Origin of the sequence: Burkholderia sp. BCC0419 (assembly GCF_902830285.1) — a bacterium.
GTDB lineage: Bacteria > Pseudomonadota > Gammaproteobacteria > Burkholderiales > Burkholderiaceae > Burkholderia.
Window position 1 is genome coordinate 111,451 of sequence record NZ_CADESR010000013.1, and the last position, 56,321, is coordinate 167,771.

Consider the following 56,321-nt stretch of genomic DNA (forward strand, 5'->3'; position numbering starts at 1 on the left):
GCGGCAGGTTCGACGTCTTGATCATGTACGGCAGCATCAGACGGTCGTCGAGCGTCGCCTCGATGCGGCCCGCCGCGAGGTCGCGGAGCTTCTCCGGCGCGCCCGGATACGTCTGCACCTCGATGCCGGGCACGGTGCGCGCCATCTGGTCGTAGTTGGTGCCGAGCGTCACGCCGAGCTTCTTGCCCTTGAAATCGTCGAGCGACTTGAAGTTGCGCGTGTCGTCCTTGCGCTGGATCAGCTGCGCGGCCGAGTACGTGTACGGCTGGCTGAAGTCGAGCGCTTCCTTGCGCTGCGGCGTGATCGTGACCTGGTTGACGATCACGTCGAACTTGCCGGCCTGCAGGCCGGCGATGATGCCGCTCCATTCGGTCGGGATGAACTGCGTCTTCACGCCGAGCTTGCCGGCGACCGCATTCGCGACGTCGACGTCGAAACCCTCGAGCTGGCCGGACGTGCCGCGCGAATTGAACGGCGGATACGTGCCTTCGAGGCCGACGCGCAGCACGCCGGCTTTCTTCACGGAATCGAGCAGGTCGTCCGCGTGCGCGGCGACGGCCGTGAAGCCGAGGGCCGACGCGAGCAGCAAGCCCGACAGCAGGAACTTCGAACGTTTCATCGCAGATCTCCAGTGTTCAGTGTCGTGTGGTGAGCGCCGGGTATCGGTCGGACCCGGGGGCGGCCGGAATACGGGCACGTAGACACTACTCGCAACCGCGCCGCGCCGAAAGTCGAATTGGCCCTGATTGCAATCGATTTCACCGCGGGATGGCGGCGCGCAAACCGGCTGCAGGTTGCGTCCGCTCGAGGGGCGTGATTTCAGAGATGCTCGATTTTTCCATCATGCCAATAGTCCGAGCTTTGAGCTTCCGGCAAACTGGCGGGTCACGACAAGCGATCGGCTCCAGGATGCTGACTGCCGTGGAGTCAGTATCGAAGTCGATAAATCCGCGGTATTGAATCTCGGCGACGTCGTCCAGATGCAGCGAGCCCATGCCACCCCCTCGTTCGAAGGTTTGTACCGGTCATGCCGACTACAAGTTCCCGATTCGCTATCAACAGTAATAACCGACACCAGTGACAATTCACTACCACTTTCTCGACGCCGCATTTCAGGCGCCCGGTCAGGATCGCGCTCGCGAAGCAGCGTATCGGTCTAGTTCCGTTGATCCAAGTCGCCGACTGCGATAAAGGGACATATTTGCAATGATTGAACTTGCACACGATCGAAACGGCGTCACGTTCATTTTCGATGGCGACTGCGGTCAACACCTTCTGGCGGCGATTGGTACTTGGGACGGCGATGCATCCATTAACGTGGAGGCTTTCGATCGACGTGCGGGACGGTCGATTGAATTGGGATTTTGCTTCGGAACTGACGATTGCATCGAGTTTCGGCCGAATGGCATCGTACTTACGCTGTCGCGAGAGGCGAGCGATTATGCGGCACACAAACGCAGCGAGCTGCTCGAGATGAACGGCTTCTCTACGCCGGAGTTCTGGCAATTCGATCATCCGAAAAAAACGAGGATGCCGATCGATACCTTTTTCATCGTGACGCAGTAGGCGCCGAACGCGTGAGTCTTGCTACGGAGGATCTTCCGCATGGCAATGCACGAATCCAGGGGAATGCCATGTTTGCGCTCGCTTTGATTTGACCGTGTTTCGATCGGCTTGCCCGGAGCGGTGAGCGGTCCACAAGCGCCGGCCAGTCTCATGGGCAGGGAATTGGCATAATCACGGCCTGCCGCAGGTTGCTCGCGGCCGATGCAACGCAATCAATCCGGATACCACCGCAATACCCATGTCGCTCGATTCCACGACCGCAGTGTCCCTGCACCATATTCTCGAACGTCCCGGCGATTTCTCCGGGTGGCTTTACCTGCCGCCGATGCCGTGGACGCTCGACACCGAGGGGGCGTTTTTCGAAGACGCCGATGACGCGGAAGCCGACGTTGCGCCTGCCATGGCGGCCCAATCCGGCTGGAAAGTCACGCTGGACAGCGCGACGATCGAGGACATCGTGATCAACGCACACGATCAGGTAGACGAACCGAGCGTCGCACAATTGCTCGATGCGTTTGTCTTCTACGTCGAGAACGACGCATTTATCCTGTTGTGATGACAAGCTGGCGAATGCGAACGACGACCGTGATCGAGGAAACAATCATCGGCAACCGTTCGCACGTGACGGAGGCGCCGTGTGACGACCCCGCGCAAGCGATCGCGGCCATCGAACGACTGAACGGCCGCGATCGCTCGACCGTCGCCTTCGACGCGAGCGACACGACGGTGATGACGATCGGCGGTGGCAACGACAGTCGATACGTCGTCTTCATCGCATCGGAGATCGACGCCGCGTTGCTGAACCTGACGACGCCCGAAGCGCCCGCAGACGAAACGATCGAACTCGTGGCGGCGGCCAGCGCGGCAGTTATCCGGCGCGGCAGTGCGTCGAGCGCGCAACGGCGGCGCAGGCGGCTGCCTATTTCGTATCGACCGGCGGCGCCGATCCACGGTTATGCTGGCAACCCGACTGACTCGCCGCACGACAGGAAGGACATGAACATGGCCGACGATCCGGCAGCGCTGCGCGCGCAACAGGATGCCGTTTGCGCCCGTTACGGGCTGCATGCCGTCGAACCCGAAGAGATGGTTGCCGTCGCGATGTCGACGCTCGGGCGCATGCCCGTCTACGGCACGCGCATCGCGCTGTCCGAAGGCGACGACGTCGGCTGGTTCTTCCATTGCGGCGAATATTCCGACGCCGCCGACTTCTATCAGCCGGTGCATGCCGCGCACCTGTCGGCCTGCCTGCCATCGGTTCTGCCTTATCTGCGGTTGCCGGCCGGCGCGCGCTTCATCATCGACGATGCCGGCTACGAAGACGTCTGGATGGCGTGATGCATCGGCACGCGCTCAATCTTTTTTAAAAGCGGACAAAAAACGAAAAAGGACCGTCATGCGGTCCTTTTTCCATGAAGCGGCGTCCGAGAAACGCGCGCCTGTTACGGCAACGAAATCGTCAAATTAGCCGACTCCGGCCCGACCTTGATCACCTGCGAATAAGGCGCCAACGCCTGCAGCGTCTTGTCCTTCAGATACGTGTTGAGCCCGAGATACCCGAGCAGCGCCACCAGCGCAAACACGGTCCCGATCGCCCACACCGGCACCTCGCGCTTCAACCGGTGCGCGATCTGGTCCGGCAGCGGCCAATGCGGCGCGAACGGTGCGCGCTTGCCCTTCATGTGCGCGATCTCGTCGCCCAGCCGCGCGGTCAGATACGCGAGCTTTTCCGGCCCTTCGAGCAGGTACTTGCCCTGGAACCCGAGCAGCAGGCACATATGAAACACCTCGAGCGACTGCAGCCGGGCCGCACCCTGCGCACGACACTCCTCGAGATACTGGAAGAACTTCTCGCCCGCGAGCTGCTCGCCGAACAGCACGAGCTGCAGCGGCCGGCGTTCCCAATCCGCGCGGATCTTGAACTGCGACGACAGCACCATCTCATCGATGGCCGCGCAGAACGCGAACTTCGCGCCGTACACGTCCTCGGCGGCGATATTCAGCTTCTTCGCGCCGCGCTCGAAATCCGACAGGAATTCCTGAATCCGCGTGCTGAACTCGCTGGCGCTGTCCGGCTCCCGCTTGTTCTTGAGCAGGAACAGCATGAAGAATCCGTCGTACAGCAAATCGAGCAGCGAGCGGGCCTGGAACGCGGAGTCCGTCGACGCCGGGCTATGCAGGGGCGGCGGCACGTTGTCGCCGAACAGGGAAGGCGCGTAGCTCATGATGTGACCGCGATCAGTTCGAATTTCAGGTCATTGATGCCAGTCGGCGCGTAGATCATCGCGGACTGGGCCTGCAGCATGCGCTCGTACAGCGGGCTGCGCGAATCGAGCGCGAAGTAGCATGCGCCGGGGCGCACCGGAATCGCGGGCGGCACCTGCGGCGTGTATGACAGCCGCACGCCGGGCATCGCCGACAGCACGAGCTTGTCGACGTCGTCGGGCGCGCCGACCTTGAAGCGGGCCGGCACCGCGTCGACGAGCTCGACGCTCGGCATGTCCGCTGACACCGCGAGGTAGAACTCGGTCTTGTCGTCGATCTTGCCGGAATCGAGGCGGCCGAGGTGGAACGACGGGCGCACCTCGTCGAGCGTGATCGCGAAATAGCGCGTCGAGATCACGGTGTCGAGCAATTCGCGCAGCATCAGGTCGAGGCGCGCGAAGCTCGGGCCCGGATCGTCGTGGCGGTACACGGGCAGGTCGGCGAGCGTATAGCCCTTCGAGAACGTCATCAGCTGACCTGCGAGGCGCAGCAGCTCCTGGAACAGCCGCTCCGGATGCAGCGCCGCATGCTGGTGCAGGTGCGCGAGCGTTGCGAACGCGGCGTTCGCGGTGTGCAGCAGCCAGAACGACGCGATGTCGCCGGAGCGGAACTCGATGATGTTCTTCGACGGCTCGCGGTGGAAGCCGTACAGCGCGTTGACCTTCGCCTGCAGCGCGTCGACCAGCTGGCGCAGCCGCTGGTGCAGGATCGGCGACGCTTCGATCGCGAGGCACGGCGGCACGAAGCTGTCGTCGATCTCGAAGCCGGACGTCGCGGTGCGGCGCACGCGCACGAGCGGCACCGACAGCAGCTGGTCGCGCGGCTCGCTGTGCGCGATCAGCTTGACCTGCGTCTTCAGGAACGTGATGTCGGCTTCGGCGGCGTCGGTGAAGTTGTCGGCGACGCTCGTCTGCTCGCTGACGAACCGTGTCATGAAGCCGGCGGCCGGATCGTCGCTGTAGTTGGTGCCGTTCTCGCGCAGCGGATGCAGCGCGAGATAGAACACGAATTCGTTGATGCCGTCGGGCAATGTGTCCAGCGCGATCGGCGGCGGCAGGTCGTCGGCCTGCGGCGCGGCATACAGCGCGCCGTCCGGGAACACGAGCGCGAGCTCGGCCACCCGCAGCACGTTGCTGCCGAGCGCGTCGCGGTCGATGCGCACCGAGCGCACGCCCCAGTTGTACGGCTGGATCGCCTGGATGGACTCGAACAGGCGCGCCTCGTGGTACGCGTCCTGCCGCTGAAAGTGTTGAGGCCGGAGGAACAGCCCTTCCCCCCACAGCACCTTGGCCGAATAACTCATGTCAAATCCGGTTAATGTGGCGTTGCGATGTAATCGATTTGTTCATACCCGAATTAAATCGCCAAGTGTTAACTCTTGTTAATTGACATCCGTGCGTCATGTTTAACCGCAGGAGACCGAAGAAAGCAAATTCAGCGGTTGCGAAGGCGCACCCTGTTGCGGTGCGATGACCGTGCCGTCGGTGACCGTCATCGCGCAATTATGCAGGCCGATGATTATGCCGGATTTCTCCGACTTCACCGGATCGAATGTCAGTTTCCATCGTTGCAGTGCGGGATCGCGGAACAGCGCGACGATGCCGAATGCCTGCGCTTCGCGCGACACTTTCTCGGTTGCCGTATAGCGCTGGCCCGGAATCAGCGTGATTTCGCGCACATTCAGCAGATCGGCGCCGAGTGCGGCTTTTTCCTTGGTCGGATCGGTAAATGCGTCGAACGGCGCCTGCTGGAACGAGGTCGGGTCCTTCAGCGCATAGAGCCGGACGACGAGCGCGAGCGGCTTGTGGTCGGTCGCGGCATTCAGGTTCGGCGCGGCGGCCAGCGTGAGCCCGATGTTGCGCGGCGGCTTCTGCGCGTCGGGCACCTCGGGCTTGCCGATGCCGGCCGCGGACATCACGGCGCTGGCGGCCGAGCCGAGTAGCGGGGCGGCCGCGCATCCGGCCAGAAGGGCGCAGGCAAGCAGCGGCAGCGCGTAGCGAATCATGGACGATCTCATCGTTTTTCCGGCGTGCCGCCTTTATCCCTGTCAAAACTGCCGGGTATTACCACGTTCGCTGCGGATCCCCGGCATCGCACCATTCAACTATTAAGCACGCCCGCGTCGTGGCAAGCGTCCGGAAATTTTTTCCGCCGTCCGGGCGGCGCGTCGTGCGACCAGTAAAACTTGCGCATTCCGGCCCGAGGAAAAACCGCCGCGAGCCCGCAGCCAGCGGCCATTCGAGGGGGTAGCGCCCGGTTTTAAAAGGAATTACTCTTCACACGACGATTGAATTATGAAAAATTGATCGGTACTATACCCGCGCGCTTCCTGCAAAGCAAAAGAACCAGATTCTCAACGATTTAAAACTCACGCGCCGGTGGATATAACGATGAAAGACCGTCTGTTCGCAAAACTGTCTGGGGTAGTGGTGGCTTGCGGCGTGATCGCCGGCTGTGCGAGCCAGCCTCCCGCGCCGCCGACTGCGGAAGTATTCAACAAGTCGCTGGCCGATGCAGACGCCGTCGCGAAGGCGGGGGACCAGGACAAGGCGCTCGGCCTGTACCAGCAGCTCGCGAAGTCGGATCCGACGCGCGAGGAACCGTGGTCGCGCATCGCGCAAATCCAGTTCGCACAAAACCATTACGGGCAGGCGATCGTCGCCGCCCAGGAAGCACTGCAGCGCGACGCGACCGATCGTCAGGCGAAGAGCGTGCTGGCCGTCGCCGGCCTGCGGATCGCGACGCAGTCGCTCGGCGAGCTGCGCCAGGATGCGTCGCTCGCGGGCGACGCGAAGTCCGATGCGCAGGCGCTCGCGAAGCAGCTGCGCGATACGCTGGGCGAGTCGGCGCTGTTCCCGCCGGAAACCAAGACCGTGAAATCGCGCCCGCCGCGCCGAGTCGTCCATCGCCCGAAGGGCGGTGCCGCACCGGCTGCCGAGGCGGCCGCGAGCGTCGCGCCGACGCCGCCGGCGGCGCAAAAGGGCAGCGCGGATCCGTTCGGCGCACTGCGCAACTGAAACCGCAACTGACGCGATAACCACAACTAACCTGGGAGCCGTCGAGATGGCCAAGAAAGAAAGCATTCAGAAAAGCTTGCAGAAAATACGGCCGCCGCGCGTCCAGCTGACCTACGAGGTCGAGAAGGGCGATGCGATCGAGGTGAAGGAACTGCCGTTCGTCGTCGGGGTCGTCGGCGATCTGGCGGGCCAGTCCGAAATCGAGCAGCCGAAGCTGCGCGACCGCAAGTTCGTCAATATCGACCGCGACAATTTCGACGACGTGATGAAGGCGATCGAGCCGCGTGCCGCGTTCCAGGTGGAAAACCGCCTGAGCCCGGAAGGCGGCAAGTTCGCGGTCGACCTGAAGTTCCGCTCGCTGTCGGATTTCAGCCCGGACGAAGTCGTCGAACAGGTCGAGCCGCTGCGCCGCCTGCTCGAGGCGCGCTCGAAGCTTGCCGACCTGCGCAACAAGCTCGCCGGCAACGACAAGCTCGAGGATCTGCTGTCCGAGGTGCTGAAGAACACGCAGCAGCTGCAGGAGCTCGCGAAGGGCACCGGCAGCGACAAAGACGGCGAATGACGACGGAGTGTTGAGATGAACCAGCAAACGGCTGCGGCCCAAGCGAGCGGCGCGGAATACGCCGCCGGGACTTCGTTGCTCGACGATATCGTCGAGAAGAGCAAGGTCGCGAAATCCGATTCCGAACATGCGCGTGCGAAGGACCTGATCGGCGAACTCGTGCACCAGGTGCTCGACGGCACGGTGATCGTGTCGGACAACCTGTCGGCCACGATCGATGCACGCGTCGCGGAGCTCGACCGCCTGATTTCCACGCAGCTTTCCGCCGTGATGCACGCGCCGGAATTCCAGCGCCTCGAAAGCACGTGGCGCGGGATGGACTATCTGGTCAAGGAAAGCAACACGGGCCAGACGATCAAGATCAAGGCGCTGCACGCGCCGAAGCGCGACCTCGTGCGCGATTTCAAGGGCGCGAGCGAGTTCGACCAGAGCGCGCTGTTCAAGAAGGTCTACGAAGAGGAATTCGGCACGTTCGGCGGCTCGCCGTTCGGTGCGCTGATCGGTGATTACGAGATCTCGCGCCAGCCGGAAGACATGTATTTTATCGAGCAGATGTCGCACGTCGCGGCGGCCGCGCACGCGCCGTTCATCGCGTCGGCGTCGCCGGAACTGCTCGGCCTCGAGTCGTTCTCCGACCTCGGCAAGCCGCGCGACCTCGGCAAGGTGTTCGACACCGTCGAATACGCGAAGTGGAAGTCGTTCCGCGACGCGGAAGATTCGCGCTACGTCGGCCTGACGCTGCCGCGCTTCCTCGGCCGCCTGCCGTTCAATCCGAAGGACGGCCAGACCGCGGAGAACTTCAACTTCGTCGAGGAAGTCGACGGCACCGATCACGACAAGTACCTGTGGTGCAACGCGGCATGGGCCTTCGCGGCACGCCTGACGGCCGCGTTCGACGACTTCGGCTGGTGCGCGGCGATCCGCGGCGTCGAAGGCGGCGGCCTCGTCGAGGATCTGCCGACCCACACGTTCAAGACCGACGACGGTGAAGTCGCGCTGAAGTGCCCGACCGAAATCGCGATCACCGATCGCCGCGAGAAGGAGCTGAGCGACCTCGGCTTCATCCCGCTCGTCCATTGCAAGAACTCAGATTACGCCGCGTTCTTCGCTGCGCAGTCGGTGCAGAAACCGAAGAAATACAGCACCGACAGCGCGAATGCGAACGCCGTCCTGTCCGCCCAGCTTCAGTACATCTTCTCGGTATCGCGCGTCGCGCATTACCTGAAGGCGATGATGCGGGACAAGATCGGCAGCTTCGCATCGGCGCAGAACGTGGAGACTTTCCTCAACCGGTGGATTTCGCAATACGTCCTGCTCGACGACAACGCCTCGCAGGAACAGAAAGCGCAATTCCCGCTGCGCGAGGCATCCATACAAGTGTCGGAGATTCCGGGCAAGCCGGGCTCGTATCGTTCGGTCGCGTTCCTGCGCCCGCACTTTCAGCTCGACGAACTCTCGATTTCTCTGCGACTTGTCGCTGATCTGCCCAAACCGGCAAATTCATAAGCGAGTAAATCGCCCGGGCGGGCCGCCTGGGTAGGACGTTAAAACCACCTCTTTGGGGAGTCGAAGGGCCATGTTACATATGCACTTGCAGTTTGGTAGTCCCGCGGTGAAGGGCGAGTCCGCGGACAAAGACCATCAGGGCTGGATCGAACTGAAATCGTGGGATCACTCGATCGTTCAGCCGCGTTCGGCAACCGCATCGACCGCTGGCGGTCACACGATGACGCGTTGCGAGCACGGCGACATGATCTTCACGAAGGAAATCGATTCGTCGAGCCCGCTGCTGTATCAGCACGCTTCGGGCGGTACCACGTTCGACGAAGTGACGGTCCATTTCTCGCGCGCGGACGGTGAAGGCAAGCGCGTGCAGTATCTGGAAGTCAAGCTCAAGTACGTGATCATCTCGAGCATCGCGCCGAGCGTTCGCGAGGAAGGTCTGCCGCTCGAGACGTTCTCGCTGAAGTACGCAGCCGTGCAGTGGAAGCAAACCCAGCAGAAGATCGGCGGCAACCAGGGCGGCAACACGCAAGGCGCCTGGAGCCTGACGAAGAACGACAAGACCTACGCGGTCTAAGGTCGGTTGCGGCAACGGGGCGCGTCGCGTCCCGTTGCCGTTTTCGCTGTAAACGCCGGCCGATGAAACGATTCGAACCCAGTTTTCTCGACAAGCTGTTCGACGACGAACCGCATCTGCCGGCAACGGCGGCGATGCGGCAATTGTCGCTGGACGAGCTCAAGAACACGGTCGCCCGCGACGTCGAGGCGATCCTCAACACCCGTATCGCGCACACCGACATCGAGCTGGCCGCGCTGCCGGAATGCCAGAAATCGGTGCTGACCTACGGGCTGAACGATTTCGCGGGGCTGAGCCTCGCGAGCCACTACGACCGCGCGTTCATCTGCAAGTCGATCCAGCAGGCCATCGCGCGCCACGAGCCGCGGTTGCAGCAGGTGCAGGTGACGTTCGAGCTGAACGAGCAGTCGACCAACGCACTGTATTTCTCGATCCAGGCGCTGCTCGTCGTGCATCCGGCCGAGGAGCCGGTGAACTTCGACGCAATGCTGCAACCGTCGACGCTGCAGTACTCGGTCACGCGCGCACGCGCGGCACGAATGCAGTAAATCAAGCCGCCGAGCGGGCCGGACCGCCCGGTGGTCAATCAGGTCCGGCATGAAATATTGAGGTTCGGGGTCGTCGATGGAAGAATTGCTGCCGTATTACGAACGCGAATTATCGTTTTTGCGGCGCTATTCGCGAGATTTCGCCGAACGCTATCCGAAGATCGCCGCGCGCCTCGCGCTGTCCGGCGAGCATTGCGAGGATCCGCACGTCGAGCGGATGATCGAGTCGTTCGCGCTGCTCGGCGCGCGCATCAACAAGAAGCTCGACGACGACTACCCCGAATTCACCGAAGCGCTGCTGGAGGTGCTGTATCCGCACTACCTGCGGCCGTTCCCGTCGTGCTCGATCGCGCAGTTCACGCCGGCTTCGCCCGGCCAGCAGACCGAACCGGTCGTGATCGATCGCGGCACCGAGCTGAAGAGCCGCTCGATCCGCGGCGTGCAATGCCGGTTCCGCACCGCCTACGACGTGACGCTCGCGCCGATCCGCATCTCGGAGGCGCGCTATACGCCGGTCGCGCTCGCGCCGAGCGCGACGGTGCTGCCGTCGAACGCGACGGGCGTGATCTCGATCACGTTCGAATCGCTCGCCGCGCAGCTCGATCTCGGCGCGCTGAAGCTGTCGACGCTGCGTGCGCATCTGCACGGCGAGCAGTCGTTCGTCGCCGCGCTGACCGACTGCCTGTTCGTCAACGTGCTCGGCGCGTATGTCGAGCCCGAACGCAACGGCCGCTGGACCGCGCTGCGCAAGCTGCCGATCGCGCAGGCCGGCTTCGACGAGGACGACGCGCTGATCGACTATCCGGCGAAATCGCATCCCGCGTACCGGCTGCTCACCGAATACTTCGCGTTCCCCGACAAGTTCGATTTCGTCGACTTCGACCTCGCGGCGATCGCACGCGCATCGGGCCGCTGCCAGCGCGCGACGCTGCACCTCGTGCTGCAGGACGTGCGCAGCGATTCGCACGTCGCGCGCCTGCTCGAGCTGCTGACGGCGAGCCATTTCCGGCTGTTCTGCACGCCGATCGTCAACCTGTTCCGCCAGCATGGCGAGCCGATCCGCATCACGCACCGCGCGGTGTCGTATCCGGTGATCGCCGAGGCGCGGCGCGCGTTCGCGTACGAGGTGTACTCGATCGACTCGGTGAAGCTCGTCCGGCAGCAGGCGCACGAGGAATCGGTGATCGAGTTCCGGCCGTTCTATTCGCTGCATCACGGCGAATCGGCGCGGATCGGCCATTACTGGTTCGCGCGCCGCAACGACTGGGTCGCGCAGAAAAGCCCCGGCTACGAAACCGAGATCTCGATCGTCGACATCGACTTCGAGCCGACGTCGCCGCAGACCGACACGCTGAGCCTCGATCTCACCTGCACGAACCGCGACCTGCCGGCGATGCTGGCGTTCGGCCTCGAAGGCGGCGACCTGTTCCAGGAAGGCGGTGCGCAGACGAGCGGCATCTCGATGCTGCGCCGCCCGACGCAGAGCGTGCGCTTCGAGCGCGGCCGCGCCGCGCACTGGCGGCTCGTGTCGCACCTCGCGCTCAACCACGTGTCGCTCGTCGCGCACGGCCTCGCGCCGCTGAAGGAAATGCTGACGCTGTACGACCTGCGACGCACGGCCGTGTCGATGCGCCAGATCGACGGCCTCGCCGGCGTCGAGCAGCGCGGCGCGGTGCAGTGGCTGCCCGGCAAGCCGTTCGCGACCTTCGTGCGCGGCATCGAGATCCGGCTGACGATCGACGAGGAACACTTCGTCGGCGCGAGCCTCGCGTCGTTCGTGCGCGTGCTCGACAGCTTCTTCGGGCTGTACGTCCACCTCAACAGTTTCGTTCAATTGGTCGTCGTGTCGAAGCGCACCGGCGAGGAGATCATCCGATGCAAGCCCCGAACCGGCGAATCGATCCTGGCGTAGTCGACGCGCTGCTCGACGAGCCGCACCGCTTCGAGTTCTTCCAGGCGGTGCGCGTGCTCGAAGGGCTGTTCGCGCGGCAGGCGTCGGATGCGCCCGGCGCGTGGCGGCAGGGCGACGTGGTCGCGCAGCGCATCGCATTCCGCAACACGCTGTCGCTCGGCTTCCCGCCGAGCGAGATCGAGGGCGCGCGCTCGTTCGACGACGACGGCACGCCGCTGAACTCGGACGAGCAGCGCGGCGCCGCGCTGGCCGCCGGCGAGCTCGGCCGCGTCGAGCTGACGCCCGCGTTCTTCGGGCTGCTCGGCGGGCAGGGCGCGCTGCCGCTGCACTACACCGAGCAGATCGTCGCGCGCGAGCATCTGAGGCGCGACCACGCGGCGCGCGCGTTCTTCGACGTGTTCTCGAACCGTGCGACCGCGCTGTTCTATGCGGCGTGGAAGAAATACCGGCTGCCGTTCCATTACGAACTCGACCGCGACGAGCGCTACCTGCCGCTGCTGCTCGCGATCGCCGGCGTGCCGAGCGACGAGGTGCGCGACAGTCTCGCCGCCGGCCCGGGCGGCGTGCTCGACGAGGCCGTGGCCGGCTACGCGCTCGCCGCGCGGCACCGGCCGATGTCGGCCGCGTACCTGCAGCGCACGCTGTCCGATTACTTCCGCGTGCCGGTGAAGATCGGCCAGTTCGTCGGCAAGTGGTACGACGTGCCGCCCGACCAGCTGAGCGTGCTCGGTGAAGTCAACGCGGTGCTCGGCGCGACGGCGCTCGTCGGCGAACGCGTGTGGCAGCGCGACATGCGCGCGCGGATCGTCGTCGGCCCGCTGTCCAAGCGCGATTACGAGGCGTTCCTGCCCGGCGGCCCGCACGCCGTCGCGCTCGAGCGGATGCTGACGCTGCTCGCCGGCCTCACGCTCGAGTACGAGGTGAAGCTCGTGCTGAAGCGCACGGAAGTCGGCGCGAGCGTGCTCGGCGCGGGCTCGCGGCTCGGCTGGGACGCGTTCCTGTGCACGCGCGACGCGCTCGAGGATCGCTCCGACGCACGCTACGAACTGCACGTGATTCACTGACCTAACAACAACACGCAATCGAACCTGAGATCGACGCCATGAGCACGCCTCTGAAGACCCTGATCACGAAACTGAACCCGCTGTGCCGCCACGCGACCGAGCGTGCGGCGAGCGCGTGCCTGGCGCGCGGCCACTACGAGGTCGATCTGGAGCACCTGTTCCTCGCGTTGCTCGACGAAGCGACGGGCGACCTGCCGCTCGCATTGCGCGCGAGCCGTGTCGATCCGCATGCGCTGCATGCCGATCTCGAACGCGAGCTGACGCGCCTGAAGACGGGCAACACGCGCACGCCGGTGTTCTCCGTGCATCTGATCGCACTGTTCGAGCAGGCGTGGCTGATCGCGTCGCTCGATTCGCAGCTCGGCCGCATCCGTTCGGGGCACCTGCTGCTCGCGCTGCTGACCGCGCCGGATCTCGCGCAGTTCGCGCAACGGATGTCGTCGCGGTTCGCGGAAATGAACGTGACGGACCTGAAGCACAAGTTCGACGAAATCATGGCCGGCTCGAGCGAAGCCGAGCCGCGCCAGACGGACGACGACGGCAGCGACGTCGCGCCGGCCGTCGACGGCATGGCGCCCGCGGGTCCGTCGAAGACGCCCGCGCTCGACACGTACACGACCAACCTCACGCAGCGCGCGCGCGACGGCAAGATCGACCCGGTGATCGGCCGCGAAGCGGAGATCCGCCAGGCGATCGACATCCTGATGCGCCGCCGCCAGAACAACCCGATCATGACCGGCGAGGCCGGCGTCGGCAAAACGGCGGTCGTCGAAGGGCTCGCGCTGCGGATCGCGGCCGACGACGTGCCGCCGCCGTTGCGTGGCGTCGCGCTGCACGTGCTCGACATGGGGCTGCTGCAGGCCGGCGCGAGCGTGAAGGGCGAGTTCGAGAACCGCCTGAAGAGCGTGATCGACGAGGTGAAGAAGAGCGCGCCCCCGATCATCCTGTTCATCGACGAGGCGCACACGATCATCGGCGCGGGCGGCCAGGCCGGCCAGAACGATGCGGCTAACCTGCTGAAGCCGGCGCTCGCACGCGGCGAGCTGCGCACGATCGCCGCGACGACATGGAGCGAATACAAGAAGTACTTCGAGAAGGATGCGGCGCTCGCGCGGCGCTTCCAGGTCGTGAAGGTCGAGGAGCCGAGCGAGCCGCTGGCCGCCGCGATGCTGCGCGGGATGTCGGGCCTGATGGAGAAGCATTTCAACGTGCGGATCCTCGACGACGCGATCACCGAGGCCGTACGCCTGTCGCACCGCTACATCAGCGGCCGCCAGCTGCCGGACAAGGCGATCAGCGTGCTCGACACCGCCTGCGCGAAGGTCGCGCTCGCGCACAGCGCGACGCCGGCGGCGATCGACGATACCAAGAAGCGCATCGAGCGCATCGATGCGGAAATCGCGTCGCTGGAGCGCGAGGCGGCGGGCGGCGCCGCGCACGACGAGCGGCTCGGCGAGCTGCGCGGCGCGCGCGACACGGCGCTCGAACAACTGGCGAAGGATGAAGCACGCTACGAAGCCGAGCGCGTGATCGTCGCCGAGATCACCGAACTGCGCGACACGCTCGACAAGGCACGCGGCCCGTCGGAAGACGGCCAGCCGGTCGACGTGCAGGCCACCCGCGACAAGCTGGCGGAACGCGTCGCGGCGCTGCACGCGCTGCAGGGCGGCGAGCCGATGGTGCCGCTGCAGGTCGACGGCCACGTGGTCGCCGAGATCGTCGCCGCGTGGACCGGCATTCCGCTCGGCCGGATGGTGAAGGACGAGATCGACACCGTGCTGAACCTGCAACCGCTGCTGACCGCACGCGTGATCGGCCAGGATCATGCGCTCGATGCGATCGCGCAGCGCGTGCGCACCGCGACCGCGAACCTCGAGGATCCGAACAAGCCGCGCGGCGTGTTCATGTTCGTCGGGCCGTCGGGCGTCGGCAAGACCGAGACGGCGCTGGCGCTGGCCGACATCCTGTACGGCGGCGAGCGCAAGATGGTCACGATCAACATGAGCGAGTACCAGGAAGCGCACAGCGTGTCGGGCCTGAAGGGCTCGCCGCCGGGCTACGTCGGTTACGGCGAAGGCGGCGTGCTGACCGAGGCCGTGCGCCGCAACCCGTATTCCGTCGTGTTGCTCGACGAGGTCGAGAAGGCGCACCCGGACGTGCTCGAGATGTTCTTCCAGGTGTTCGACAAGGGCATGATGGACGACGCCGAAGGGCGCGAGATCGACTTCCGCAACACGCTGATCATCCTGACGTCGAACGTCGGCTCGGCCGCGGTGATGCAGGCCTGCCTGAACAAGCCGGCCGAGGAACTGCCCGATCCGGACGCACTCGCCGAGACGCTGCGTCCGCAGCTGTACAAGACCTTCAAGCCGGCGTTCCTCGGCCGGATGAAGGTCGTGCCGTACTATCCGATTTCCGACGACGTGCTGGCCGAGATCATCGAGCTGAAGCTCGAACGCATCCGCCGCCGGATCGAGACGAACCACAAGGCCGCGTTCGAGTGGGACGAGTCGCTCGTCGAGGCGGTGCTCGCGCGCTGCACCGAGGTCGATTCGGGCGCCCGCAACGTCGACCACATCCTGAACGGCACGCTGCTGCCGGAGATCGCGGGCCACGTGCTCGGCCGGATCGCCGACGGCGCGGCCATCGCGCGCATCGCGGTGCGCGCGGACGAGGCCGGCGAATTCGCGTACACCGTCGAATGAGCGCGGCCGCGCCCAGCCCAGCATTGATGAACTGACCGAACCATGCCGATCAATCTCCCCGAGCTGCTGACGCCGATCAGCGACGCGTCGCCCAGCGGCGACGACCTGCTGTTTTCGAACGAATTCGACGCGATCCAGGACGCGCGGCGCTATGACGACCCGACGCTCGACCAGGGCGAATGGGTGACCGAGATCAAGGAGGCCGACTGGGGCTTCGTCGTCGACCATGCGGGCGAGCTGCTGCGCACGCGCACGAAGGACCTGCGGCTCGCCGTATGGCTGACCGAGGCGCTCGCGCTCGAGGACGGCGTCACGGGCCTCACCGAAGGCTATGCGCTGCTCGAGGGCCTGTGCCGCGAGTTCTGGGATACCTTCCACCCGCTGCCCGAGGACGACGACATCGAGCACCGGCTCGGCAACGTCGCGTGGCTGTCCGGCCGCACGGCCGAGCTGCTGCGCGCGGTGCCGCTGACGGACGGCGCATCGAATGCGTTCAGCACGCTCGACTGGGAAGTCGCGCAGCACGTCGCGCAGTCGATCAAGCGCGACCCCGACCACGCGGACGACATCGCGCGCGGCAAGCCGTCGATCGAGCAGATCGATGCGTCGCGGCGCGTGACGTCGATCGCGTTCTACACGGCGCTGCTGGCGAACCTGAAGGCGTTCGAATTCGCGCTCGATGCGTTCGAGGAGCGGCTCGTCGAACGGGCGGGCGATTCCGCGCCGAGCTTCCGGCAGGCGCGCGACGCGTTCGAGACCGTGTACCGGCTCGCCGAGCGCTTTGCGCGCGAACAGGGCTATACGGGCAGCGCGCCGCACACGCAGGCGGCGCCGCAGGCCCAGCCAGAACGCGTCGAGCCGGTGTTCGGCCAACCGATCCAGACCGAGGAGACTCGCGTGCAGCAGCAGACCGCTTCGCGTCCTCCGGTGACGCAGATGATCGCCGGCATCCAGAACCGTGCGCAAGCCGTCGACCAGTTGCGTGCGGTGGCGCGCTATTTCCGTCAGACCGAGCCGCACAGCCCGGTCGCGTATCTCGCCGACAAGGCGGCCGAATGGGCCGACATGCCGCTGCACAAGTGGCTCGAGAGCGTCGTGAAGGACGACGGCTCGCTGTCGCATATCCGCGAGTTGCTGGGGGTGAGGCCCGACGAGCAGTCGTAAACGCAAGACGGGCGGCGCATCGCTGCCGCCGCCCGTCGTGTGCCGTGCCGCGCCGCTTCGCCATGGAGCGAGCGGCCGGCCGATTTCCCGTTACTGCCCCACCCGGAACTCGATCCGCCGATTCCTCGCCCTGCCATCCGCCGTATCATTCGGCGCAATCGGCTGATCCGGCCCGACCCCCGTCGTCGTCATCTGCTGCGGCGGAATGCTCTTCGTGATCAGATAACCCTTCACCGCATCCGCACGCGCCTGGCTCAGCGCGATGTTCGACGTCCGGTTCCCCGAGTTGTCGGTGTGGCCGATGATGTCGACCGTGCGGTTCTGCATCTTCGCGAGCGCGGCCGCCATCTGGTCGAGGATCAGCTTGCCCTGCGGCGTCAGCGTCGCGCTGCCGGTCTCGAACTCGATCGTCCGGTTCGCGAGCGTCTGGTCGAGCACGCCCTGTTCGGATGCCGACACGCGCAGCCCGTTCTTGATCGTGTACGTCGGGTTCAGCGTGTTCGCCATGTCGCTCGCGAGCTGCTGGCGCTGCGCCTCGTTGTGCACCTCGCCCTTCATCTCGATCTGCGTGCCGTTGATCTTCAACTGGCCCTTGCTGATCTGCTTGAGCTGCGCGCCGAGCAGCTTCTGCACGTTCGCGCTCCAGTTCGGCGGCGTCGCGACGTCGCCCACCTCGACCTGGTCGACGACGTTCGTCGCGCCGTAGGTATCGCGCAGCTTCTGCAGCACGGCCGCCTTGGTCGCCTCGTCGGGCACCTTGCCGCCGACCACCACCTGGCCGGGCGTGGCGTTCGCGGGCGGCGGCGCGATCGTGCCGGCGGTGCCGTGCACCACCGTGCCGGACGCGCCGCCGGCGTTCGGGTTGGCCTGCGGCAGCGCGGTCGTCGCGACCGTGCCGTTGCCGACCGGCGTGACGGTCGCGCCCGTGTTCTGCGCGAAGGCCGCGCCGCTCGCGACGAGGCCGGCCGCGAACAGCGCGGCGAGGGCGGGCGAGACGGCGGCCGACCAGCGCGCGCGCCGGACCTGAATCGTGCGATGCATGCCGTCAGCCTCCGATGAACGCTTCGCGGAACGCGTCGATGGCGACGCGCAGCGAGAGTTGCGGTTGGTCGAGGTAGCTGACGAGCTTGCTGATCTGGTGATCGTTTTGCGCATGGGCGTCGATCCACTCGGGATCGTCGATGTCGATGTTGTGGGCGGCGTAGGTCTGCGGGTCGACGACGCTCAGCAGCGTTTTCGCCGACGCGCCGTTGAAGCCGATGACGAGCCGTTCGCGTTCGGCGATCGTGCCGATGAAGATCGCGAGCTCGAAGTCGGCCTGCGCGACGAACGGCGCGATCAGCTCGAGCCAGAACGCGGCGACGAGGCTGCGGTAGAACGGATCGACCGGCAGCGGCAGCGTGAGGCCGCGTTCGATGTGCGACGAGCCGCTCTGCATCACCGGCCGCAGCAGCGAGCCGAGCGCGAGCATCGCGCCGCGCAGCCGCACCGGATGACCGCTTTCGAGCAGCATCTCCTGCAGGCCGTACAGCGACTGGTGTTCGACGAAATCGTTGAAGGTGCCGTCATGCGACGTGCCGGGGCCGCCGACGTCGATCGGCACCTGCGTGTCGCCGAGCGCCTGCAGCGCGCCGGGCGGCTCGTCCTTGCCGAGCAGCGGCGGGATCTGCGTGGCGACGCGCGACCACAGCCGCGCGAACGCGAGCGGGCTGCGCGCGAGGAACGCGAGCGGCCGGTCGACCTCCAGCGCGGTCGCGCCGAGGAACGGGAAGCGGCGCATCGACACGTCGTGGCTCGCGACCATGTGGCCCGCGATCGCGAGCTTGCTGCGCGAGCCGAGGAACGCGAAGTGCATCGGCTTCGCATCCTCGTAGACGATCTTCCAGCGCGGATCTTCCGCGAGCAGCTCCAGCGCCTGCGCGATCCAGCGATCGAGCGTCTGCAGCAGTTGCGGATTGTGCGCGCTCTTCACGAAGTCGCCGCGCGACGGAATCTTGCCGAAGTAGGCGATTTGCGCCTGTACGGTTTGCGTCATTGCGCCCTCTGTGCATTCGTTGCATTGGCGGCCGCGACGGCCGGCGCTGCGCCCGGCGTGCCGGTGGCGGATTGCGTCGCGTTCTGTGCGGCGCCCGTGCTCGCGTCGGCGACCGACGACGGCAGCTGCAGGCCGCGCAGGCTCTGCTGTTGCGGCTGGTCGCCGCCGCCGGCCGACGGTTGCGACGTGCTGATGATGCGCATCGTCACCGACACGTTCACGCTGCCCTGTGCCCACGTCAGGTCGAAGGTGCCGTCCGGACGGCGCTTGCGCTGCGCCGAGTTGATCAGCTTCTCGAGACCGTAGCGGCCCGGCTCGTTGACGAGCTGCACCGTGCGGCCGTCGAAGGTCGTCGCGGACAGCGTCGCGCCCGGCGAGCCCTGCGGGTTCGGCCACACGAAGTTGGTCCACTGCGGCGGCGTGTTGCGGTAGCGCAGCTGCTGGCCGTCGATCGCGATCGTGTATTCCGTCGTGCCCGTGCTCGGTTGCGGCAGGATCTGGAACACGGTCTGCGGCTCGGCCGACGCGGCCGCGCTGCCGGCGGCGCCGCCCGCGAGCGGCGCGACCCAGCGTGCGAAGCCGTTCGTGAAGTCCGGCGTGAGCCCGATGCCCATGTCGCCCCACGTGCGGGCGGCGAGCGTGTCGCCGCGGCGCACCGCGAGCGGCCCGAGCGTCGTGCCGACGAACTTCGCGATCGAGCCGTCCGGGCCGAACACCTGCGCGATCTCGCCGGCGCCGGCCTCGACCTTCGCGTTCGCCGCGAACGGGTACTTCGTCGCGAGCGAGCTCTGGAACGGCTGGTAGACCTGCGCGTTCCAGACCTTGTTGACTTCGGCGCTGGCCGGCTGGATCACGACCGCGAACGCCTGCATCAGCGGCCGCACCAGCAGCGGGCGCAGCGACTTGCGTTGCGAATCGGTCAGGCCCGTCAGCATCTGCTCGTCGACGAGCTTCAGCGAATCGGCGAGTTCCGAACCGCTGCCGTCGAGCGTCTGCTGCATCAGCTGGCGCGCGCCCGGCCCCGGGTCGCCCTGGTTCTTGATCACGTTGAAGCGCGTGCGGACCTTCGACAACGACTCCATGTAGCCCTTCAGCATCGACGTGCCGTCATGCGTCGCGACGATTCGCGCGAGCCCGACGAACTCCTGGCCGATCGGACCCATCGGCACCTCGGCCGGATTGCCGTTGATGTCGATGTTGGCCGCGGCCACCTGGCCGGCCTGCGAGCGCGAGAACAGTTGCTTGACCCAGTTCACGACGCCCGTCTGCGCCTTCTTGATCGTCACGTTCGCGAGCGACGGGTTGTCCCACGACGTCTGGTCGTACGCGGTCTCGAGGATCTTGCGGATCGGCGAATCCTGCGGGTCGCCGAGGCGGTTCATCCCGTCGACGGCCTGGCCGAAGCTGGTGAAGCCCTGCACCGCGATGCCCTGCATGAACTTCTGCCAGTGCTGCGCGTACTCGGTCTTGTACATGCCGACGAGCGTCTTCTGGATCTGCTCGGGGCTGCCCTCGAGCGTCAGGTCGTCCTGCGTCGACGTGTTGAGCACCCAGTCCTTCGCCTGCAGTTCCTTGGTCGCCGCATCGCGGATCGCCGGCTGCACGTAGTCGAACCACGCTTCGCGCGTGAACGTGCCCGGAATCGCGTAGCTGCCTGCCACGAGGCCCTGGTTGCCGTCGCCGACGATGCGCGCGATGGTCATCGGCGCGAAGCGGGTCGACGCGCGGGCCTTGATTTCCTCGTAGACGCGCTGGCGGGCCGGCATGCCGCGCACCACGCGGCGCAGGTTCTCGCGGGTCTGGTCGACGAGCGCGAGGTTCGCGTCGATCATCGGCCAGTCGTTGTCGTTCACGCGCGACAGGTAGAACGAGATCATGCGCTCGGCGCTCCGGATCATCTCGTCGCGCGGCATGTTGCCGCGATTCGTCTCGAGCCAGCCGCGCCAGAAGCGGGCGAGCTGGTCGGTCAGGTGCGCCTGCTCGACGTGACGCTTGTCGGACAGCATCAGGTAGGTCTTCAGCGCGTTGTACGCGTCCTGCACGTTGGTCGGCGACGCGTCGCTGTAGAGGCCGCCCTGCGGCGCGGCCGCCTGTTGCGGGGCGGCGGCCGGCGCGGCGCCCGACGCGGCCAGCACGGCACCCGCCTGCGGCGCGGCGCCTGCCGCGTTCGTCGAGACCGGCAGCGTGCCGCCCTGCACGGCGCCCGATTCGGGCGGGCGCGTCATCGGCACGAGCTGCTCGGGGTGCGCGTTCACGTCCTTCATGAACGACGCGAGGTTCTGCGACACGGGGGCCAGCAGGATCTGGCGCACGCCGTTGTAGTACTCGGTCAGCAGGTGCTGCTCGAGGCGGTCGCCCTGGTACAGGCCGAGCGACACCGATAGCGGCTTGTCGCGGCGGAACTGTTCGAGCTGCTCGATCCGGTCTTCCAGGATGTCCATCGCCTGCAGGCGCGACTGCAGGTCGTTGCGGCCCTGCTGCAGGCGCGTGACGTTGTCGAGGTCGGCCTGCACGTTCGACACGAGCTGCTGGTTGCCGATCGTCGACCAGGTCCAGCCGCCCAGCGCGAGCGCGAGCGCCGCGACGAAGCCGAAGAAGGTCGCGTAGCGCAGCCGCGTCTTGGTCGGGCTGGCGAACTGGCGCACCGTCTGGCGGTCCGCGAAGATCACCTTCGAGAACAGGTCGCGCAGGAAGAAGCCGTTCTTCGAGAACGCGCTGTGCGGTTTCGGCAGCGCATTCCCGTCGAGGCCGAAGCGGTGCGCGATGCGCTGCGCGGCCGTGCTGTTGGTTTCGCCTTCCTGCAACGCGCTGGTGAAGTAGAAGCCGCGGAAGATCGGCTTGTACTGGAACGGGTTGTTCTCGAACAGCGTCGCGAGGAACGCGCGCAGCGAAGGCTTGATCGTCGAGAATTCGAGCGGGAAGCTCAACTGGCCCGGCGACAGCTGGTTGCCGCGCGACAGCGACAGTTGCGCGACGCTGATTTCCTTCAGCCCTTCGTAGAGTTCCTCGAAGTGCGTGTCGAACTGCGCGACGACGTCACGCTTGTCGTCGGGCTCGTAGGGCAGGGTGGCGCCCCACACGCGGTCGTACTCGTGCTTGTCGCTGCTGCTGAAGAATTCGGTGAAGCCGGTGATCAGGTCGGCCTTCGTGAACATCACGTAGACCGGCGCGAACACTTCCAGCTTTTCCGTCAGCTCCTGAACGCGCTGGCGGAGGTTCTTCGCGAGGTTGATCGCGAATTCGGGGCGGTTGCCGGTGAGTTCGGCGATGCTTGCCGTGACGATGATGCCGTTGATCGGCGCCTTCGGACGGTAGCGCTTGAGCAGCCCGAGGAAGCCGAGCCACTCGCTGCGGTCTTCCTCGTGCACCGAATAGCGGCCGGCCGTGTCGAGCAGGATCCCTTCGGTCGTGAAGAACCAGTCGCAGTTACGCGTGCCGCCGATGCCGTGGATCACGGCGCTGTTCTTGTCCGCGAACGGGAACTGCAGGCCGGAATTGAGCACGGCGCTGCTCTTGCCCGCGGCCGGGTTGCCGATCACGATGTACCACGGCAGCTCGTACAGCGCGGAGCCGCCCGACACCTGGCCGATCTTCGACGTCTTGATCGTCTTCACCGCATCCGACAGGCGCGTGCGCAGCACGTCGAGGTCGGCCGTCTTCGCGTCCGGCGCGAGCGCGGCGGCGGCCGGCGCGGCGATCTTGCCGGTTTCCGCCTGCTCTTCCAGCACCTGGCCGAGCGCCTGGTTCGCGCGCTTCACGCGCCAGCGGCGCCACAGCGCGACGGCGAGCCACAGCGCGAGGACCGCCGCGAACGCGATCGCCGCCCACAGGAGCGGCAGCTGCAGCATGTCGGCGACGATGAACAGAATGGCTGCTAGCGCGACGATCCCGACGATCGAGAGCGTACGCGGATGAGTCAGCACGTTGAGGATGCGTTGCATAGGACGTTCAGGTTCCGGTGCGATTCGGTGAGGCGACGCAGGCGCGCCGAGCGGCAAGGGTGGCGCCGCGATGTGTCGCCATGCTGTCAAACGGGATGAAGGAGGCTGGCATCAACGCGCTCGCGGCATCGGAGAAGGCGCGCGCATTAACGAAAGGACGCTGTGAGATTTAAAACGGAAGCGGCGGCCGGAAAAAATCGCGCACCGGAATGCCCGATCGTTTGCGCCGCCCAAATCGTTTCCTGCCGGGTGATTAAAAAGCCCCATGCCGCCCTCATTATTTCTTGTTCGGCAGCCCTGGCTAGCTGCCGCGTCCCAGTTTAAAACCGGGTTTATGGTATTCCACGTGCCCGAGATCCATCATTTTCCATCGGCCGCCCCAGGTCAGGCCGACTTGCTCGGCGACCTGGCCGTACAACTGGTAACCGCGCATCGCCCACGGATCTTTCTCGGAAATGACCAGCTTGCCGTCGCGCAGGAATGCGTTGTCGGCCGCCAGCCCGAACTGGTGATAACTCTGGAAGGCCGCTGCATTGGTCACGTTCGTGCCCATCTGCGCGAGCCGGTTCTGTCGTTCCGGGCTCCGGTAGCCTTCCAGCAGCGCCATTTCATAACCATATTGTTCGTGCATGATCTTGTAGACCAGCAGCAAACGCGTACGGAAATCCGGATCCAGCAGGTTCCAGTCGCGGCTCGCATCCTTCAGCGCCGGGCGTACCTGTTCGACTTCCTTCGTGGCAAAGACTTCCGGCGGCAACGGCGGCGGCGGCACGAGTTGTTCGCCCTGCAACAGCGCGGCGATCTTCTCGTCGGGCACGCGCGCCGTGTCGTCGTACTGAAATAATTGCCGACCGCGTAACGCAATGGCCACCAATGGCGGCGTCGCAAGAATACCTGCCGACACCATAATCATCAAGCGCCGCCGAACCAGTAAATTTTGCACGTCGCTTAATGCGCCGCGCGTCACGCTTGCCGATTTAACAATCTGACTCCGCGTGCGCGCGGCGCGATCGTTCGCACGGCGCGTCAGACGACCGTGAAACTGGGCGACGGATTCGAAAACGGTCGCGCGGATACCCGGTAAAAGCAACAGTGCCGCAACGGCGACGGCAAGGGCGAAATAGGCGACGAGTGCGACGGCAATCAAAGAAATCCCCGGAAATTGGAATTGATTGTGTTTTGCAATGCTTGCTCTTAGAATCAGGCTGCTTCGAGAGGCCGGGCTATATTATCGCGGTGAATTAAACCAGGATTCAATGAGACGCTGAATGAGTGCGCCGGAAAATTCAAATTCGAAAACTCCGCCCAGCCTGCTGTCCGATACTAAACCGGCAGGCGAGGGAGGACCTCGGCAGTCGCGCATTCTCGCGGATCTGGAAGGGCGTGTCACGCCGCCCGCCGAACCGCCGCGCCGTTCGCTGAAGGCGCCGATCGCCGCCGTGGTGGCGTTGGTCGTGGCCGTCGGCGGCTGGGGCGCGTGGCGCATGCAGCAGTCGTCGGGCGATCGGCCCGCGGCGGTTGCGGCCGCGACGGCACCCGCGGCGGCTGCGCCGGACAAGGCCGCACCGGCCAGCGGCGCCGCCGTGCAGGTCGCGCAGAACGGCGCGTCCGCTGCGTCGGCGGCGCAACCGGCCACGATCGTCAACGACGATTCGGCGTCCCGGACCGTTGCATCCGCATCCACGTCGGCCGCACCCGCTTCCGCCGCGGACAACAGCCGCCTGTCGCGCGCGCTTGCCAACGGCGCCGATGACGCATCGGGCGCGGCCACGGCTGGCGCAGCCGCAACTGCGGCCGCCGCGGCGGCGACGGCCAAGACCGCGAAGGCCGACGCGTCGAAGAGCACCAAGGTCGCCGCGCACGGCAAGACCGATACGAAAGCCGAGGCGAAGGCCGACACGAAGGCCGAAGCCCGCAAGCATCGCAAGGAACAGCAGGCCGAGCTCGCGCAGGCGAAGAAGCGCCGCGACGCGACGCCGACTCGAACCGCGAAGGCGGGCGGAAAGGACGATCCGGATGCGGATCTGCTCGCCGCGCTCGTCGCGCGCACGAAGCCGGCCGACAAGAAACTCGCCGCGCAGAAGGGTCAGGCCGTGCCGACCAAGACGGCGGCGACCGGCGGCTCGCTGGCGTCGCGCGTGAAGGAGTGTTCGGAGCGCGGTTTCTTCGAGGATCAGCTGTGCCGCTGGCGCGTGTGCGACGGCCACTGGGGCAAGGACCCCGCGTGCCCGAGCGCCGCGCAGTCGGAGACGCGGCAGTAACGCGTGCCGCGCACGCCGCGATGTCTTTCTCGTCAGCGCCGCCCAATGGGCGGCGCGTTGTTTTCGGGGCAAGGACGACTGCCGGTATGATGCCGTGTGACACTGTCACGCGTGCGTCACGCCCGTCGGGCATACGTTTCCTTTCTTTTCCCGGCGCGGGCCCGCGACCCGCGATGTGCGGCGCGCCGCGCGCCGCACCACCTTCGACACGATGGACCTGATCGTACAGACTTACGGCGCCGATACGTCCGGCATGGTATGCGGATTCCGTTTCGATCCGGGCGGCGCCGGCGCGATGCTCGATGCCGATGCGGCCGCCGCGTGGCTGCGCACGTGCCGCGAGCAGGGTGCGGCCGCCTCGGGCGATTTCGTCTGGTTGCACTTCAATCTCGCGCACGGCGCGAGCGAGCGCTGGATGCGCACGCATCTCGGGTTGCCCGACAGCTTCTTCGAATTCCTGCATGAAGGCTCGCGCTCGACGCGCATCGAGCAGGAAGACGGCGCGTTGCGCGCGATCGTCAACGACGTGATGTTCAACCTCGAACTCACGCCGTCGGAGATCGCGACGCTGTTCGTCCACGTCGAGCGGCGCATCATGGTGACCGCGCGGCTCAAGCCGCTGCGCTCGGTCGACACGCTGCGCGCCGGCGTGCGCGACGGCGAGCGGTTCCGGTCGCCGACCGAACTGCTCGTGCACCTGCTGCACGACCAGGCCGACCTGCTGATCCAGATCATGCGGCGCACGAGCGTCGACGTCGACCGCATCGAGGATCGCTTCCTGTCGCAGCGGCTCACGTCGAGCCGCATCGAGCTCGGCGCGATGCGCCGCACGCTGACGCGCTTGCAGCGCATGCTCGCGCCGGAGCCCGGGTCGATCTTCCGGCTGCTCGCGAAGCCGCCCGCGTGGCTGCATACGGAAGACGTGCAGGAGCTGCGCGAGTCGACCGAGGAGTTCTCGCTGGTGCTCGCCGATCTCGCGGGACTCAACGAGCGCATCAAGCTGCTGCAGGAAGAGATCGGTTCGCGGCTCGACGAGCAGAACAACCGGACGCTGTTCACGCTGACGCTCGTCACCGTGATCGCGCTGCCGATCAACATCGTCGCCGGCTTCTTCGGGATGAACGTCGGCGGCGTGCCGTTCTCGGAGAACAAGCACGGCTTCTGGCTGATGGTGCTGCTCGTCGCGGGCTTCACCGCTCTGGCCGCGTGGTGGGCGTTCCGGCGCCGCGACGATCGCTAGGGCCGGGCGTTGCATCGACGCGGCAGCGCGTTTCGCGCTGGCGCTGGGCCACATGAAAAAAGGGCCTCGCATGCGAGGCCCGTCAACAGGTCGGAGAAACCGGTACGCCGGCCGGCGCCGCAGGCTGCGCGGCGCCGGCCGGATCCGCACCGTTACTGCGTCACTACCTTGCGCGGCTTGAAGATGCCCTGGTATTGCCGTGCCGGGCGTTCCTTCGTCACCGGTTCGATGCCGCCGAAGGTCGGCGTCTGGCGCAGCTTCATCGCGGCCGGCGAAGCGACCGAGCCGATCGACGTCGAGCGCGAAGCCGGTGCGAGGTTGTTCGCGACGAGCAGCGCCGCTTCGCTCTTCAGGTTCGCCAGCAGCACCGGATCGGTCGAGCCGTTGACCTGCGTGAGCAGCCCGCTCCAGGCCGCGTCGCTGTAGTTCACGACGTAGTAGTCGAGACCGCTCGGGTCGGCGACCACGCCCGTGCAGCCGTCGATCCGCGTCTGAGCCTGCGTATCCTTCAGCGCGAGCGTCGTGTGTTTCGCGAGACCCTGGCCATACGCGAGCGTGATCGGCACCGTCCACTGCAGGCCCGGATACGCGTTCTTGTTCGGGAACGGCTGCTGTTTCAGCGTGACGACCGTCTGGTTCTTCGTCAGGTCGCACTGCGTGTCGAGCGAGATCAGCGGCACGCCGGTCTGACGCACGTAGCTGTCGCCGATCGGGCCGACCGCCTGGCCGCTTTCCTTCGACAGCGCATCCCACAGACGCTTCGGCGTCCCGTTGCCGAACGAGTAGTCGACCAGGTACTGCTGCAGGCCCTTGCGCAGCGTCTGCTCGCCGAGATAGTTCTCGAGCGTCTTCAGCACGTGGCCGCCCTTGTCGTACGTGAATGCGCTGGCGCTCAGCACGAAGTCGTTCGACGCCCAGTCGTTGAAGTTCGGCGCGACCGGGAACGCGTTCGGGCCGATGTCACGATTGATCACGCGGTACTTGTTCTTCACCTGGTCGAGCCAGCTGAACTCGTTGGGGAAGAACTGGATCGTCGTCTTCGTCTCGAAGAACGTCGCGAACGATTCGTTGAGCCACACGTTGTCCCACCAGTCGGTCGTCACGAGATCGCCGAACCACTGGTGCGCCACTTCGTGCGTCAGCACTTCGTTGCCGTAGTGCGACATCGGCTGGCCCGGCTGCGGCAGGATGTCGTCGGCGAACTCGAGGATCGACCCCCAGTTCTCCATCCCGCCGAAGTTCAGGTCCTTCTGCTCCTTGAACGCGTCGTTCGCGGCCACCGTGTCGAACTTCGTGAGCGGCAGCGCGATGCCCGTGTAGCGGTAGTAGAAGTCGAGCGCCTGCTTGGTGCGGTCCATCGCCGGCTTCGCCCACTCGCTCATGCCCGGCGGCGTGAACACGCGCAGGTGCAGGCCGCCCTTGCCGCCCGGCAGCGGGCTCGTGAAGTCGTCCTCGTAGGTGTCGAACAGGCCGCCGCCGAAGAACAGCAGGTACGACGGCATCGGCGGGGTCTTCTCGAACTGCACGAGCTTGTAGCCGCCGCCGACGTTGGTCGACGGCTTCTCGGCCGCGTTCGACACGACGCGCCAGCTTTGCGGCACTTCGGCCGTCACTTCATAGGTCGGGCGGAACGCCGGCTCGTCCCAGCCGGGGAACCATTGGCGCGACAGGTTGGTTTCGCCCTGCGTCAGGATCGCGCCGCTCGTCGTGCCGTCGGTGCTCTTCAGGTCGACGCGGAACACGCCTTCCGCGGCCGAGCAGCCCGGATACGGATCGTCGCCGCAGCTGCCGCCCGTGTGCGTGGCCGGATCGTCATACGACTTGAAGTTGATGATGCCCGACCACTCCATGTGCAGCGAATAGTTGCCCGGCGCGATCGTGCCGGCGACGGGGCGCAACTGATAGAAGTCGCCCTTGTCCTGTGGCGTCGCGATCAGCTGGATGTTGCCCGGCTGCAGCGTGATGCGGCCGTTGGTGAACTTGATCCGGTGGCCGGCGATCACGATGTTGTTGACCGGCTTCAGCACCTTGATCTCGACGTCGGCGCGGCCGTCGAACGCGTTCAGCGCTTCGTTCGGGCGGAACCACAGCCGGTAGTTCACGGGCACCACGGTGTCCGGCAATTCGACAGGCGAGACGCTCTTGTCGACGTTCGATGCGCTCGGCGGCGCGGTGACGGCGGGCGACGAGCCCGTATGCGGCGCGCCGGCGGAGCTGAGCGCGGAAGCGGAGCCCGCACCGCCGTCGTCGCCGCCGCACCCGGCGAGCGCGAGTGCGAGTGCGGCGACGAGCGGCAGATAACGCATCTTGCGAATATGAATCGACATGACTGAAACCTCGATTGTTGAAAGAATCGTTCAGTGCTGCGAAAACGCCGGCAAAAGCAATCCCCTCGCCGTTTAATCAACAGCGAAAAAATGCCAATGACGGATTATTCGAAAAAGACGGCGGCCGACTACGTGAAGGTAATCATGGTTTACTGCCCCCTCTGAATTTCCGGATGTCGGTTAACTGGCCGGTTCAAAATGGCCGGACGCGTGTTGTACTGAATTGATTTCGCGCGCACGACACGGGGCCGCACGCCCGGCGCGGGCGCGCAATCCCTTTGAACCGACGACCTACGGGGCTGGCCGGGCCAGTCCGCAGGACGGAAGGACAGCGTGTCGCCATCCCGTAAATTCGCCGTCATGCGGCTTAAGGTTTGTCGGCTTGCTCCAAGGATGCGTAAATATACTTGATGGTTTTGGGTAAAGGAAACGAAAAATTTAGAAAGAGCATCTATTGAATTCCGGGTGCTTCATTGAATGACGAAAGTCATTAATGCGCTTTCCGTTTGGCTGGCAATTTCGTAGTTTTAATCTATTAAGGATCTTGCTGCGCCGCGAAAACTACGAAATTCGGTGACGGGCGGCGCGGTCGGTACAATGCATCGACGACCCGTCCACCGATTGCCGCGAGGAGACTGTCCCATGCCACGAGCCCTGTTCCGTATCGCGCCGCTGCGCGCCGTGCTGCTGCTGTTCGCCGCCGTGTTCCTGTTGGGCGGTTGCGCGGGGCTCACGCGCGAGCCGGTGCGCGTGTCGGTCGCCGGGCTCGACCCGCTTGTCGGGCAGGGCCTCGAGATGCGCTTCAGCCTGAAGTTGCGCGTGCAGAATCCGAACGATGCGCCGATCGACTACGACGGCATCTCGGTCGCGCTCGACCTGAACGGCACGCCGTTCGCGAGCGGCGTCAGCGATCGGGCGGGCACCGTGCCGCGGTTCGGCGAGGCCGTGCTCGACGTGCCGGTTTCGGTGTCGGCCTTCGCGGCCGCACGGCAGGCGTGGAACCTGCCCGGTGCGGCCGCGAACGGCGAGTTGCCGTATGCGCTGCGCGGCCGGCTCGCCGGCAGCGTGCTGGGCACCGTGCACTTCCGCGACGCGGGCACGCTGCGTCTGCCGACCATGCCGGGGTGGGGCGGATAGGTTATTCGGTCGGAATTCAACGTCGGCCAAATGTGTCGAAAAATTCACCATTTGACATTCTTTAATGCTTATCTCCGCGGGATGTCGATTTTCGTCGACGCGCCTCCTACACTTGACGATGTCCGAGGGTCGGACATTCTTTTAGGGGAAATCCATGGCGGCAAAATTCGAGCTCAAGAAGGCCACGAACGGCCAGTACTACTTCCACCTGAAGTCGGCGAACGGCGAGATCATCCTCGCGAGCGAGCGCTACGAGGAGAAAAGCGGCGCGAGAAACGGGATCGCGTCCGTGCGGGAAAATGCGCCGCTCGACGAGCGTTACGAGCGCAAGCTCGCCCACAACGGCGAGCCCATGTTCAATCTGAAAGCAGCGAACCACCAGGTCATCGGCACGAGCGAAACGTACAGCAGCGTGCAGGCACGCGAGAACGGCATCGCGGCCGTGAAGCGCGATGCGCCCACGGCGGAAACCTTCGATCTCGCCTGAGTGACGATTGCGCCGCGACGAACGCTTTCGGGCGGCCGTCGCGGCGCCTGTTTTGCCGGGTCGGGCAAAGCGCGGTATGGTGTGGTCCGCGCGGTGAATTCTCATCGCCGTTGAAGCCAACCGTACCGAGTTCGCGTGACCGATTCCCCCGTTTTCCACTGGACCGACGCCGACGGCGTCGATCATGCCGTGCGCTGGCGCTCCGAAGCCGGCGCGCCACCGCCGAAGCGCGCGGTGCCCGCCGACGACCGCTTCACCGCCGACGCAGCCTACCGCCTCGCCTGCGAGGGCACCGCGCTCGTCTGGCAGGGCGACTTCCAGAATGCGCGCCAGCTCGTGCAGGCAATGGCGCGCCGTGTCGAACGCAAGCCGAAGAAGGCGAAAGCCGCGGCCGGCGTCGATGCGTTCAATCTGCATCGTCTCGCGCAATCGCAGCGCGCCCGCACGCTCGGCATGCTGCTGATCCCGCTCGACGCCGATTACACGATCCCGCTGCGCCGCGCGCCCGACGTGCGTGCGGCCTGCGAGGAGGCGTACGGCCCCGGCGGCGCGCCGTCGGTCGTGTCGCTGCGCGAGCTGCTCGGCCTCGTCGGCGCGCATGAATGGCGCAAGAAGGGCGTGCCGATCCCGGCGCTCGGCGGCGCGCCGATCCATCCGCACTACGGCGTGTTTTCGCCGGTGCGCGGCGAATACGTGGAGCTCGTCGCGCGTGCGCCGCTGCCGGCGACGTCGCTCGCGTTCGATATCGGCACGGGCACCGGCGTGCTGGCGGCGGTGCTCGCGTCGCGCGGCGTCGAGCGCATCGTCGCGACCGACCAGGATCCACGCGCGCTCGCCTGCGCGCGCGAGAACGTCGCGCGGCTCGGTCATGCGGGCCAGGTCGATATCGTCGAGGCCGACCTGTTTCCTCCCGGCCGCGCGCCGCTCGTGGTCTGCAATCCGCCGTGGGTGCCGGCCCGGCCGAGCGCGCCGATCGAATACGCGGTCTACGACCCGGACAGCCGCATGCTGCGCGGTTTCCTCGCCGGGCTGGCCGCGCATCTGGAGCCGGGCGGCGAGGGCTGGCTGATCCTGTCCGATTTCGCCGAGCATCTCGGCCTGCGGCCGCGCGAAACCTTGCTGCAGTGGATCGACGCAGCCGGCCTCGTCGTGCTCGGCCGCGACGACATCCGCCCCGCGCATCCGAAGTCGACGGACGCCGACGATCCGCTGCATGCGGCGCGTCGCGCCGAGGTCACGTCGCTGTGGCGGCTCGGCGCCCGGGCCTGACCGCGTATTTTCGGTAAACTACCGCCATTCCTCACGAATTTCCGCCGCCGGGCCGTGGTCGACCGACCGTGGCCCGGCGGCGCTTCACGATGTCGAACAAGACCCACGAAATCCGCCCGGAGCAGTCCGTCGAGCTGCTGAAGGAACTGCACATCCTCACCCGCGACGGGAAGCTGAACCAGGACAGCCGCCGCAAGCTGAAGCAGGTCTATCACCTGTTCCAGTTCATCGAGCCGCTGCTCGCCGGCGTGCAGGCCGACAAAGGCCACGTGACGCTCGTCGATCACGGCGCCGGCAAGTCGTATCTCGGCTTCATCCTGTACGACCTGTTCTTCAAGCAGCAGCCGGGGCACGGCACGCCGGCGTTCGCGTCGCACGTGTACGGCATCGAGACGCGCGAGGAGCTCGTCACGCGCTCGACCGAGCTCGCCGCGCGGCTCGGGTTCGGCGGCATGTCGTTCCTGAACCTGTCGGTCGCCGAGTCGATCACGTCGCCGCAACTGCCCGAAACGGTCGATGTCGTCACCGCGCTGCACGCGTGCGACACGGCGACCGACGACGCGATCCGCTTCGCGCTCGCGAAGCGCGCGCAGCACATCGTGCTGGTGCCGTGCTGCCAGGCGGAAGTCGCGGGCGTGCTGCGCAGGAACAAGGGCAAGTCGCTCGCGAATGCGCTGACCGAGGTGTGGCGCCATCCGCTCCATACGCGCGAATTCGGCAGCCAGATCACCAACGTGCTGCGCTGCCTGCAGCTCGAAGCGCATGGCTACCAGGTCAGCGTGACCGAGCTGGTCGGCTGGGAGCATTCGATGAAGAACGAGCTGATCATCGCGCAGTACAAGAACCTGCCGCGCCGCAAGCCCGGCGAGCGGCTGAACGAGATCCTCGGGATGTTCGGGCTCGCCGAACTGAACGAGCGCTTCTTCGTCGCGCAAGCCGCCGCGGCGGGCGGCGACGCCGTCGAGCCGGCCGAAGGCTGACGCGCGGCGGCGCGGGCATGGCGCCCGCGCCGCGCACGTTGCACGCCGCACGCCGCACGTTGCACGCCGCGTCACACGTCGTTGCCCGGCTGGCGCATCCATTCGCGCCAGCCTTCGTGGCCGAGGCGGCGCAGCGTTTCCTGATTCTTTTCGTAGATCGCGGACGCGTCCGGGAACGCGTCGACCGCGCGCGCGATGCTGTCCTCGCGCAGCAGGTGCAGGATCGGATAGGGCGCGCGGTTCGTGTAGTTCTCGATGTCGTCGGGTCCGGTGCCGTCGAATTGGTATTGCGGATGGAAGCTCGCGATCTGCAGCACGCCGTCGAGCCGCAATTGCTGCACGAGCCGCTCGGCGAAGAACAGCGCATCGTTGTAGTCGACGAAATCGGCGAACGCGCGCGGGTAGATCACGAGCGTCGTATCGACCTGCTGCGGGTCCGCCGCTTCCAGCGTGCGCAGCTCGGTTTCGAGTTCGGCGAGCGCGTCTTCCAGCGTCGTCGCTTCGCTGATCGCGTAGCGCACCTGTTCCTTCACGTAGACGCTTTTCGCGAACGGGCACAGGTTGAGCCCGATCACCGCGCGCGCGAGCCAGTGCCGCGTGGCGGCGAGGATGTCGTCGTGCGAGTCGGGGCGGGTGTCGGTCATCGTGATACCAGTCGGGCGGAAGGGCGAAGAGGGCCGCATTGTAGCGGGCGTGCTGGCGACGAATGCGCGCGGCCCGTCACGCGCAGGCCGCTTCGATCAACTGCGTGACGAGCGCGGGCGCAATGCCGATCGGCGTTTCGCCATGCCGGTAGGTCTGGCTCGCCGCGTAGATGCCTTCGACCACCAGCGCGAGCGCATCGGCCAGCGCTTTCGGCTGTCGCGCGCCGGCGCCTTCGCAAAGCGCGACGAGCCGTTGCATCAACTGCTCCTTGTTCTGTGCGACGCGTTCGCGCGCCGGATGCGACGCATCCGGGAATTCGGCGGCGACGTTGACGAACGGGCAGCCGCGATAGTCCTTTTGCGTCGCGCGCTCGGCGAGATCGACGAAGTACTGGATCAACTGCGCCTTCGGCTGCCCCGGATGCTTCGCGGCGCTCGTGTCGAGCCGCTCGAAGAAGCACGCGTCCATCCGTTCCAGATACGCGAGGATCAGCTCGTCCTTCGACGAGAACTGGCGGTACAGGCTCATCTTGTTGACGCCTGCGCGCTCCACCACCGCCTCGATGCCGACCGTTCGCACGCCTTCCTTGTAAAACAGCTCCTCGGCGGCACGCAGCAGATGCTCGTGCGCGGTGGCGCCGTCCATCGGCCGGCGCGTGCGCCGCGCCTGCGGTTTGGCGACTTCGATGCCCGACATGATGACCCTCGACTACGTGATGAATTGCTTGACATGTTACCGACTGGTAACTACGATCGCAACACACTTGTGACCGGTCGGTAACAATCAATGCCGGATCAACAGACAAATGCCAAGCGTCGGCCCGGGTCAGCCGATGTTGAAATGTGCGGCGGAGGTGGCCTGGTCGGGGCGGGGCAGGCGCGATGGCGCCGGAGCCGCCAACTGGAGAACGCGAAGATGAACTGGGCAGTGACACGAATCAGAGGGCGCTTCCATTACGGATGGCTCGCGGCGGCGGTGGTATTCCTGATCCTGCTGGCGGCAGCCGGCACACGTGCGACGCCGAGCGTGCTGATGGTGCCGCTCGAACGCGAGCTCGGCTGGAGCCGGGCAGCGATTTCGCTGGCGATTTCGGTGAACATCGCGCTGTACGGCCTGACGGGCCCGTTCGCGGCCGCCGCGATGCAGCGCTTCGGGCTGCGCCCGACGATCCTCACCGCGCTCGTGACGATGAGCGCGGGCGTCGCGCTGTCGTCGATGATGACGCAGAGCTGGCAGATGGTGGCGATCTGGGGCCTGATGGTCGGCTGCTCGACCGGCGTCGTCGCGCTGACGCTGTCCGCCACCTTCGTCACGCGCTGGTTCCATGCGCGGCGCGGCCTCGTGATGGGGATCCTGACCGCGAGCACGGCCACCGGCCAGCTCGTGTTCCTGCCGATGCTCGCGGCGATCGCGCAGCGCCACGGCTGGCGGCCGGTCGTGCTGGTGGTCGCGGTGGCGGCCGCGATCGTGATTCCGCTCGTCGCGTTCCTGCTGCCCGAGCGGCCGGCCGACGTGCAGCTGCGCCCGTACGGCGAGCCGGCCGATGCGCCGCCCGCGCCCGATGCAACGAAGGAGAACCCGCTCGCGGTCGCGTTCCGCACGCTGCTGATGGCGAGCCGCTCGCGCGACTTCTGGCTGCTGTTCTTCAGCTTCTTCATCTGCGGCGCGAGCACCAACGGCTATGTCGGCACGCACCTGATCGCGATGTGCAGCGACTACGGGATGACCGAAGTGCAGGGCGCGTCGCTGCTCGCGGCGATGGGCGTGTTCGACCTGTTCGGCACGACGCTGTCGGGCTGGTTGTCCGACCGTTACGACAACCGCGTGCTGCTGTTCTGGTACTACGGGCTGCGCGGGCTGTCGCTGATCTACCTGCCGCATGCGTTCGGCATCGATTTCTTCGGGCTGCCGCTGTTCGCGATGTTTTACGGGCTCGACTGGATCGCGACCGTGCCGCCCACCGTACGGCTCGCGACCGACGTGTTCGGCAAGGCCGCGGCGCCGGTCGTGTTCGGCTGGATCGTCGCCGGCCACCAGCTCGGCGCGGCATTCGCGGCGCTCGGCGCGGGGCTGCTGCGCGCGAGCCTCGGCACCTACACGATCGCGTCGATGATCTCGGGCGGGCTGTGCATCGTCGGTGCGCTGATCGTGCTGCGGATCAACCGCGGCCCGTCGCGCGCGGCCGCACAGGCAGCCTGATCGCGGCGGTCCGGCCGGCCGCACATACTGCGGCCGGCCATTGCACGCACGGAGATTTGCATAGCGTGGCAGGATCGGGCGCGCAACCGCTCAAGCGGGTATGCTTGCGGTTTGCCGGGCGTTCGCGCCCCTTCATCGATGTCAGCGAGGAACCGCATGTCCGTCAAACCTGCTCCCACCACTGTTTCGATTCACGATCTGATCGCGGGCCGCTGGAGCCCGCGCGCGTATTCGGATGCGCCCGTCAGCGCCGGCGATCTCCACGCGGTGCTCGAAGCGGCACGTTGGGCCCCGTCCGCGTACAACGCGCAACCGTGGCGTTTCATCGTATTCGATCGCACCCAGGACGAAGACGCATTCAAGCGCGCGTTCGCGACGCTGGTGCCGTTCAACCAGGGCTGGAATGCGCCGGCGCCGGTGCTGATCGCAGTGACCGCGCACACGCTGACGCCGAAGGGCGAGCCGGCGCCGACCGCGCTGTACGACGCGGGCGCCGCCGCGATGTCGCTGGTGCTGCAGGCGCACGCGCTCGGCCTCGCCGCACACCAGATGAGCGGGTTCGACGCGAAGGCCTTCCGCGACGCGTTCGCGATTCCGGCGGACGTCGCGATCGCGTCGATCATCTCGCTCGGCCACTACGGCAACGTCGACAAGCTCGATCCCGTGCTGCGCGATCGCGAGAAGGCGCCGCGCACGCGCCATGCGATCGGCGAAGTCGTCTACGCGGGTGCGTGGAAGAAGAGCTTCGACACGGCAGCCTGACCCCGCAGGCGGGCAGGCTGCGTCGCGCATCCTGTCCGCACATGTTCCCGGCGCGCCACGCCGCGCGCCGCTGCCGCCGGCGCCCGTCGCGCGGCACCGGTGGCCCGCCCCGGTTGTGATCCCGCGGGCTTCATGTTAAAAAGCCCGTCCTTTCCGTTTTCGCGCCGGCCCTGCTGCGGCAATTTCCCATGACTTACTGCGCGATCGATTTCGGCACGTCCAATTCCGCCGTGGCGCTGCCCGACGGCGATGGCATGCGCCTCGCGCCCGTCGAGGGCGACCACCTGACGCTGCCCACCGCGATCTTCTTCAACAACGACGAAGAGACGGTCGAATACGGCCGGGCGGCGCTGGCCTCCTATATCGACGGTTTCGACGGCCGGCTGATGCGCTCGATGAAGAGCATCCTCGGCTCGCCGCTCGCGGAAACGACGACCGATCTCGGCGACGGCAGCGCGATCGCGTACACCGAAATCATCGCGCGCTTCCTGACGCACCTGAAGCGCAAGGCCGAAGCGCGCGCGGGCGCGCCGATCGGCCGCGCGGTGCTCGGCCGGCCGGTGTTCTTCGTCGACGACGATCCGCGCGCCGACCGCCTCGCCCAGGATCAGCTCGCGGCAGCCGCGCAATCGGTCGGCTTCGCGGACGTGCACTTCCAGTACGAACCGATCGCCGCCGCGTTCGACTACGAGTCGCGCCAGCCGGCCGAGCGTCTCGTGCTCGTCGCCGACATCGGCGGCGGCACGTCCGACTTCTCGCTGGTGCGCGTCGGCCCGGAGCGGATGGCGCGGCTCGAGCGCAAGGACGACGTGCTCGCGCACCACGGCGTGCACGTCGCGGGCACCGACTACGACCGGCGTGTCGAGCTCGCGGCGATCCTGCCCGCATTCGGCTACCGTTCGCTCGACCCGGAAGGGCGCGAGCTGCCGAACAAGATCTACTTCGATCTCGCGACCTGGCACCTGATCAACACCGTCTACACGCCGAAGCGGGTCGGCGAGCTGAAGCTGATGAAGCACCTGTATCAGGATGTGCGGCAGTACGACCGGCTCACGAGCGTGGTCGAGCAGCGGCTCGGGCATGCGCTGATGGCGCGCGCGGAAGAAGCGAAGATCGGCGTCGCGGCGGGCGGGGAGACGATGATCGACCTGAACGACGTGGAAGAAGATCTGCTGATCGCGTTCGACGCCGATCGCCTCGTCGACGCGAGTCGGGACGATACCGCGCGCATCGTCGACGCCGCGCGCGAGACGGTGCGGCTCGCGGGCGTGGCGCCGCGCGATGTCGGTGCGCTGTATTTCACCGGCGGTTCGACGGGGCTCGCGTTCCTGTCGGGCGCGCTCGCCGGCGCGTTCCCGGATGCGCAGCCGGTGTTCGGCGATCGCCTCGCGAGCGTCGCGACGGGGCTCGGTATTCACGCGCAGCGACTGTTCGGTTGAATGGCGGGCGGCTACAGGCCGCCATGCCGGATGACCGGCGCCCAAAAACAAAAAAGCCCCGCCGAAGCGGGGCTTTTTTACACGAATGATCGCGCCAAGCTTAGACCGGACGGATGTTCGCAGCTTGCAGACCCTTCGGGCCCGTCTTCACTTCGAATTCAACCTTCTGGTTTTCTTGCAGCGTCTTGAAGCCTTCGACGCGGATTTCCGAGAAGTGCGCGAACAGATCGTCGCCGCCGCCTTCCGGGGTGATGAAGCCGAAGCCCTTTGCGTCATTGAACCACTTGACGGTACCGGTTGCCATGTTACTTGTTCCTAAAAAAATAAAACGGGGCCGAAGCCCATGGGGTGCGGAAAATCAAGGAAGGGGTAATAGGACCAACCGGAGTACCGTTGATGGGCGAACTACGAAAGAACCAATTCACTCGCCGCTTGAAATCCTGCGAAGTCCTTTATACGGCTAATCGTGCCGGTGGTCAACCGTATTCCCATGCTCTCAGGGTTATTGCGGAGATCAGGTTTACAAAGCTTGCAAGCGATGCGAATTTTTTGTAGGGGTCGATCGATTTTGGCGCCACGTTCGAGGTGCAACCGTTAAACTACGCGCCGCGTGGACGGGTTGCCCCGATCGGGTAATCCCTCCCCCCAAGAATGCGTGCGCGGTGCTGTCCGAGCCGATCCCGGACCGCAGGCCGACCATGCTTTTTGAGACACAGGAGAGGATGTGAAGAGTTCTATTCAACGGAACATCGGCCCGTTTGCATTGATGCTGACGGGGCTGGGTTCGATTATCGGCTCGGGCTGGCTGTTCGGTGCCTGGAAGGCCGCGAAGATCGCCGGTCCGGCGGCGATCTGCGCATGGATCATCGGCGCCGTCGTGATTCTCGCGATTGCGCTGACGTATGCGGAACTGGGCGCGATGTTCCCCGAGTCGGGCGGCATGGTGCGTTACGCGCGCTACTCGCACGGTTCGCTGGTGGGCTTCATCAGCGCATGGGCCAACTGGATCGCGATCGTATCCGTGATCCCGATCGAGGCCGAAGCGTCGATCCAGTACATGAGCACGTGGCCGTATCCGTGGGCGCATGCACTGTTCGTGAACGGCGAATTGCAGACACTCGGCCTGCTGCTGTCGGCCGTGCTGGTCGTCGTCTACTTCATGCTGAACTACTGGGGCGTCAAGGCCTTCGCGCGGGCGAACACCGCGATCACGATCTTCAAGTTCCTGATCCCCGGCCTGACGATCCTCGGCCTGATGCTGACGAGCTTCCACTCGGAGAACCTCGGCACCGCGTCCAACGCGAGCTTCGCGCCGTACGGCTGGTCGGCCGTGCTGACCGCGGTCGCGACGAGCGGCATCGTGTTCGCGTTCAACGGCTTCCAGAGCCCGGTGAACCTGGCCGGCGAAGCGCGCAATCCGTCGCGCAGCGTGCCGTTCGCGGTGATCACGTCGATCCTGCTCGCACTTGTGATCTATGTGCTGCTGCAGATGGCCTACATCGGCTCGGTGAACCCGGCCGACGTCGCGAAGGGCTGGGCGCACTTCAACTTCTCGTCGCCGTTCGCGGAACTCGCGATCGCGCTGAACCTGAACTGGCTCGCGATCCTGCTGTACGTCGACGCGTTCATCAGCCCGAGCGGCACCGGCACGACCTACATGGCGACGACCACCCGCATGATCTATGCGATGGAGCGCAACAACACGATGCCGAAGATGTTCGGCAACGTGCACCCGATCTACGGCGTGCCGCGCCAGGCGATGTGGTTCAACCTGCTCGTGTCGTTCGTCTTCCTGTTCTTCTTCCGCGGCTGGAGCTCGCTCGCGGCGGTGATCTCGGTCGCGACGGTGATCTCGTACCTGACCGGCCCGATCAGCCTGATGGCGCTGCGCCGTTCGGCGACCGATATCGAGCGTCCGCTGTCGATTCCGCTGATGAAGCTGATCGCCCCGTTCGCGTTCGTGTGCGCATCGCTGATCCTGTACTGGGCGAAATGGCCGCTGACGGGCGAAATCATCCTGCTGATGATCGTCGCGCTGCCGGTGTATTTCTACTTCCAGGCGAAGTCGGGCTGGACCGGCTGGGGCGCCGACCTGAAGGCCGCATGGTGGCTGGTCGCGTACCTGCCGACGATGGCCGTGCTGTCGCTGATCGGCAGCAAGGAATTCGGCGGTCACGACGTGCTGCCGTACGGCTGGGACATGCTGGTCGTCGCGGCGATCTCGCTGGTGTTCTACTTCTGGGGCGTGAATACCGGTTACCGGACCCAGTATCTCGACGAGCGCGAGTCGCACGAGGAGATCCTGGAAGGGGTCGGTGTCTGACGCCTGACCTGTCGCCGGATTCGGCGGCGGCAGGATGCGGTGAAAAAAGCCCGCCCGAGCGATGCTCGGGCGGGCTTTTTGCTGGCTCGGCGGTTGCGCCGCGGCCGGCTCAGGCGCCGGCGCTCGCGAACACGTAGTTCGTCATCGCGAGCACGCGCTGGTAGGTGCCGAGCGACTGGATGCCGAGCCGGTAGTCGTCGTCCGCCGCGCCGAGCGCCGTGAAGACCGGCAGCAGGTGCTCGTCGGTCGGATGCATCAGCGCGGCGTGCGGCGCCTGCCGGCGGTAGTCGAGCAGCGCGTCGACGTCGCGCGCGGCCAGTTTCGCCTCGAACCAGTCCGTGAATTCCGTGACGCGCGGGTCCGCATCCTCGGGCGCCGCGCCGAAATCGGCCGCGCGCAGGTTGTGCGTGATCTGGCCCGAGCCGATCACCATCACGCCTTCGTCGCGCAGCGGCCGCAGCGCGCGGCCGAGCGCGAAGTGATGAGTGGCGTCCGCGCGCGGCTGGATCGACAGTTGCGCGACCGGCACGTCGGCTTCCGGAAACATCAGCAGCATCGGCACCCACGCGCCGTGATCGAGGCCGTGTTCGGTCGTCGCGGTCGCGATGCCGGCTGCGTTCAGCAGCACGGCCGCGCGCTCGGCGACGTCGGGTGCGCCCGGCGCCGGATAGCGGATGTCGTACAGCGCCTGCGGGAAACCGTAGAAGTCGTGAATCGTGTCCGGATGCGCGGCGACGCTCGCGATCGGCTGTTGCGTGCCCCAGTGCGCGGACAGCATCAGCACCGCGCGCGGGCGCGGCAGTTCGGCGCCGAGGTGCGCGAACGCACCGGACGGCATCGCCGGGTCGATCGGCAGCGTCGGGGCGCCGTGGGACAGGTACAGCGAAGGCAAGCGGTTCATGGTGGTGACCTGCAAAAGGGGTTTGCCTGTGACTATAGGCGCGCACCGTGCATTGATAAATCGGCGAACGGGAATTTGATTGACGCTTGTTTGTTGATAATCGTGGCGACGGCAGGTGGTCGAATGCCGATTCGCGTCCGAAAGCGGGAAATCGAAGAAATTGCCGCGCGAATCGGCGGAGATGCGCGCAGAAGGGGCGTGGCTACTGCGCGTGCCGGATGCCGGCCCACGGCGTCGTGAGCGGCGCGCTGAGCGCGAACAGGTCGAGCACGCGCGTGACGGTCTGGTCGACGAGTTCCTCGATCGTCTTCGGCATCGCGTAGAACGCGGGCAACGGCGGAAAGATGATGCCACCCATTTCGGTGACGGCGGTCATGTTGCGCAGATGCGCGAGGTTGAACGGTGTTTCGCGCACCATCAGCACGAGACGGCGGCGTTCCTTCAGCGTGACGTCGGCCGCGCGCGTGATCAGGTTGTCGGACAGCCCGTGCGCGACGCTCGCGAGCGTCTTCATCGAGCAGGGCGCGATCACCATGCCATCGGTCGCGAACGAGCCCGACGCGATCGTCGCGCCGACGTCGCGCACCGAATGCACGACGTCCGCACGGCTTTCGACGTCGGCCTTCGGCAGTTTCAGTTCATGCTGGATGTTGAGCCAGCCGGCGTTCGAAATCAGCAGGTGCGTTTCGACGCCGCCGGCGGCGCGCAGCAGGTCGAGCAGCCGCACACCGTAGATCGCGCCGGTGGCGCCGGTGATCGCGACGATCAGCCGGCGTGGCGGCGCGCTGGGAGATGCCATCGAAACGGGACGTTACGCGGCGGCGAACAGTTGCTGCAGTTCGCCCGACTGGTACATCTCCATCATGATGTCCGAGCCGCCGACGAATTCGCCCTTCACGTAGAGCTGCGGGATGGTCGGCCAGTTCGAGAATGCCTTGATGCCCTGGCGGATTTCGTCGTCCTCGAGCACGTTGACCGTCTTGAACTGGTCGACGCCGCAGGCCTTCAGCACCTGCACGGCGCGGCCCGAGAAGCCGCACATCGGGAATTGCGCGTTGCCCTTCATGAAGAGCACGACCTGGTTTTCGTCGACGATTTGCTTGATACGTTGTTGGGTGTCCATGACTGACCTTGCGTTTGCGGGGGCGTTAGATCGAAATGATAGCGGATTTCAACCGGGCGGGCCGGGCATCAGCCCGGCAGGCGGCCGCCGGTCGTGCGTTCGATGGCGGCGAGATCGGCGAGCGACTCGACGGCGACGAAGCCGTGCGACGCCAGTATCGCGCGGACGGCTTCGGCCTGGTCGTAGCCGTGCTCGATCCACAGCGTGCCGCCCGGTTTCAGATAGACGCCGGCGCCTGCGACGATCGTGCGGATCGCGCTGAGACCGTCGGCATCGTCGGTGAGCGCGCCGCGCGGCTCGAAACGCAGGTCGCCTTGCCCGAGGTGCGGATCGTGCTGCGCGATGTACGGCGGGTTGCTGACGATCGTGTCGAACGCGAGCGCGGGATCGAGCGCCGCGTACCAGTCGCTCTGCAGCCAGTGCAGCGGGCCGCCGGGGCGCGGCGCGCCGAGCAGCTTGTCGGCGTTGCGTTGCGCGACCGCGAGGGCGGCCGGCGAACGGTCGAGTGCCCACACGCGCGCATCGGGACGCTCGGCCGCGATCGACACGGCGATCGCGCCGCTGCCGGTGCCGAGATCGAGCACGGCCGCGTGCGGCAGCCCGTCAATCGCCTCGAGCGCGGCTTCGACGAGCAGTTCGGTTTCGGGGCGCGGGATCAGCACGTCGGGCGTCACGTCGAACGGGCGGCCGAAGAACTCGCGCATCCCGACCAGTTGCGCGACGGGCTCGCCGGCGACGCGGCGTGCTTCGAGCGCGCGGAAGCGTTCGACCGCTGCGGCGTCGAGCGGCGCATCGCCGCGCGTGATCAGTTGCGTGCGGGTCCAGCCGAGCGCGTGCGCGAGCAGCACGCGTGCATCGACCGGGTCGAGCGGCGATGCGCGCAGCAGCGCGTCGGCGGTGGTGTCGGACATCGCGGCCTCAGTCGGCTTCGCCGAGCGACGCGAGCAGCTCGGCCTGGTGCTCGACGACGAGCGCGCCGATCAGTTCGTCGAGATCGCCGTCCATGATCGCCTCGAGCCGGTACAGCGTCAGGTTGATCCGGTGGTCGGTCATCCGGCCCTGCGGGAAGTTGTACGTGCGGATGCGCTCCGAGCGGTCGCCTGAGCCGATCAGGCTCTTGCGCGTCGCGGCTTCCTTCGCATGCTGCTCGTGATACTGCTTGTCCTTGATGCGCGCGGCGAGCACTTTCAGCGCGCGATCCTTGTTCTTGTGCTGCGACCGGTCGTCCTGGCATTCGACGACAATCCCGGTCGGGAGGTGCGTGACGCGCACCGCCGAATCGGTCTTGTTGATGTGCTGGCCGCCGGCGCCGGACGCGCGGAACGTGTCGATGCGCAGGTCGGCCGGATTGATCTCGACCTCGCCGATCTCGTCGGCTTCCGGCATCACGGCGACCGTGCACGCGGACGTATGGATGCGCCCCTGTGTCTCGGTGGCCGGCACGCGCTGCACGCGATGGCCACCCGATTCGAACTTCAGGCGCGAATACGCGCCCTGGCCCGCGATCCGTACGATCACTTCCTTGTAGCCGCCGAGATCCGACGCGCTCTCCGACATCATTTCGACTTGCCAGCGCTGGCGTTCCGCGAAGCGCAGGTACATGCGCAGCAGGTCGCCCGCGAACAGCGCCGATTCGTCGCCGCCCGTGCCCGCGCGGATTTCGAGGAAGATGTTGCGGTCGTCGTTCGGGTCCTTCGGCAGCAGCATCTTCTGCAGCTCGGTCTCGAGGCGCGCCATGCCCTCGCGCGCGCTGCGGATTTCGTCTTCCGCGAAATCGCGCATCGACGGATCGGCGAGCAGTTCCTGCGCGGCCGTCTCGTCGCTGCGCGACTGGCGCCATAACGCGTATTGCTCGACGACCGGGCCGAGTTCCGCATGTTCGCGTGTCAGCTTGCGGTACTGGTCGAGGTCGGCCGTGACGTTTTCGCGGCTCAGCAGGTCGTTCAGTTCGGCCAGCCGTGTGGACAGCTGGTCGAGCTTGCGTTGCATGCTCGTCTTCATGGTGTGGAGCGGCGCTCCCGGGCAAGGGTATTCGGAAAGGATAGACCGGCGGCAGGACAACGACAGGCCGGCGGCAGGGCGACCGGGCGGCGCTAGTGGCCGGATTGGTCGTTCGAGCGCGGCGCGTGCTGGTAGAAGCCGCGCATCAGGTCGATTAGCGAATCGCGATCGGCGCCGTTCACGCGGTTGAGCGCGCTCGTCGGGCCGTGGATCAGCTTGTTGGTCAGCGCCTGCGACAGCGCTTCGAGCACGGCAGCCGGATCGTCACCGCGCGCGAGCAGCTTCTGCGCCTTCTCGACTTCGGCCCGGCGCAGTGCGTCGGCCTGCGTATGCATGTGACGGATCACCGGCACGACGCTGCGCGTGTCGAGCCATTGCATGAAGTTCTGCACGCGCGTCTCGATGATCGCTTCGGCCTGGGCGACCGCGGCCTGGCGCGACGCATTGCCTTCGCGCACGATCGCACCGAGATCGTCGACGGTGTAGAGGAACACGTCCTTCAGCTTGCCGACTTCGGGCTCGATGTCGCGCGGCACCGCGAGGTCGACCATGAAGATCGGCCGGTGACGGCGCGCCTTCACCGCGCGCTCGACCGCGCCGAGGCCGATGATCGGCAACGTCGACGCGGTGCACGACACGATGATGTCGAATTCGTGCATGCGGGTGGGCAGGTCGGCCAGCGGCATCGCGCGGCCGTTGAAGCGTTCGGCGAGCCGCTGGCCGCGTTCGGCCGTGCGGTTCGCGACGACGAGTTCGCGCGGGCCTTGCGCGGCGAAGTGCGTCGCGCACAGCTCGATCATTTCGCCGGCGCCGATGAACAGCACGCGCTGATCCGACACCTTTTCGAAGATCCGCTGCGCGAGGCGCACCGCGGCGGCGGCCATCGACACCGACTGCGTGCCGATTTCGGTCGTGCCGCGCACTTCCTTGGCCACCGCGAACGTGCGCTGGAACAACTGGTTCAGATAGGTGCCGAGCGCGCCGGCTTCCGTCGCGGTGCGAACGGCATCCTTCATCTGGCCCAGAATCTGGGTTTCACCGAGCACCATCGAATCGAGGCCGGAGGCGACGCGGAACGCGTGCCGGACCGCTTCCGATTGCGGCAGCGCATAGACGTGCGGCGCGAGCTCGTCGACCGGAATCCGGTGATACTCCGACAGCCAGCGGACCGCGCCTTCGCGGGCCGCGCGATCGTCGGTCGCGCAATACAGTTCGGTGCGGTTGCAGGTGGAGAGGATCGCTGCTTCGGGCGTATTGGGCGCCTGCGGGCCGAGAAACACGTTCTTGAACGTGACGAGAGCCGGTTTGATTTGCTCGAGCGGAAACGCCACGCGTTCGCGCAGGGCGACAGGCGCAGTGTGGTGGTTGATTCCGATCGTGAGGAGTTGCATATCGAGGGCTATCGTTTAGCCTCATATTATAGCGTTTCAGCGATTTCCTCACTCGCTGCATACCGGGCATCGGCATGGCGCGGCCGCGAATTTGGGGGCTCGATCGGTACGCGGTCGAGCTGATAGCCGAAGCCGTACAGCGGCAGCAGCCGATAGCCGCGCTCCGGAAGCAGCTGCAATTTGCTGCGCAGCCGGGACGCGTGCGTGTCGAGCGTGTGCGACTTCATGTCGCGGCGGAGGCCCCATACCGTTTCGAGGATATGGGCGCGCGACACGGGCCGCGACAGGTTCGTGAACAGCAACTGCGCGAAACGGAACTCCTTCGGCGTGAGTGAAACGATTGCGTCGCCGAAACGCACGAGACAATGCGTGGCGTCGAATGCGTATTCGCCATACATTTCGCGCGAGCGGGTGGGCGCCCGCCGTACGCCGGCGCGCCGGCTCAGCGCGTTGACGCGCGCGAGCAGCTCGGGCCCGCTCACGGGGCGCACGAGGCAATCGTCGGCGCCCGCGTGCAGGCACGAGACGATTTCGCTTTCGCGGGCCGACTGCATCACGGCGATGGCCGGCAACCCGGGGAGGACCGCCTGCGCGCGCGGAATGACGTCCTGCGCCGGCTGGTCGCCGGCCCAGTGGCCGGTGACCAGCATGTCGCAGGTGTTGTCGGCGGCGAGCCACTCGAAGAATGCGGTGCTGGACGGAAACGCATGGCACACATGACCGCCCGCGAAGAGCAGGCGGTTCAGGAGTGCGGTATGACGCGATTCCGGATCGATCAGAGCGATTCGCATGAGGATTTCTTCAATACGGCGGCCGGTGTGCGCTTGCCATAACGTCGAGTCGGCCCCTACACTCGAAGGTTCGCGGCGCCCGGCTGGTCTCGGGTTCGATGGATGAATCGATGCTAGCCGCTGGCAACGTTCACGCCTATGGGACGAATCTGAATTTATAGAAGGCGTTGAATGAACTGGTTTGGAATCCTTGTCCTGGGAGCGGCCGTCGGGCTGTTCGGCCGCTGGCTGCATCCGATGCGGCGCACGGGCCGGCCGGCGTGGTGGATCGCGGTGCTCGTCGGCATCGTGGGCGCGGCCGCCGCCCGCATGGTCGGCAATCTCTCGGGACTGTTTTACGATGGCGAGACGCTCGAATGGCCGGTCTGCACCGGCGTCGCGTTCCTCGCCGTAGCCGTGACGGTCGCGCTGTCGGCCCGTCGCTGAATGCTCTCAGGTGAAATCATGAATGCCCGTCTCCCCGAAGTCTCGCCGGTGCCGGCCCGTCTCGCGATGCTGCGCGGCGCCATGGCCCGCGAGAACCTGGCCGCCTATCTCGTGCCGTCCGCCGATCCCCATCTGTCCGAATACCTGCCCGAGCGCTGGCAGGCGCGCCGCTGGCTGTCCGGCTTCACGGGCTCGGTCGGCACGCTGGTCGTGACTGCGGATTTCGCGGGGCTGTGGGTCGACAGCCGCTACTGGGTGCAGGCCGATGCCGAACTGGCCGGCACGGGCGTGCAGCTGATGAAGATGACGGGCGGGCAGCAGAGCGCACCGCACGTCGACTGGCTCGCGCAGAACGTGGCGGCCGGCGCGACGGTCGGGGTCGACGGCGCTGTGCTCGGCGTCGCGGCCGCGCGCGGGCTGACGGCCGCGCTGAGCGCGCGCGGCATCGCGCTGCGTACCGACGTCGACCTGCTCGACGCGATCTGGCCCGAGCGGCCGGGGCTGCCCGGCGACGTGGTGTTCGAACACGTGGCGCCGCAGGCCGACACGACGCGCGCAAGCAAGCTCGCCGACGTGCGCCGCGCGATGCACGCGCAGGGCGCGCAATGGCATTTCGTATCGACGCTCGATGATCTCGCATGGCTGTTCAACCTGCGCGGCGCCGACGTCAACTTCAATCCGGTGTTCGTTGCGCACGCAATGATCGGCGCCGATCGCGCGACGCTGTTCGTCGCCGACGGCAAGGTGCCGCCGGCGCTGGCCGCGTCGCTCGCGCGGGATGGCGTCGACGTCCGCGCCTATGACGCCGCGCGTGCGTCGCTCGCGGCGCTGCCTGACGGCGCGACGCTGCTGATCGACCCGCGCCGCGTGACGTTCGGCACGCTCGAGGCCGTGCCGGCCGGCGTGAAGCTCGTCGAGGCCGTGAATCCGTCGACGTTCGCGAAGTCGCGCAAGACCTCCTCCGAGATCGAGCACGTGCGCGTGACGATGGAGCACGACGGCGCCGCGCTCGCGGAATTCTTCGCGTGGTTCGAACAGGCCGTCAATCGCGAGACGATCACCGAGCTGACGATCGAGGAGAAGCTCACGGCCGCGCGCGCCCGCCGCCCCGGCTATGTGTCGGCGAGCTTCGCGACGATCGCCGGCTTCAACGCGAACGGCGCGATGCCGCACTACCACGCGACGCGCGAGTCGCACGCGACGATCGCCGGCGACGGCCTGCTGCTGATCGATTCGGGCGGCCAGTACATGACGGGCACGACCGACATCACGCGCGTCGTGCCGGTCGGCACCGTCAGCGACCTGCAGCGGCGCGATTTCACGCTCGTGCTGAAATCGATGATGGCGCTGTCGCGCGCCCGCTTCCCGCGCGGCATTCGCTCGCCGATGCTCGACGCGATCGCGCGTGCGCCGATGTGGGCGGCCGGGCTCGACTACGGCCACGGCACCGGGCATGGCGTCGGTTACTTCCTGAACGTACACGAAGGTCCGCAGGTCATCTCGCACTACGCGCCGGCCGAGCCGCACACGGCGATGGAAGAGGGCATGATCACGTCGATCGAGCCGGGCGTGTACCGTCCGGGCCAGTGGGGCATCCGGATCGAGAACCTGGTCGTGAACCGTGCGGCCGGGCAGACGGAATTCGGCGATTTCCTCGCGTTCGAGACGCTGACGCTGTGCCCGATCGACACGCGCTGCGTGCTGATCGAGATGCTGCACGACGAAGAGCGCGCGTGGCTGAACACGTATCACGCGACGGTGCGCGAGCGCGTCGGCCGGCATGTGAGCGGCGACGCGAAGGCGTGGCTCGACGCGCGCACGCAGCCGATCTGACGCAACGCGCGGCAACGATCGGATAGCGGCCGGATAGCGATCTCACGACGGCCGGACAATAACAGCGAGGGCAAGCAATGGCGGACACTGCGGTGATCGTGGTCGACATGCAGCGCGGGCTGGTGGAGCGGGCGCAGTCCGCATACCGGCTCGACGACGTGGTGTCGGGCATCAACCGGTTGACGGCGGCGGCACGCGCGGCGAACGCGCCGGTGTGCTTCGTGCAGCACGATGGCGACGCGGACGACGACGTCGTGCCCGGCACGCCGGGCTGGGAACTGCATGCGGGGCTGGTCGTCGGTCGCGACGACTGGCGTGTGCGCAAGCAGGCGAGCGACGCGTTCCACGACACGCCGCTCGCGGCGCAGCTCGATCGCGACGGCATCCGTTCGGTGCTGATCTGCGGCTATGCGACCGAGTTCTGCGTCGATTCGGCCGCGCGCCGTGCCGCGCTGCTCGGCTACCGGACGACCGTCGTGTCCGACCTGCACACGACGAACGAGCGCGCCCACCTGTCGGCCGCGCAGATCGTCGCGCATCATCACTTCATCTGGAACAACAATTCGCTGTCGGGCAACGCGGTGACGCCGCGTCCGCTCGCGGACGTGCTCGCCACGGAGTTCGCATGACGATCAAGGCAGTGGTGTTCGATTTCGGCGGCGTGCTGATCGACTGGAGCCCCGAGTACCTTTACCGTGAACTGATTCCCGACGACGCCGAGCGCCGCTGGTTCCTCACGCACGTGTGCGCGATGGACTGGGTGGTCCGCCAGGACGGCGGGCAGACGATCGAGGAAGGCACGGCCGAACTCGTCGCGAAGTTTCCGGAGCACGAAGCGCTGATCCGCGCGTTTTACGCGCGCTGGCACGAGATGATCGGCGGCGTGCTCGAAGAGGGCGCGGCGCTCGTCGACCGGCTGGACGCGCAGGGGATGCCGCTGTTCGGGCTGACGAACTGGTCCGCGCAGACGTTTCCGTATGCATGGGACAACTTTCCGGTGCTGCGCCGGTTCAAGGACATCGTCGTGTCGGGCCGCGTGAAGCTCGTGAAACCCGATCCGGCGATCTACCGCGAAATGCATGCGCGGATCGATCCGCATCTGCCGGGCATCGCGGCGCACGAGCTCGTGTTCATCGACGACAACGCGAAGAACGCCGCGGCTGCGACGGCGCTCGGCTGGCACGGCATTCATCATACGAGCGCGGCGGCGACCGAGGGGCGGCTGCGCGAGCTGGGCGCGCTCGCATAAAGGCGGGCGAGCGCCAGGCGGATAAAAAAAGCGGGCCATGAGCCCGCTTCTTCGTTGTGCCGTTCCGGATGCGGCCACCTTCGGCATCCGGCGCCGCGCGATCGCGGTGCCGGGCGCCCGGGCCGCGCCGCTCAGCGGCTGATCGGCTTGTAGCGCAGACGCTTCGGCTTCGCGGCTTCCTCGCCGAGGCGCGCACGCTTGTCGGCTTCGTACTCCTGGTAGTTGCCGTCGAAGAACGTGACCTGCGAATCGCCTTCGAACGCGAGGATGTGCGTCGCGATCCGGTCGAGGAACCAGCGATCGTGCGAGATCACCATCACCGAGCCCGCGAATTCGAGCAGCGCGTCTTCCAGCGCACGCAGCGTTTCGACGTCGAGGTCGTTCGACGGTTCGTCCAACAGCAGCACGTTGCCGCCCGAGATCAGCGTCTTCGCGAGATGCAGGCGGCCGCGTTCGCCGCCGGACAGGTTGCCGACGATCTTCTGCTGGTCGCCGCCCTTGAAGTTGAAGCGGCCGATGTACGCCCGTGACGGCGTTTCGTACTTGCCGACCGTCAGCACGTCGGCGCCGCCCGAGATTTCCTCGAACACCGTCTTCGAGCCGTCGAGGGCGTCGCGGCTCTGGTCGACGTACGCGAGCTTTACCGTCGGGCCCATCACGACTTCGCCCGAATCCGGTTGTTCCTTGCCGGTCAGCATCTTGAACAGCGTCGACTTGCCGGCGCCGTTCGGGCCGATGATGCCGACGATCGCGCCGGCCGGGATCTTCAGGCTCAGGTTGTCGATCAGCAGGCGATCGCCGAACGCCTTGCTGACGTTCTTGAACTCGATCACTTCGTTGCCGAGGCGTTCGCCGGCCGGGATGAAGATTTCCTGCGTTTCGTTGCGCTTCTGGTATTCCTGGCTGCTCAGCTCCTCGAAGCGCGCGATACGCGCCTTCGACTTCGCCTGGCGGCCCTTCGGGTTCTGGCGCACCCACTCCAGTTCCTTCTTGATCGCCTTCTGGCGCGCCGATTCCGACGCTTCTTCCTGCTTCAGGCGCTCTTCCTTCTGGTCGAGCCAGCTGCTGTAGTTGCCCTTCCACGGAATGCCGTGGCCGCGGTCGAGTTCGAGAATCCACTCGGCCGCGTTGTCGAGGAAGTAGCGATCGTGCGTGACGGCGACGACGGTGCCCGGGAAGCGCACCAGGAACTGCTCGAGCCAGTCGACCGATTCGGCGTCGAGGTGGTTCGTCGGTTCGTCGAGCAGCAGCATGTCGGGCTTCTCGAGCAGCAGCTTGCACAGCGCGACGCGGCGCTTTTCGCCGCCCGACAGGTGCTCGATCTTCGCGTCCCACGCCGGCAGGCGCAGCGCGTCGGCGGCTACTTCGAGCTGCTGCTCGGGGCTACCGCCGTCGCTCGACGCGAGGATCGCCTCGTATTTCGCCTGCTCGGCCGCGAGCGCGTCGAAGTCGGCGTCCGGTTCGGCGTAGGCCGCGTAGATTTCTTCCAGCTTCTTGTTCGCCTGGAACAGGTCGCCGAGGCCTTCCTCGACGGCTTCGCGCACGGTCTTCGTCGGGTCGAGCTGCGGTTCCTGCGGCAGGTAGCCGATGTTCAGGTTCGGCATCGGCGTGGCTTCGCCTTCGATGTCCTTGTCGACGCCCGCCATGATGCGGATCAGCGTCGACTTGCCCGAGCCGTTCAGGCCGAGCACGCCGATCTTCGCGCCGGGAAAGAACGACAGCGAGATGTCCTTCAGGATCTGGCGCTTGGGCGGCACGATCTTGCCGACCCGGTTCATCGTGAAAACGTATTGGGCCATTTGGTGTGAAAGTCAGAAGTGGTTGAGACTGCCGCGCAGCGCGCGCGTGGCGGCGTCGGGTGATTCGGTACGGAGCGTGCCGCGCGGGGCGCGGCGGTGCGAGCGCGTATTGTACTTCGCCGCCGGCTGCCGCTGGCGCGGCGCAGGCCATTCGGCCGACCCGCGCTCACAGCCACGCGGCGACGCCGCCGTGCCCCGAGCACGTGCCGCGCCGGTGGCGGCTGAAGCTGTACGTGCCGTCGCGGCAGCGCGCGCTCGCGCCGTCCGGCACGCGGCCCGATTTCGAATGCGCGGGCGCGTGCACGGTTTCGCCGTCGCGGTTGCGATACGTGTCGTGACGGTCGAGATCGGCTTCGTTGCCGTAGCCGGGTGACGCGCGATAGGCATGCGCGGGAGGCGGCAGCGCGGCGCCCGCGACGAAGAGCGCGGCGGACAGGGTCGCGACATGGGTCGCGCGGCGGAGCAGGGCACGCATGGTCTCTCTCGTTCTGTTCGTTGTTATCGACGTCGGGCCGATCGCCCGCGCCGCATGTTAGCGGATCGGCCCCGTGGCGCCGCGCGACGCTACGCCGCGCCCGACATCGACGCCGCGCCGTCGGCCTGCGCGGCATCGAGAATCCACCGGCGGAATGCGGCAACCTTCGGCCGTTCCGCGTGATGCGGCGGATAGACGAGGTAGTACGCGAAATCGTCGAGCCATGCGACGTCGGCAAGCTGCACGAGCCGGCCGCTCGCCAGCTCGCCGCGCACCATCGCGGCCGGCAGCAGCCCGGCGCCCTGGCCGGCGACGATCGCCTGCAGCAGCAGGCCCGAGTCGTCGAACGCGGGGCCGCGCGGCGGCCCGAAATCGTCGATCCGCTGCGCGCCGAACCAGATGTGCCAGCCCTTGCGTTCGGCGTCGTGCAACTGCGGCCAGCCGACGAGCGCGGCCGGCGTCGCCGGCATGCCGAGCCGCGCGACGAGTTCGGGCGACGCGAGCGCGACGATTTCGACCGTCAGCAGTCGTTCGCTGCACAGCCCGACGTAACGCCCGAGGCCGTGGCGGATCGCGACGTCGACGCCGTCGCGTGCGAAATCCGCGAGCGCGTGGCTCGTGACGACCTGCAGGTCGACGTCGGGGCACGCCTGCCGGAACTGCGCGAGGCGCGGGACGAGCCACGCGGACGCGAAGAACGGCGTGACGCTCACCGTCAGCACGCCGCTGTCGGCGGCGCCCGACACGCGCTGCGACGCATCGGCGATCTGCCGGAACGCGTTGCGCACGGGCGGCAGGTAGTCGCGGCCGGCGGCCGTCAGCAGGATGCCGCGGTTCACGCGCTCGAACAGCTGCACGCCGAGATGCGTCTCGAGCGTGCGGATCATCTGGCTCACCGCGCCGGGCGTGACCGACAGCTCCTCGGCCGCCGACTTCACCGACAGGTGGCGGGCGGCGGCTTCGAAGGCGCGCAACGCGTTGAGCGGCGGCAGGCGGGAACGATTCATTCAGTTTTTCTAAAGCGAAAGGTCGACGAAATATCGTTTGAGGCGACGCGTACGCGCGAGTACCGTCGACACATCGGGTCGCATGTTTCGCGGCTGCCTGTCGGCGGCCGGTGCGATCAACATAGTTCAACTATATCCACGGGGCAATCCGGACGCCGCCCGGCAGCCGGTGGAACCCGAAAGGAGCATCGTCATGAACCGCCCGGGCGCGTCGCGCCTTTTCTACGGCTGGTACGTGGTGGCGGCCGCGTTCGCCGTCACGTTCGTCGGGTTCGGCAGCGCGTATACGTTCAGCGCGTTCGTCGAGTCGCTGCAGCGGGATTTCGCCGCGTCGCGCGGCCAGATCTCGCTCGTGTTCTCGCTCGCCGGCTTCCTGTACTTCGGCTTCGGCGTCGTCAGCGGGCCGCTGGCCGATCGTTTCGGCTCGCGGCGGCTCGCCGTCGCCGGGATGCTGCTGACCGGCGCGGGGCTCGCGGCCGCCGGCACGGCGCATACGCTGCTGCAGGTCTATGTCGCGTACGGGCTCGGTGTCGGGTTCGGCGTCGGCTGCGCGTACGTGCCGGCCGTCGGTGCGGTGCAGCGCTGGTTCGTGCGCCGGCGCGGGTTCGCGTCAGGGCTCGCGGTCGCGGGGATCGGCGTCGGCACGCTGGTGATGCCGCCGCTCGCGTCCGCGCTGATCGCGCAGGTCGGCTGGCGCGGCGCGTATTTCACGCTGGCCGCGCTCGCGATCGTGCTGGGTGCCGGCATGTCGCTGCTGATCGAGAACGACCCGCGCAGGCGCGGATTGCTGCCGGACGGCGATGCCGCCGGCGACGGCAGCCGGCATGCCGCTGCCGTATGGACCGGCGCGGCCGGCGCGAACGTGCATGCCGGCGCGACGGTGCGCGAAGCCGTCACGTCGCGGCCGTTCGCGAGCCTCTACGCGGCCTGCCTCGTCTGCTCGTTCGGCGTGTTCGTCCCGTTCGTTCACCTCGTGCCGTACGCGCTCGATCACGGCGTCGCGCCGTCGACGGCCGTGCTGTTGCTCGGCGTGATCGGCGTGGGCAGCACGGCCGGCCGCTTCTTCCTCGGCGGCCTCGCCGACCGCTTCGGCCGCCGTGCGTCGCTGCTCGCGATGTTCGCCGGCATGGCCGTCGCGCTGGTCGCGTGGGCGGGCGCCGGCACCGTCGCGACGCTGGCTGCGTTCGCGCTCGTGTTCGGCGTGTTCTACGGCGGCTGGGTCGCCGTGCTGCCGGCGGTCGTGATGGACTATTTCGGCGGGCGCAACGTGAGCGCGATCATTGGCATCCTGTACACGAGCGTCGCGTTCGGCACGCTGATCGGGCCGGCCGCCGCCGGCTTCATCTACGACGCGGGCGGCGGCTATCTCGTGCCGATCCTCGCGAGCGCCGCCGCGAATGCGATCGCGTTCGCAATCGTCGCGACCACCGGGCGTGCGCCGGCCGCCGCGCGCGCGGCCGGCGGATAACGCGCCCGCTGGGCGCGTCGCGCGGTTTCCGGTAGGGTGGCCGGACCGTCAACCATCGACGCATGGTCGGGGAGGCATCGTGACATTCGACGAAGTCCGGCAGATCGCCCTGGCTTGGCGCGGCGTCGAGGACGGCACGTCGTACGGCACGCCCGCGCTCAAGGTGAAGGGCAAGCTGCTCGCGCGACTGCGCGAGGACGGCGACACGCTCGTCGTGAAGGGCGTCGGCCCCGACGAGCGCGCATGGCTGATCGAATCGGCGCCCGACGTGTATTACGTGACCGATCACTATGTCGGCTGGCCGATCGTGCTGGTGCGCCTGTCGGCCGCGCATCCCGACGCCGTGAAGAACCTGCTGCTGCGAGAATGGCACGCACTCGTGCCGGCGAAGTGGCGGGACGAAGCCGCCCGCGACGCGAACTGAACGGCGCGCGCGCTGCGCGCGAGCCGCCGCCGAACCGGATCAAGCGTTGCATCGGTTCGTATCGATGCAACGAGTGGTTCCATCGAAATTCTTCAATTGGTTCTTAGTGAAGAACCGTTTGATGCTTACACTCGTTCGCTTCGAAGGCGGCTGACGACAGCCGACGGAACGGGCGTACGCGATGCGCCGGCGCCCGGTGCGCCGCATCGCACCCGCAGCTTCGCAGACTGCGCGGGACGACCCGACCGGAATGGCCCCATCCGGCCTCATGCCCGCGTGCGACGCACGCGCGGTCGCAGCCGGATTCAACAACGACAACTCCCCGCGCCGCCTTCATGCGACACCGGTCGTATCGGAACCGTTTTTTGGAGAGAGACAGATGAGTGGAAGCAACACAGGCCTTGGCACCGGCTTGAAGCAGCGTCACGTAACGATGATGTCGATTGCCGGCGTCATCGGCGCGGGCTTGTTCGTCGGCTCCGGCCACGCGATCGCGGAAGCCGGGCCGGCATCGATACTCGCGTATGCGATCGCGGGCGTGCTGGTCGTGCTGGTGATGCGCATGCTCGGCGAAATGGCCGTCGCGCATCCGGACAGCGGGTCGTTCTCGACCTATGCCGATCGCGCGATCGGCCACTGGGCCGGCTTCACGATCGGCTGGCTGTACTGGTGGTTCTGGGTGCTGGTGATCCCGATCGAGGCGACCGCCGCCGCGACCATCCTCAATGCGTGGTTCCCGGGCATCGCGACGTGGATCTTCGCGCTCGGCATCACGCTGCTGCTCACCATCACCAACCTCTTTTCCGTCAAGAACTACGGCGAATTCGAATTCTGGTTCGCGCTGATCAAGGTCGTCGCGATCGTCGTGTTCCTGTGCATTGGCGGCGCGGCGATCGTCGGCATCATTCCTGCGCCGGCCGTGTCGGGCGTGTCGAACCTGTTCGTGCATGACGGCTTCATGCCGCACGGCGCGAGCGCGGTGCTCGCGGCGATGCTGACGACGATGTTCTCGTTCCTCGGCACCGAGATCGTGACGATCGCGGCCGCCGAATCGGACAACCCGCAACGCCAGATCGTGCGCGCGACGAACTCGGTCATCTGGCGTATCACGTTGTTCTATCTCGGCTCGATCCTCGTCGTCGCGGCCATCGTGCCGTGGAACGACCCGCTGCTGCCGAAGCACGGCTCGTATCAGCGTGCGATGGAACTGATCGGCGTGCCGAACGCGAAGGCGATCATCGACGTGATCGTGCTCGTGTCGGTTGCGAGCTGCCTGAATTCGGCGCTGTACACGGCGTCGCGGATGCTGTTCTCGCTGTCCAGGCGCAAGGACGCGCCGGCCTTCCTGCATCGCACCGATTCGACCGGCACGCCGCGCGCGGCCGTGCTGGCGTCGACTGCGTTCGGCTTCGTGACGGTGATCGCGAACTACCTGATGCCGGAGCAGGTGTTCGGCTTCCTGCTGGCAACGTCGGGCGCGATCGCGCTGCTGGTGTATCTCGTGA

At 66.6% G+C, this 56,321-nt stretch carries 53 protein-coding genes (2 of these 53 only partly in view); 30 read left to right on the forward strand and 23 right to left on the reverse strand.

The genetic code is table 11. The features are described 5' to 3' along the window. On the reverse strand, window positions 1–619 hold the 5' portion of the coding sequence (locus HWW87_RS34300) for a transporter substrate-binding domain-containing protein (RefSeq protein ID WP_175823987.1). The gene continues 182 nt to the left of window position 1, outside the view; 619 of the gene's 801 nt are visible here — the first part of the coding sequence; its start codon is at window positions 617–619; the stop codon falls past the left edge of the window. A gap of 139 nt (window positions 620–758) precedes the next feature. Beyond that, a complete protein-coding gene (locus HWW87_RS34305) occupies window positions 759–995 on the reverse strand; it encodes a hypothetical protein (protein WP_175823988.1) in 237 nt (78 codons plus the stop codon). Window positions 996–1,206: 211 nt separating this feature from the next. On the opposite strand from HWW87_RS34305, the gene HWW87_RS34310 reads away from it, so the two are divergent. From HWW87_RS34310 to HWW87_RS37345, 3 genes are all read left to right on the forward strand, one after another. Beyond that, entirely contained in the window at window positions 1,207–1,566 is a 360-nt protein-coding gene (locus HWW87_RS34310) for a hypothetical protein (protein ID WP_175823989.1), read from the forward strand. Window positions 1,567–1,804: 238 nt separating this feature from the next. Then, the gene (locus tag HWW87_RS34315) at window positions 1,805–2,122 is read left to right on the forward strand and encodes a hypothetical protein (protein ID WP_175823990.1); all 318 of its coding nucleotides are present in this window, start codon (window positions 1,805–1,807) and stop codon (window positions 2,120–2,122) included. Between the two features lie 14 nt (window positions 2,123–2,136). Continuing rightward, window positions 2,137–2,904, forward strand: coding sequence for a hypothetical protein (locus HWW87_RS37345; protein ID WP_244107398.1), 768 nt, complete (start codon window positions 2,137–2,139; stop codon window positions 2,902–2,904). 104 nt (window positions 2,905–3,008) lie between these two features. Here the strand turns inward: HWW87_RS37345 and icmH are convergent, their stop codons facing one another. The 3 genes from icmH to tssJ all read right to left on the reverse strand — a co-directional run bounded on the left by icmH (window position 3,009) and on the right by tssJ (window position 5,848). Continuing rightward, complete coding sequence (icmH, locus tag HWW87_RS34330; RefSeq protein WP_023476215.1) at window positions 3,009–3,791, reverse strand: type IVB secretion system protein IcmH/DotU; 783 nt, start codon at window positions 3,789–3,791, stop codon at window positions 3,009–3,011. Further along, a complete protein-coding gene (gene tssK, locus HWW87_RS34335; protein ID WP_006477098.1) occupies window positions 3,788–5,134 on the reverse strand; it encodes a type VI secretion system baseplate subunit TssK in 1,347 nt (448 codons plus the stop codon). Before tssK ends, icmH begins: the two co-directional genes overlap by 4 nt. A gap of 102 nt (window positions 5,135–5,236) precedes the next feature. Beyond that, on the reverse strand, window positions 5,237–5,848 hold the full coding sequence (gene tssJ, locus HWW87_RS34340; RefSeq protein ID WP_175823991.1) for a type VI secretion system lipoprotein TssJ: 612 nt from the start codon (window positions 5,846–5,848) through the stop codon (window positions 5,237–5,239). A 373-nt stretch (window positions 5,849–6,221) separates the two neighbouring features. Between tssJ and HWW87_RS34345 the strand changes: the two genes are divergently transcribed. The 9 genes from HWW87_RS34345 to tssA all read left to right on the forward strand — a co-directional run bounded on the left by HWW87_RS34345 (window position 6,222) and on the right by tssA (window position 16,883). Further along, window positions 6,222–6,848, forward strand: coding sequence for a tetratricopeptide repeat protein (locus HWW87_RS34345; RefSeq protein WP_175823992.1), 627 nt, complete (start codon window positions 6,222–6,224; stop codon window positions 6,846–6,848). A 46-nt stretch (window positions 6,849–6,894) separates the two neighbouring features. Next, window positions 6,895–7,410 carry a type VI secretion system contractile sheath small subunit gene (gene tssB / locus HWW87_RS34350; RefSeq protein ID WP_027783377.1) on the forward strand — a complete coding sequence of 172 codons (516 nt, stop codon included), beginning with the start codon at window positions 6,895–6,897 and terminating at the stop codon, window positions 7,408–7,410. A 15-nt stretch (window positions 7,411–7,425) separates the two neighbouring features. Continuing rightward, window positions 7,426–8,916 carry a type VI secretion system contractile sheath large subunit gene (gene tssC / locus HWW87_RS34355; RefSeq protein ID WP_059499710.1) on the forward strand — a complete coding sequence of 497 codons (1,491 nt, stop codon included), beginning with the start codon at window positions 7,426–7,428 and terminating at the stop codon, window positions 8,914–8,916. 70 nt (window positions 8,917–8,986) lie between these two features. Beyond that, window positions 8,987–9,490 carry a type VI secretion system tube protein Hcp gene (locus HWW87_RS34360; protein ID WP_006477093.1) on the forward strand — a complete coding sequence of 168 codons (504 nt, stop codon included), beginning with the start codon at window positions 8,987–8,989 and terminating at the stop codon, window positions 9,488–9,490. Window positions 9,491–9,552: 62 nt separating this feature from the next. Then, the gene (gene tssE / locus HWW87_RS34365) at window positions 9,553–10,038 is read left to right on the forward strand and encodes a type VI secretion system baseplate subunit TssE (RefSeq protein ID WP_175823993.1); all 486 of its coding nucleotides are present in this window, start codon (window positions 9,553–9,555) and stop codon (window positions 10,036–10,038) included. A gap of 76 nt (window positions 10,039–10,114) precedes the next feature. Then, window positions 10,115–11,950: a type VI secretion system baseplate subunit TssF gene (gene tssF, locus HWW87_RS34370; RefSeq protein ID WP_175823994.1), complete on the forward strand. Its 1,836-nt coding sequence runs from the start codon at window positions 10,115–10,117 to the stop codon at window positions 11,948–11,950. Continuing rightward, on the forward strand, window positions 11,914–13,014 hold the full coding sequence (gene tssG / locus HWW87_RS34375; protein ID WP_175823995.1) for a type VI secretion system baseplate subunit TssG: 1,101 nt from the start codon (window positions 11,914–11,916) through the stop codon (window positions 13,012–13,014). The genes tssF and tssG overlap by 37 nt, the downstream gene beginning before the upstream one ends. A 38-nt stretch (window positions 13,015–13,052) precedes the next feature. Next, window positions 13,053–15,719, forward strand: coding sequence for a type VI secretion system ATPase TssH (gene tssH / locus HWW87_RS34380; protein ID WP_175823996.1), 2,667 nt, complete (start codon window positions 13,053–13,055; stop codon window positions 15,717–15,719). A 42-nt stretch (window positions 15,720–15,761) separates the two neighbouring features. After that, complete coding sequence (gene tssA, locus HWW87_RS34385) at window positions 15,762–16,883, forward strand: type VI secretion system protein TssA (protein WP_175823997.1); 1,122 nt, start codon at window positions 15,762–15,764, stop codon at window positions 16,881–16,883. A gap of 90 nt (window positions 16,884–16,973) precedes the next feature. On the opposite strand, the gene HWW87_RS34390 is transcribed toward tssA, so the two are convergent. The 4 genes from HWW87_RS34390 to HWW87_RS34405 form a co-directional block, all read right to left on the reverse strand. After that, window positions 16,974–17,924, reverse strand: a complete 951-nt coding sequence (locus HWW87_RS34390) for an OmpA family protein (protein ID WP_175823998.1) — start codon at window positions 17,922–17,924, stop codon at window positions 16,974–16,976. 4 nt (window positions 17,925–17,928) lie between these two features. Further along, window positions 17,929–18,918 carry a type VI secretion system-associated protein TagF gene (tagF, locus tag HWW87_RS34395; protein ID WP_174431325.1) on the reverse strand — a complete coding sequence of 330 codons (990 nt, stop codon included), beginning with the start codon at window positions 18,916–18,918 and terminating at the stop codon, window positions 17,929–17,931. Continuing rightward, entirely contained in the window at window positions 18,915–22,859 is a 3,945-nt protein-coding gene (gene tssM, locus HWW87_RS34400) for a type VI secretion system membrane subunit TssM (RefSeq protein WP_175823999.1), read from the reverse strand. Before tssM ends, tagF begins: the two co-directional genes overlap by 4 nt. A 301-nt stretch (window positions 22,860–23,160) precedes the next feature. Further along, entirely contained in the window at window positions 23,161–24,006 is an 846-nt protein-coding gene (locus HWW87_RS34405; protein WP_175824000.1) for a M15 family metallopeptidase, read from the reverse strand. A 121-nt stretch (window positions 24,007–24,127) separates the two neighbouring features. Between HWW87_RS34405 and HWW87_RS34410 the strand changes: the two genes are divergently transcribed. Together HWW87_RS34410 and HWW87_RS34415 are read left to right on the forward strand one after the other, a co-directional pair. After that, window positions 24,128–25,120, forward strand: coding sequence for a phage tail protein (locus HWW87_RS34410; RefSeq protein WP_175824001.1), 993 nt, complete (start codon window positions 24,128–24,130; stop codon window positions 25,118–25,120). A 211-nt stretch (window positions 25,121–25,331) separates the two neighbouring features. Next, the gene (locus HWW87_RS34415) at window positions 25,332–26,360 is read left to right on the forward strand and encodes a transporter (RefSeq protein ID WP_175824002.1); all 1,029 of its coding nucleotides are present in this window, start codon (window positions 25,332–25,334) and stop codon (window positions 26,358–26,360) included. A 152-nt stretch (window positions 26,361–26,512) separates the two neighbouring features. Here HWW87_RS34415 and HWW87_RS34420 read toward each other — a convergent pair whose 3' ends face one another. Beyond that, a complete protein-coding gene (locus tag HWW87_RS34420) occupies window positions 26,513–28,687 on the reverse strand; it encodes a M1 family metallopeptidase (protein ID WP_175824003.1) in 2,175 nt (724 codons plus the stop codon). Between the two features lie 14 nt (window positions 28,688–28,701). Here HWW87_RS34420 and HWW87_RS37025 point away from each other — a divergent pair, with 14 nt between their 5' ends. From HWW87_RS37025 to HWW87_RS34440, 5 genes are all read left to right on the forward strand, one after another. Then, window positions 28,702–28,914 (forward strand): hypothetical protein, encoded by a 213-nt coding sequence (locus HWW87_RS37025; RefSeq protein ID WP_208449972.1) that lies wholly within the window; start codon window positions 28,702–28,704, stop codon window positions 28,912–28,914. Between the two features lie 415 nt (window positions 28,915–29,329). Continuing rightward, entirely contained in the window at window positions 29,330–29,824 is a 495-nt protein-coding gene (locus HWW87_RS34425; RefSeq protein WP_175824004.1) for an LEA type 2 family protein, read from the forward strand. Window positions 29,825–29,978: 154 nt separating this feature from the next. Further along, window positions 29,979–30,311: a YegP family protein gene (locus HWW87_RS34430; RefSeq protein WP_175824005.1), complete on the forward strand. Its 333-nt coding sequence runs from the start codon at window positions 29,979–29,981 to the stop codon at window positions 30,309–30,311. 135 nt (window positions 30,312–30,446) lie between these two features. Then, window positions 30,447–31,580 (forward strand): class I SAM-dependent methyltransferase, encoded by a 1,134-nt coding sequence (locus HWW87_RS34435; RefSeq protein ID WP_175824006.1) that lies wholly within the window; start codon window positions 30,447–30,449, stop codon window positions 31,578–31,580. An 89-nt stretch (window positions 31,581–31,669) separates the two neighbouring features. Next, the gene (locus HWW87_RS34440) at window positions 31,670–32,560 is read left to right on the forward strand and encodes an SAM-dependent methyltransferase (RefSeq protein ID WP_175824007.1); all 891 of its coding nucleotides are present in this window, start codon (window positions 31,670–31,672) and stop codon (window positions 32,558–32,560) included. A 71-nt stretch (window positions 32,561–32,631) separates the two neighbouring features. Here the strand turns inward: HWW87_RS34440 and HWW87_RS34445 are convergent, their stop codons facing one another. Together HWW87_RS34445 and HWW87_RS34450 are read right to left on the reverse strand one after the other, a co-directional pair. Then, the gene (locus HWW87_RS34445) at window positions 32,632–33,204 is read right to left on the reverse strand and encodes a DUF1415 domain-containing protein (RefSeq protein ID WP_175824008.1); all 573 of its coding nucleotides are present in this window, start codon (window positions 33,202–33,204) and stop codon (window positions 32,632–32,634) included. Between the two features lie 76 nt (window positions 33,205–33,280). Beyond that, on the reverse strand, window positions 33,281–33,901 hold the full coding sequence (locus HWW87_RS34450) for a TetR/AcrR family transcriptional regulator (protein ID WP_175824009.1): 621 nt from the start codon (window positions 33,899–33,901) through the stop codon (window positions 33,281–33,283). Window positions 33,902–34,120: 219 nt separating this feature from the next. On the opposite strand from HWW87_RS34450, the gene HWW87_RS34455 reads away from it, so the two are divergent. The 3 genes from HWW87_RS34455 (at window position 34,121) to HWW87_RS34465 (ending at window position 37,605) form a co-directional block, all read left to right on the forward strand. Further along, a complete protein-coding gene (locus HWW87_RS34455) occupies window positions 34,121–35,404 on the forward strand; it encodes an MFS transporter (protein ID WP_175824010.1) in 1,284 nt (427 codons plus the stop codon). 156 nt (window positions 35,405–35,560) lie between these two features. Further along, on the forward strand, window positions 35,561–36,166 hold the full coding sequence (locus tag HWW87_RS34460) for a nitroreductase family protein (protein WP_175824011.1): 606 nt from the start codon (window positions 35,561–35,563) through the stop codon (window positions 36,164–36,166). 188 nt (window positions 36,167–36,354) lie between these two features. Next, a complete protein-coding gene (locus tag HWW87_RS34465; RefSeq protein ID WP_175824012.1) occupies window positions 36,355–37,605 on the forward strand; it encodes an Hsp70 family protein in 1,251 nt (416 codons plus the stop codon). A 100-nt stretch (window positions 37,606–37,705) separates the two neighbouring features. Here HWW87_RS34465 and HWW87_RS34470 read toward each other — a convergent pair whose 3' ends face one another. Continuing rightward, window positions 37,706–37,909: a cold-shock protein gene (locus HWW87_RS34470; RefSeq protein WP_006477070.1), complete on the reverse strand. Its 204-nt coding sequence runs from the start codon at window positions 37,907–37,909 to the stop codon at window positions 37,706–37,708. 420 nt (window positions 37,910–38,329) lie between these two features. On the opposite strand from HWW87_RS34470, the gene HWW87_RS34475 reads away from it, so the two are divergent. Beyond that, the gene (locus HWW87_RS34475; protein WP_175824013.1) at window positions 38,330–39,928 is read left to right on the forward strand and encodes an APC family permease; all 1,599 of its coding nucleotides are present in this window, start codon (window positions 38,330–38,332) and stop codon (window positions 39,926–39,928) included. Between the two features lie 109 nt (window positions 39,929–40,037). Here HWW87_RS34475 and HWW87_RS34480 read toward each other — a convergent pair whose 3' ends face one another. The 7 genes from HWW87_RS34480 to HWW87_RS34510 all read right to left on the reverse strand — a co-directional run bounded on the left by HWW87_RS34480 (window position 40,038) and on the right by HWW87_RS34510 (window position 46,135). Further along, window positions 40,038–40,829, reverse strand: coding sequence for a class III extradiol ring-cleavage dioxygenase (locus HWW87_RS34480; protein WP_175824014.1), 792 nt, complete (start codon window positions 40,827–40,829; stop codon window positions 40,038–40,040). Between the two features lie 202 nt (window positions 40,830–41,031). After that, window positions 41,032–41,628 carry a UbiX family flavin prenyltransferase gene (locus HWW87_RS34485; protein ID WP_175824015.1) on the reverse strand — a complete coding sequence of 199 codons (597 nt, stop codon included), beginning with the start codon at window positions 41,626–41,628 and terminating at the stop codon, window positions 41,032–41,034. 12 nt (window positions 41,629–41,640) lie between these two features. Further along, the gene (gene grxD, locus HWW87_RS34490) at window positions 41,641–41,952 is read right to left on the reverse strand and encodes a Grx4 family monothiol glutaredoxin (protein WP_027783412.1); all 312 of its coding nucleotides are present in this window, start codon (window positions 41,950–41,952) and stop codon (window positions 41,641–41,643) included. 68 nt (window positions 41,953–42,020) lie between these two features. Next, window positions 42,021–42,863 (reverse strand): peptide chain release factor N(5)-glutamine methyltransferase, encoded by an 843-nt coding sequence (prmC, locus tag HWW87_RS34495; protein ID WP_175824016.1) that lies wholly within the window; start codon window positions 42,861–42,863, stop codon window positions 42,021–42,023. Window positions 42,864–42,870: 7 nt separating this feature from the next. Further along, window positions 42,871–43,953 (reverse strand): peptide chain release factor 1, encoded by a 1,083-nt coding sequence (prfA, locus tag HWW87_RS34500; protein ID WP_174389487.1) that lies wholly within the window; start codon window positions 43,951–43,953, stop codon window positions 42,871–42,873. Between the two features lie 92 nt (window positions 43,954–44,045). Beyond that, complete coding sequence (hemA, locus tag HWW87_RS34505; RefSeq protein WP_006477063.1) at window positions 44,046–45,344, reverse strand: glutamyl-tRNA reductase; 1,299 nt, start codon at window positions 45,342–45,344, stop codon at window positions 44,046–44,048. Window positions 45,345–45,370: 26 nt separating this feature from the next. Then, window positions 45,371–46,135, reverse strand: coding sequence for a response regulator transcription factor (locus HWW87_RS34510; protein WP_175824017.1), 765 nt, complete (start codon window positions 46,133–46,135; stop codon window positions 45,371–45,373). Between the two features lie 171 nt (window positions 46,136–46,306). Here HWW87_RS34510 and HWW87_RS34515 point away from each other — a divergent pair, with 171 nt between their 5' ends. From HWW87_RS34515 to HWW87_RS34530, 4 genes are all read left to right on the forward strand, one after another. Then, window positions 46,307–46,561, forward strand: a complete 255-nt coding sequence (locus tag HWW87_RS34515; RefSeq protein WP_006477062.1) for a hypothetical protein — start codon at window positions 46,307–46,309, stop codon at window positions 46,559–46,561. A gap of 18 nt (window positions 46,562–46,579) precedes the next feature. After that, a complete protein-coding gene (locus tag HWW87_RS34520; RefSeq protein ID WP_175824018.1) occupies window positions 46,580–48,394 on the forward strand; it encodes an aminopeptidase P family protein in 1,815 nt (604 codons plus the stop codon). Window positions 48,395–48,471: 77 nt separating this feature from the next. Then, window positions 48,472–49,023 carry an isochorismatase family protein gene (locus HWW87_RS34525; RefSeq protein ID WP_175824019.1) on the forward strand — a complete coding sequence of 184 codons (552 nt, stop codon included), beginning with the start codon at window positions 48,472–48,474 and terminating at the stop codon, window positions 49,021–49,023. Further along, window positions 49,020–49,643 carry an HAD-IA family hydrolase gene (locus HWW87_RS34530; protein ID WP_175824020.1) on the forward strand — a complete coding sequence of 208 codons (624 nt, stop codon included), beginning with the start codon at window positions 49,020–49,022 and terminating at the stop codon, window positions 49,641–49,643. The genes HWW87_RS34525 and HWW87_RS34530 overlap by 4 nt, the downstream gene beginning before the upstream one ends. Window positions 49,644–49,774: 131 nt before the next feature. Here HWW87_RS34530 and ettA read toward each other — a convergent pair whose 3' ends face one another. The 3 genes from ettA to gcvA all read right to left on the reverse strand — a co-directional run bounded on the left by ettA (window position 49,775) and on the right by gcvA (window position 52,924). Further along, window positions 49,775–51,442: an energy-dependent translational throttle protein EttA gene (gene ettA, locus HWW87_RS34535; RefSeq protein ID WP_175824021.1), complete on the reverse strand. Its 1,668-nt coding sequence runs from the start codon at window positions 51,440–51,442 to the stop codon at window positions 49,775–49,777. Window positions 51,443–51,608: 166 nt separating this feature from the next. Beyond that, on the reverse strand, window positions 51,609–51,917 hold the full coding sequence (locus HWW87_RS34540) for a DUF3761 domain-containing protein (protein ID WP_175824022.1): 309 nt from the start codon (window positions 51,915–51,917) through the stop codon (window positions 51,609–51,611). A gap of 89 nt (window positions 51,918–52,006) precedes the next feature. Then, window positions 52,007–52,924 (reverse strand): transcriptional regulator GcvA, encoded by a 918-nt coding sequence (gene gcvA, locus HWW87_RS34545; protein WP_174433949.1) that lies wholly within the window; start codon window positions 52,922–52,924, stop codon window positions 52,007–52,009. Window positions 52,925–53,117: 193 nt separating this feature from the next. On the opposite strand from gcvA, the gene HWW87_RS34550 reads away from it, so the two are divergent. The 3 genes from HWW87_RS34550 to gabP all read left to right on the forward strand — a co-directional run. Continuing rightward, entirely contained in the window at window positions 53,118–54,392 is a 1,275-nt protein-coding gene (locus HWW87_RS34550) for an MFS transporter (RefSeq protein ID WP_175824023.1), read from the forward strand. Between the two features lie 79 nt (window positions 54,393–54,471). After that, window positions 54,472–54,816, forward strand: a complete 345-nt coding sequence (locus HWW87_RS34555) for an MmcQ/YjbR family DNA-binding protein (protein ID WP_175824024.1) — start codon at window positions 54,472–54,474, stop codon at window positions 54,814–54,816. Between the two features lie 379 nt (window positions 54,817–55,195). Beyond that, on the forward strand, window positions 55,196–56,321 hold the 5' portion of the coding sequence (gabP, locus tag HWW87_RS34560) for a GABA permease (RefSeq protein WP_174389477.1). 266 nt of this gene lie beyond the right edge of the window; the window shows 1,126 of its 1,392 coding nt (coding positions 1–1,126); the start codon lies at window positions 55,196–55,198; its stop codon lies off the right edge, out of view.

Bases quoted from the DNA above. Each gene is read 5' to 3' on its own strand.
- tagF (WP_174431325.1), bottom strand. From the start codon at position 18,918: ATGACGCAAACCGTACAGGCGCAAATCGCCTACTTCGGCAAGATTCCG.
- HWW87_RS34485 (WP_175824015.1), bottom strand. From the start codon at position 41,628: ATGGCATCTCCCAGCGCGCCGCCACGCCGGCTGATCGTCGCGATCACC.
- tssH (WP_175823996.1), top strand. From the start codon at position 13,053: ATGAGCACGCCTCTGAAGACCCTGATCACGAAACTGAACCCGCTGTGC.
- HWW87_RS34410 (WP_175824001.1), top strand. From the start codon at position 24,128: ATGAGTGCGCCGGAAAATTCAAATTCGAAAACTCCGCCCAGCCTGCTG.
- tssC (WP_059499710.1), top strand. From the start codon at position 7,426: ATGAACCAGCAAACGGCTGCGGCCCAAGCGAGCGGCGCGGAATACGCC.
- HWW87_RS37345 (WP_244107398.1), top strand. From the start codon at position 2,137: ATGCGAACGACGACCGTGATCGAGGAAACAATCATCGGCAACCGTTCG.
- HWW87_RS34540 (WP_175824022.1), bottom strand. From the start codon at position 51,917: ATGCGTGCCCTGCTCCGCCGCGCGACCCATGTCGCGACCCTGTCCGCC.
- HWW87_RS34510 (WP_175824017.1), bottom strand. From the start codon at position 46,135: ATGCGAATCGCTCTGATCGATCCGGAATCGCGTCATACCGCACTCCTG.
- HWW87_RS34425 (WP_175824004.1), top strand. From the start codon at position 29,330: ATGCCACGAGCCCTGTTCCGTATCGCGCCGCTGCGCGCCGTGCTGCTG.
- HWW87_RS34420 (WP_175824003.1), bottom strand. From the start codon at position 28,687: ATGTCGATTCATATTCGCAAGATGCGTTATCTGCCGCTCGTCGCCGCA.
- HWW87_RS34440 (WP_175824007.1), top strand. From the start codon at position 31,670: ATGTCGAACAAGACCCACGAAATCCGCCCGGAGCAGTCCGTCGAGCTG.
- ettA (WP_175824021.1), bottom strand. From the start codon at position 51,442: ATGGCCCAATACGTTTTCACGATGAACCGGGTCGGCAAGATCGTGCCG.
- HWW87_RS34305 (WP_175823988.1), bottom strand. From the start codon at position 995: ATGGGCTCGCTGCATCTGGACGACGTCGCCGAGATTCAATACCGCGGA.
- prfA (WP_174389487.1), bottom strand. From the start codon at position 43,953: ATGAAGACGAGCATGCAACGCAAGCTCGACCAGCTGTCCACACGGCTG.
- HWW87_RS34415 (WP_175824002.1), top strand. From the start codon at position 25,332: ATGGACCTGATCGTACAGACTTACGGCGCCGATACGTCCGGCATGGTA.
- HWW87_RS34360 (WP_006477093.1), top strand. From the start codon at position 8,987: ATGTTACATATGCACTTGCAGTTTGGTAGTCCCGCGGTGAAGGGCGAG.
- tssE (WP_175823993.1), top strand. From the start codon at position 9,553: ATGAAACGATTCGAACCCAGTTTTCTCGACAAGCTGTTCGACGACGAA.
- HWW87_RS34465 (WP_175824012.1), top strand. From the start codon at position 36,355: ATGACTTACTGCGCGATCGATTTCGGCACGTCCAATTCCGCCGTGGCG.
- HWW87_RS34460 (WP_175824011.1), top strand. From the start codon at position 35,561: ATGTCCGTCAAACCTGCTCCCACCACTGTTTCGATTCACGATCTGATC.
- HWW87_RS34390 (WP_175823998.1), bottom strand. From the start codon at position 17,924: ATGCATCGCACGATTCAGGTCCGGCGCGCGCGCTGGTCGGCCGCCGTC.
- HWW87_RS34470 (WP_006477070.1), bottom strand. From the start codon at position 37,909: ATGGCAACCGGTACCGTCAAGTGGTTCAATGACGCAAAGGGCTTCGGC.
- gcvA (WP_174433949.1), bottom strand. From the start codon at position 52,924: ATGAATCGTTCCCGCCTGCCGCCGCTCAACGCGTTGCGCGCCTTCGAA.
- HWW87_RS34525 (WP_175824019.1), top strand. From the start codon at position 48,472: ATGGCGGACACTGCGGTGATCGTGGTCGACATGCAGCGCGGGCTGGTG.
- HWW87_RS34345 (WP_175823992.1), top strand. From the start codon at position 6,222: ATGAAAGACCGTCTGTTCGCAAAACTGTCTGGGGTAGTGGTGGCTTGC.
- HWW87_RS34310 (WP_175823989.1), top strand. From the start codon at position 1,207: ATGATTGAACTTGCACACGATCGAAACGGCGTCACGTTCATTTTCGAT.
- tssF (WP_175823994.1), top strand. From the start codon at position 10,115: ATGGAAGAATTGCTGCCGTATTACGAACGCGAATTATCGTTTTTGCGG.
- HWW87_RS34550 (WP_175824023.1), top strand. From the start codon at position 53,118: ATGAACCGCCCGGGCGCGTCGCGCCTTTTCTACGGCTGGTACGTGGTG.
- icmH (WP_023476215.1), bottom strand. From the start codon at position 3,791: ATGAGCTACGCGCCTTCCCTGTTCGGCGACAACGTGCCGCCGCCCCTG.
- tssM (WP_175823999.1), bottom strand. From the start codon at position 22,859: ATGCAACGCATCCTCAACGTGCTGACTCATCCGCGTACGCTCTCGATC.
- hemA (WP_006477063.1), bottom strand. From the start codon at position 45,344: ATGCAACTCCTCACGATCGGAATCAACCACCACACTGCGCCTGTCGCC.
- HWW87_RS34515 (WP_006477062.1), top strand. From the start codon at position 46,307: ATGAACTGGTTTGGAATCCTTGTCCTGGGAGCGGCCGTCGGGCTGTTC.
- tssK (WP_006477098.1), bottom strand. From the start codon at position 5,134: ATGAGTTATTCGGCCAAGGTGCTGTGGGGGGAAGGGCTGTTCCTCCGG.
- HWW87_RS34450 (WP_175824009.1), bottom strand. From the start codon at position 33,901: ATGTCGGGCATCGAAGTCGCCAAACCGCAGGCGCGGCGCACGCGCCGG.
- prmC (WP_175824016.1), bottom strand. From the start codon at position 42,863: ATGTCCGACACCACCGCCGACGCGCTGCTGCGCGCATCGCCGCTCGAC.
- HWW87_RS34445 (WP_175824008.1), bottom strand. From the start codon at position 33,204: ATGACCGACACCCGCCCCGACTCGCACGACGACATCCTCGCCGCCACG.
- HWW87_RS34480 (WP_175824014.1), bottom strand. From the start codon at position 40,829: ATGAACCGCTTGCCTTCGCTGTACCTGTCCCACGGCGCCCCGACGCTG.
- grxD (WP_027783412.1), bottom strand. From the start codon at position 41,952: ATGGACACCCAACAACGTATCAAGCAAATCGTCGACGAAAACCAGGTC.
- HWW87_RS34430 (WP_175824005.1), top strand. From the start codon at position 29,979: ATGGCGGCAAAATTCGAGCTCAAGAAGGCCACGAACGGCCAGTACTAC.
- HWW87_RS34315 (WP_175823990.1), top strand. From the start codon at position 1,805: ATGTCGCTCGATTCCACGACCGCAGTGTCCCTGCACCATATTCTCGAA.
- HWW87_RS34455 (WP_175824010.1), top strand. From the start codon at position 34,121: ATGAACTGGGCAGTGACACGAATCAGAGGGCGCTTCCATTACGGATGG.
- tssB (WP_027783377.1), top strand. From the start codon at position 6,895: ATGGCCAAGAAAGAAAGCATTCAGAAAAGCTTGCAGAAAATACGGCCG.
- HWW87_RS34530 (WP_175824020.1), top strand. From the start codon at position 49,020: ATGACGATCAAGGCAGTGGTGTTCGATTTCGGCGGCGTGCTGATCGAC.
- HWW87_RS34520 (WP_175824018.1), top strand. From the start codon at position 46,580: ATGAATGCCCGTCTCCCCGAAGTCTCGCCGGTGCCGGCCCGTCTCGCG.
- tssG (WP_175823995.1), top strand. From the start codon at position 11,914: ATGCAAGCCCCGAACCGGCGAATCGATCCTGGCGTAGTCGACGCGCTG.
- tssJ (WP_175823991.1), bottom strand. From the start codon at position 5,848: ATGAGATCGTCCATGATTCGCTACGCGCTGCCGCTGCTTGCCTGCGCC.
- tssA (WP_175823997.1), top strand. From the start codon at position 15,762: ATGCCGATCAATCTCCCCGAGCTGCTGACGCCGATCAGCGACGCGTCG.